Source organism: Curvibacter lanceolatus ATCC 14669 (assembly GCF_000381265.1).
GTDB classification, from domain to species: Bacteria; Pseudomonadota; Gammaproteobacteria; order Burkholderiales; family Burkholderiaceae_C; genus Curvibacter; species Curvibacter lanceolatus.
The window spans coordinates 392,287-434,027 of sequence record NZ_KB906255.1 but is presented as its reverse complement, the minus strand read 5'-3'; the positions used below and the strand labels follow the sequence as shown (position 1 = coordinate 434,027).

34 protein-coding genes and 1 pseudogene (1 of these 35 running past the window's edge) are annotated in these 41,741 nt (G+C 67.3%); 22 read left to right on the top strand and 13 right to left on the bottom strand.

The window, feature by feature from the left end; all coding sequences use genetic code 11:
* Positions 1 to 281: 281 nt before the first annotated feature.
* The 4 genes and pseudogenes from F624_RS0108800 to F624_RS0108785 form a co-directional block, all read right to left on the bottom strand.
* Complete coding sequence (locus F624_RS0108800) at positions 282 to 911, bottom strand: response regulator transcription factor (protein ID WP_019573926.1); 630 nt, start codon at positions 909 to 911, stop codon at positions 282 to 284.
* Between the two features lie 48 nt (positions 912 to 959).
* A pseudogene (locus F624_RS32375) lies at positions 960 to 3,006 on the bottom strand (two-component system sensor histidine kinase NtrB).
* A 32-nt stretch (positions 3,007 to 3,038) separates the two neighbouring features.
* Positions 3,039 to 3,854, bottom strand: a complete 816-nt coding sequence (locus F624_RS0108790; protein ID WP_031254532.1) for a carbon-nitrogen hydrolase family protein — start codon at positions 3,852 to 3,854, stop codon at positions 3,039 to 3,041.
* Positions 3,851 to 7,945, bottom strand: a complete 4,095-nt coding sequence (locus F624_RS0108785; protein WP_019573922.1) for a YhdP family protein — start codon at positions 7,943 to 7,945, stop codon at positions 3,851 to 3,853. Before F624_RS0108785 ends, F624_RS0108790 begins: the two co-directional genes overlap by 4 nt.
* A gap of 125 nt (positions 7,946 to 8,070) precedes the next feature.
* Here F624_RS0108785 and glnE point away from each other — a divergent pair, with 125 nt between their 5' ends.
* The gene (gene glnE, locus F624_RS0108780) at positions 8,071 to 10,788 is read left to right on the top strand and encodes a bifunctional [glutamate--ammonia ligase]-adenylyl-L-tyrosine phosphorylase/[glutamate--ammonia-ligase] adenylyltransferase (RefSeq protein ID WP_019573921.1); all 2,718 of its coding nucleotides are present in this window, start codon (positions 8,071 to 8,073) and stop codon (positions 10,786 to 10,788) included.
* A 30-nt stretch (positions 10,789 to 10,818) separates the two neighbouring features.
* Here glnE and F624_RS0108775 read toward each other — a convergent pair whose 3' ends face one another.
* Entirely contained in the window at positions 10,819 to 11,490 is a 672-nt protein-coding gene (locus F624_RS0108775; RefSeq protein ID WP_019573920.1) for a DsbA family oxidoreductase, read from the bottom strand.
* A gap of 79 nt (positions 11,491 to 11,569) precedes the next feature.
* Between F624_RS0108775 and F624_RS0108770 the strand changes: the two genes are divergently transcribed.
* From F624_RS0108770 to F624_RS0108750, 5 genes are read left to right on the top strand one after another with little or no spacing between them, the layout of a single operon-like run.
* A complete protein-coding gene (locus F624_RS0108770) occupies positions 11,570 to 12,163 on the top strand; it encodes an IMPACT family protein (protein ID WP_019573919.1) in 594 nt (197 codons plus the stop codon).
* A gap of 50 nt (positions 12,164 to 12,213) precedes the next feature.
* Positions 12,214 to 13,737: an efflux transporter outer membrane subunit gene (locus F624_RS0108765; RefSeq protein ID WP_019573918.1), complete on the top strand. Its 1,524-nt coding sequence runs from the start codon at positions 12,214 to 12,216 to the stop codon at positions 13,735 to 13,737.
* Between the two features lie 8 nt (positions 13,738 to 13,745).
* The gene (locus F624_RS0108760; RefSeq protein WP_019573917.1) at positions 13,746 to 14,858 is read left to right on the top strand and encodes an efflux RND transporter periplasmic adaptor subunit; all 1,113 of its coding nucleotides are present in this window, start codon (positions 13,746 to 13,748) and stop codon (positions 14,856 to 14,858) included.
* 10 nt (positions 14,859 to 14,868) lie between these two features.
* Positions 14,869 to 17,955 (top strand): efflux RND transporter permease subunit, encoded by a 3,087-nt coding sequence (locus tag F624_RS0108755; RefSeq protein WP_019573916.1) that lies wholly within the window; start codon positions 14,869 to 14,871, stop codon positions 17,953 to 17,955.
* Positions 17,956 to 18,012: 57 nt separating this feature from the next.
* A complete protein-coding gene (locus F624_RS0108750; RefSeq protein ID WP_019573915.1) occupies positions 18,013 to 19,230 on the top strand; it encodes an HD-GYP domain-containing protein in 1,218 nt (405 codons plus the stop codon).
* Between the two features lie 52 nt (positions 19,231 to 19,282).
* Here the strand turns inward: F624_RS0108750 and F624_RS0108745 are convergent, their stop codons facing one another.
* Together F624_RS0108745 and F624_RS0108740 are read right to left on the bottom strand one after the other, a co-directional pair.
* A complete protein-coding gene (locus tag F624_RS0108745) occupies positions 19,283 to 20,143 on the bottom strand; it encodes a ferritin family protein (RefSeq protein ID WP_027474701.1) in 861 nt (286 codons plus the stop codon).
* 50 nt (positions 20,144 to 20,193) lie between these two features.
* Entirely contained in the window at positions 20,194 to 21,765 is a 1,572-nt protein-coding gene (locus F624_RS0108740) for a cryptochrome/photolyase family protein (protein WP_051107354.1), read from the bottom strand.
* A gap of 190 nt (positions 21,766 to 21,955) precedes the next feature.
* Between F624_RS0108740 and F624_RS0108735 the strand changes: the two genes are divergently transcribed.
* The 9 genes from F624_RS0108735 to F624_RS0108695 all read left to right on the top strand — a co-directional run bounded on the left by F624_RS0108735 (position 21,956) and on the right by F624_RS0108695 (position 29,899).
* Positions 21,956 to 22,549, top strand: a complete 594-nt coding sequence (locus F624_RS0108735) for a glutathione peroxidase (protein ID WP_019573912.1) — start codon at positions 21,956 to 21,958, stop codon at positions 22,547 to 22,549.
* A 269-nt stretch (positions 22,550 to 22,818) separates the two neighbouring features.
* The gene (locus F624_RS0108730; RefSeq protein WP_019573911.1) at positions 22,819 to 24,123 is read left to right on the top strand and encodes an NAD(P)/FAD-dependent oxidoreductase; all 1,305 of its coding nucleotides are present in this window, start codon (positions 22,819 to 22,821) and stop codon (positions 24,121 to 24,123) included.
* 11 nt (positions 24,124 to 24,134) lie between these two features.
* A complete protein-coding gene (locus F624_RS0108725; protein ID WP_019573910.1) occupies positions 24,135 to 24,950 on the top strand; it encodes a DUF1365 domain-containing protein in 816 nt (271 codons plus the stop codon).
* Between the two features lie 20 nt (positions 24,951 to 24,970).
* Positions 24,971 to 26,194, top strand: a complete 1,224-nt coding sequence (locus F624_RS0108720; RefSeq protein WP_019573909.1) for an SAM-dependent methyltransferase — start codon at positions 24,971 to 24,973, stop codon at positions 26,192 to 26,194.
* Complete coding sequence (locus F624_RS0108715; protein WP_019573908.1) at positions 26,191 to 26,748, top strand: chalcone isomerase family protein; 558 nt, start codon at positions 26,191 to 26,193, stop codon at positions 26,746 to 26,748. The genes F624_RS0108720 and F624_RS0108715 overlap by 4 nt, the downstream gene beginning before the upstream one ends.
* 13 nt (positions 26,749 to 26,761) lie before the next feature.
* The gene (locus tag F624_RS0108710) at positions 26,762 to 28,117 is read left to right on the top strand and encodes an MFS transporter (RefSeq protein ID WP_019573907.1); all 1,356 of its coding nucleotides are present in this window, start codon (positions 26,762 to 26,764) and stop codon (positions 28,115 to 28,117) included.
* Positions 28,114 to 28,656: a DUF3833 domain-containing protein gene (locus F624_RS0108705; protein ID WP_019573906.1), complete on the top strand. Its 543-nt coding sequence runs from the start codon at positions 28,114 to 28,116 to the stop codon at positions 28,654 to 28,656. The genes F624_RS0108710 and F624_RS0108705 overlap by 4 nt, the downstream gene beginning before the upstream one ends.
* Positions 28,653 to 29,435, top strand: a complete 783-nt coding sequence (locus tag F624_RS0108700) for an SDR family NAD(P)-dependent oxidoreductase (RefSeq protein WP_019573905.1) — start codon at positions 28,653 to 28,655, stop codon at positions 29,433 to 29,435. Before F624_RS0108705 ends, F624_RS0108700 begins: the two co-directional genes overlap by 4 nt.
* 2 nt (positions 29,436 to 29,437) lie before the next feature.
* Positions 29,438 to 29,899 (top strand): nuclear transport factor 2 family protein, encoded by a 462-nt coding sequence (locus F624_RS0108695; protein ID WP_019573904.1) that lies wholly within the window; start codon positions 29,438 to 29,440, stop codon positions 29,897 to 29,899.
* 92 nt (positions 29,900 to 29,991) lie between these two features.
* Here the strand turns inward: F624_RS0108695 and F624_RS0108690 are convergent, their stop codons facing one another.
* A complete protein-coding gene (locus F624_RS0108690) occupies positions 29,992 to 30,606 on the bottom strand; it encodes a glutathione S-transferase N-terminal domain-containing protein (RefSeq protein ID WP_019573903.1) in 615 nt (204 codons plus the stop codon).
* A 91-nt stretch (positions 30,607 to 30,697) separates the two neighbouring features.
* Here F624_RS0108690 and purB point away from each other — a divergent pair, with 91 nt between their 5' ends.
* Positions 30,698 to 32,077, top strand: a complete 1,380-nt coding sequence (gene purB, locus F624_RS0108685; RefSeq protein ID WP_019573902.1) for an adenylosuccinate lyase — start codon at positions 30,698 to 30,700, stop codon at positions 32,075 to 32,077.
* Between the two features lie 35 nt (positions 32,078 to 32,112).
* Here the strand turns inward: purB and F624_RS0108680 are convergent, their stop codons facing one another.
* Positions 32,113 to 32,658 (bottom strand): DUF4124 domain-containing protein, encoded by a 546-nt coding sequence (locus F624_RS0108680; RefSeq protein WP_169426560.1) that lies wholly within the window; start codon positions 32,656 to 32,658, stop codon positions 32,113 to 32,115.
* Positions 32,659 to 32,797: 139 nt separating this feature from the next.
* On the opposite strand from F624_RS0108680, the gene F624_RS0108675 reads away from it, so the two are divergent.
* Positions 32,798 to 33,358: a YaeQ family protein gene (locus tag F624_RS0108675; protein ID WP_019573900.1), complete on the top strand. Its 561-nt coding sequence runs from the start codon at positions 32,798 to 32,800 to the stop codon at positions 33,356 to 33,358.
* Between the two features lie 250 nt (positions 33,359 to 33,608).
* Here F624_RS0108675 and F624_RS0108670 read toward each other — a convergent pair whose 3' ends face one another.
* Positions 33,609 to 34,091: a DUF3717 domain-containing protein gene (locus tag F624_RS0108670; protein WP_019573899.1), complete on the bottom strand. Its 483-nt coding sequence runs from the start codon at positions 34,089 to 34,091 to the stop codon at positions 33,609 to 33,611.
* 421 nt (positions 34,092 to 34,512) lie between these two features.
* Here F624_RS0108670 and F624_RS0108665 point away from each other — a divergent pair, with 421 nt between their 5' ends.
* From F624_RS0108665 to F624_RS34015, 4 genes are all read left to right on the top strand, one after another.
* Positions 34,513 to 35,256, top strand: a complete 744-nt coding sequence (locus F624_RS0108665) for a TerC family protein (protein WP_031254521.1) — start codon at positions 34,513 to 34,515, stop codon at positions 35,254 to 35,256.
* 92 nt (positions 35,257 to 35,348) lie between these two features.
* Complete coding sequence (locus F624_RS0108660; RefSeq protein WP_019573897.1) at positions 35,349 to 35,810, top strand: hypothetical protein; 462 nt, start codon at positions 35,349 to 35,351, stop codon at positions 35,808 to 35,810.
* Positions 35,811 to 35,853: 43 nt separating this feature from the next.
* On the top strand, positions 35,854 to 36,207 hold the full coding sequence (locus F624_RS0108655) for a phage holin family protein (protein WP_019573896.1): 354 nt from the start codon (positions 35,854 to 35,856) through the stop codon (positions 36,205 to 36,207).
* A 457-nt stretch (positions 36,208 to 36,664) separates the two neighbouring features.
* On the top strand, positions 36,665 to 37,588 hold the full coding sequence (locus F624_RS34015; protein ID WP_084679457.1) for an FkbM family methyltransferase: 924 nt from the start codon (positions 36,665 to 36,667) through the stop codon (positions 37,586 to 37,588).
* A 231-nt stretch (positions 37,589 to 37,819) separates the two neighbouring features.
* On the opposite strand, the gene F624_RS0108650 is transcribed toward F624_RS34015, so the two are convergent.
* Both F624_RS0108650 and tfpZ read right to left on the bottom strand, forming a co-directional pair.
* Entirely contained in the window at positions 37,820 to 39,385 is a 1,566-nt protein-coding gene (locus F624_RS0108650; RefSeq protein WP_019573895.1) for a M48 family metalloprotease, read from the bottom strand.
* Positions 39,385 to 40,146, bottom strand: coding sequence for a TfpX/TfpZ family type IV pilin accessory protein (tfpZ, locus tag F624_RS0108645; RefSeq protein WP_031254519.1), 762 nt, complete (start codon positions 40,144 to 40,146; stop codon positions 39,385 to 39,387). Before tfpZ ends, F624_RS0108650 begins: the two co-directional genes overlap by 1 nt.
* Positions 40,147 to 40,212: 66 nt before the next feature.
* Between tfpZ and moaC the strand changes: the two genes are divergently transcribed.
* On the top strand, positions 40,213 to 40,737 hold the full coding sequence (gene moaC, locus F624_RS0108640; RefSeq protein ID WP_043425787.1) for a cyclic pyranopterin monophosphate synthase MoaC: 525 nt from the start codon (positions 40,213 to 40,215) through the stop codon (positions 40,735 to 40,737).
* Positions 40,738 to 40,759: 22 nt separating this feature from the next.
* Here the strand turns inward: moaC and F624_RS32365 are convergent, their stop codons facing one another.
* Positions 40,760 to 41,741, bottom strand: the 3' portion of a protein-coding gene (locus tag F624_RS32365; RefSeq protein ID WP_051107349.1) for a glycosyltransferase. 230 nt of this gene lie beyond the right edge of the window; the window shows 982 of its 1,212 coding nt (coding positions 231–1,212); its start codon lies beyond the right edge, outside the window; its stop codon occupies positions 40,760 to 40,762.

Here is a 41,741-nt window from a genome sequence, read left to right as displayed (position 1 = left end):
CCCCGTGGGGCAGGGCCGAGCAGCGGAGTGCCAGGGGGATCAGGCCCCGCGTCTGTTTGAGCGCAGCGAGTTTAGCGGGGACCCCCCTGGCGCGAGCAGCGCAGGGAACCACGAAGTGGCCCTGACTTCGGGTCGCCTTTCTTTGGGGTACTTTTCTTTGGCGAGACAAAGAAAAGTGCCTCGGCCGCCGGGACGAACCCCCGGCCTCCGCCCTCAAACGCAGCGCAAAGGGACCAGAGCGCAGCGGCGAAACATGACCACAAACAAGTGGCCCAGCCACATCACCCCAAACTCCGCAATAAATTGGCCAACTCAACAGCCGACTTGACATTCATCTTGTCAAACACCCGCGACCGGTGCACCTCCACCGTGCGCACACTGATGTCCAGCTGATCCGCGATCAGCTTGTTCGGCAACCCCTCGACCACCAGGCGCATCACATCGCGCTCCCGCTCGGTCAGCTCGGTCAGGCGCACCTGCAAACCCCGGTGCTGCCGGTGCTGCGCCAGCACCTCGGCCGAGCGCTGCAAGGCCTGCTCGATGCGGTCGACCAGGGCGTTGTCGGAAAAAGGCTTTTCGCAGAAATCAAAAGCCCCCCGCTTGACCGCATCCACCGCCGTGGGCACATCGGCATGGCCGGTCAGGAAGATCACCGGCATGGCCGCCTGCAGGCCGCGCTCGATCAACTGGTCGAACAGGGCCAGCCCGCTCATGCCGGGCATGCGCACATCGAGCAGCAGACAGCAGGAGTGGTTGGGGGCCGGGCGCGAGCGCAGGGCGGCGTCGAACTGCTCGGCGCTTTCGAACACTTCGCTGAGCAGGTGGCGCGAGCGCAGCAGCCAGGCCAGCGCGTCGCGCACACCGGCGTCGTCATCCACAATGAAAACGGTGGCGTCGGGCGAGGGTTCCATGGGGTCAGGTCGTCAGGGCGAAAAAGAAAACAGTGAGAAAGCCGGCGCTCAGGCCGCAGCCGTGGACGAGGGGCTTTTCTTCACCGGCAGGGTGAAGCTGAAGATGGTACCCCTTGGCGCCTGGGCTTCGAAGCCCAGGTAACCCCCATGCTGCTCGACCACGGTGCGGCACAGGCTCAGGCCCAGGCCCATGCCCTCGGCCTTGGTGGTGAAGAAAGGCGTGAACAGCTGCTCGCCCACCTCTTTCGGGATGCCCGGGCCGTGGTCGATCACGCGCCACTCCAGCCAGCCGCTGGACTCGTTCGAGGCCGCCTTGCGGGCCTCGATGCGCAGCACCCGCTGGGCCAGCTCGCAAGGCTCCATGGCCTGCATGCCGTTGCGCGCCAGGTTCAGCAGCACCTGCTCGACCATGGTGCGGTCGCACAGCACCTCGGGCAGGCCGGGCTCGATGTCGGTGATCACGCGCACACCGAGCTTGCGCGCCTGCAGGGTCACCAGGGGCATGATGGCTTCGAGCAGGGCCCGGGCCGCCACCGGCTCGCGGGCCTGGTCGCGCCGCCGCACAAAGTCGTGCACGCTCTTGATCACCCGGCCGGCGCGCTCGGCCTGCTCGGCGATGCGGCGCAGGGCCATGTCCAGGTCGGGCGGCGCGCTGGCGCCCTGGTGGCGCAGCAGGTTCATCGAGCCGGTGGCATAGCTGGAGATGGCGGCCAGGGGCTGGTTGAGCTCGTGGCTGAGCAGCGAGGCCATCTCGCCCACCGTGGCCAGGCGGGCGGTGGCCTGCAGGCGCTCTTGCGAGGCGCGCGACAGCTCTTCGATGCGGCGCTGTTCGCTGATGTCGAGAAAGGCGCTCATCCAGCCGGTCTGCAGGCCCTGGGCGTTGATCAGGGGCGCCTCGATCACCAGCACCGGAAAGCGCGTGCCGTCCTTGCGCATGAAGACCGACTCGAAGCCCTCGCGCGGCGGCACATTGCCCGCCAGCCGGATGGCCTGGCGCTGCTCGTACTCGGTCACCCGGTCGGGCGGCCAGTAGGGGGCGGGCACACCGTGGCCCAGCAGCTCCTCGGCGCTGAAGCCCACCATCTGGCAAAAGGCCGGGTTCACATAGGTGATGTGGCCCTGCAGGTCGCGTGCGCGCAAGCCGGTGACCAGGGAGTCTTCCATGGCCTTTCGAAAGGCCAGGGCATCGGCCAGGTCACGCTCGGCCGCCAGGCGCCGGCGCGTGTCCTTGGCCAGCAGCACCAGCACCGAGACCAGGGCAATCGACATGGCCGTGACCAGCGCCGTCATCACATTGGGGAACAGGCTGGGCGCACTGTGCCAGCTGTCCAGGCGCAGCACCAGGGTGTTGCCCGGCAGGTCCAGCAGTTGCTGGGCGGTGAACATGCGCACCCCGCGCCGCGCCGAGCCGTGCAGGGCCAGGCGCGTGCCGTCGGCCTCGGTGAAGGAGATCTCCTGGCTGCGCGCCAGCTGGCGGCCCACCAGGTTGGCCAGCACCTCCTGCAAGGCGTAGGTGGCCACCGCGTAGCCCGCGATCCGCCCCGAGTTGATCAGGGGCAGGCACATCTCGATCACCTCCAGGCCCAGCCCGTCGTTGCTGGGGACGAAGTACGAGCTGGAATAGGCCGGTCCGTTGAAGCGCCGCGCATTGGCGCAGGCCAACGACACATCGGTCTGGGCCCGGTCGCGGCCCCCCCTGGCCGTCCACCGCACTGCGTCCGAAGAGGTTGCCGCGGTAAGGCGTGTCCACATGGGCCAGGGTGCGCAAGCTGGCGTCGCGCCACTCGATGCGCATGAGCTCGCGGTGCTGGCGCAGCATCTCGGCGGCATCGATGGCCCAGGAGTTGGGGGTGGGGTTGCTGGACTGCAGCGCCTGCAGGCTTTGCACATTGCGCGTCAGGCCGCCGCGGATGTCGCTCAGCGCGTCTGAAGTGTCTCGCTCCAGGCGGCTTTGCACCTGGCTGGCCTCGTAGCGGCCGGCCAGGTAGACCATGATGCCCAGCATCACCAGCACCAGCGCGGCCAGCAACAGCCACAGCGTCCAGCGCCGCCAGCCCAGGGGCAACAGGCGGGCCTGCCAACCGCGGGCCCGCAAAGGCCCGGAGGGCGAAGCGAACTCGGCCGCGCTCACAGCACGCGGTGGCCCAAGGCGGGCAGTTGCTGTCGCCAGGTGGCCAACGAGTCGCGATCCAGCTCACCCAGCACCACGCCCTCGCCCTGGGGCTGGCAGGCCATCACCTGACCCCAGGGGTTGACCAGCATGGAATGCCCCCAGGTGCGACGACCGTTCTCGTGCTCGCCGCCCTGGGCCGGCGCCAGCACATAGGCCAGGTTCTCGACGGCCCGGGCGCGCAGCAGCAGCTCCCAGTGCGCCTCGCCAGTGGTGGCTGTGAAGGCGCTGGGCACCAGCAGCAGATCGGCGCCCTGCGCGGCGTAGGCGCGGTACAGCTCGGGAAAGCGCAGGTCGTAGCAGACCGACAGGCCGATGCGCCAGCGGCTGCCATCGCGCGAGGGCAGGTCGAAGCACACCGGCTCGGTGCCGGCCTCCAGCACGCGCGATTCGTCGTAGCGCTCGCGACCATTGTCAAAGCAGAACAGGTGGATCTTGTCGTAACGGGCCACCTGCTCGCCGGTGGGCGACCAGACCAGGCTGCTGTTGCGCACGCGCTCGGGCTGGCCGGTGGACAGCGGCAGGGTGCCGCCCACGATCCACAGGCCCAGGGTGCGCGCCTGCTGGGCCAGAAAGTCCTGGATCGGCCCCTGGCCCGGGGCCTCCTGCACGGCCAGCTTGTCGGTGTCGCGCCGGCCCAGCAGGCAGAAATACTCGGGCAGCACGGCCAGCTCGGCCCCGGCCTCGGCGGCCTGGGCCAGCAGTTGACAGGCGCGGGCCAGGTTGGCCTCGACCGTGGTGGCGGACACCATCTGAAGGGCGGCGACTTTCATGGTTTGACTCCTGCGGGGACCGGCGTGTTGACTGGCGTATTGGCAGGGGCATTGTCGCGCGGGCTGTGCGTCTGGCGCACGATGCGCGGGTCGGTCCAGGTGCCATCGATGTGGAACTCCTGCGTGGCCGCCTCCATCAGGGGCTTGCGCAGAAAGAGCTGAGCCAGGAAGGTGCCCAGGCCGATGGCCGGGTTGATGGCCGTGGCCACCAGCGAGGCAGTGCCGGCGTTCACCTCGGGCACCACCACCACCTTGAGGTCTTGCGTCTCGCGGGCCAGGTCGGCCTTGCCCTCCATCAGCACCGCGGCATTGACGCCCTTCATCTGCAGATTGTTGGTGCTGGCAATGCCCTGCTCGATGCGGGCGTCGCCGCGCACCAGGTCAAAGGCAAAGCCCTGGCTGAACACGTCACGGAAGTCCAGCGTCAGGCGCCGCGGCAGGGCCTGCAGGCTGAGCACGCCCAGCAGCTTGGCCAGGCCCGGGTCGGCCTTCAAAAACTGGCCGCCTTCAATCTGGATGCTGAGTTGACCGGCCATGCTGGGGTAGTCGAGCGTGAGCGGCGAGCCCATCCAGGCCACCTGACCCTCCAGCGGCCCATGGCCCTGGCGCACCACGCCGGGCATGCCCAGGCGGGTCAGCAACTGGCCGGCGTCGCGGATGTCGAAGCGGAAGTTCATCACCGTGCGGCGGCGCTCGGACAACAGACGCGGCCCGGTGGTGGGCAGGGGCAGACTAGCCCAATTGCCCGTGGCCGTGAGCGTGGCCTCGGGGGTGAGGATGTTGAACTTGTTCAGGCGCCACTCGCGCTGCGCGCCCTCACCGCCTCGGTTCACGGCCTCGATCTCGACCCGGCCCAGGCGCTTGCCGCGCAGTTCGAAATCATCGACCACGATGTCGAGCGCGGGGATGCTGGTGGGTTGCTCGTCGAGCAGCGCCTCGACCTCGCTCTGGTTGCTTTGCGCGAGCTTGAGGCGCGACAGCCGGGCAAACAGGCGCCCGGCCCCCACGCCGCCGGGCGGCCGGTATTCGAGGTAGCCATTGAGCTCGGTGGCGTCCAGGTTGGCGCGCCACACCAGGCCCTCGCGCGAGCCCCCGACCACCACCTGGTGCAGGGTGCGGCCGTCGAACACCAGGGCGTCGGCACGCACGGCCAGCGCAGTGGGCAGGTAGCTCTGGGCACTGGCCTCGCTGCCCGACGACGCCGCGGCCCCCGTGGACCGGGCCGGGCCGCCGGCACGGGTGAGCGCATGCTCCCAGGCATCCAGATCGACCAGGGGCAGGTGCACGCTGGCCATCACGCCGCTGTCGGGCAGAGGGGCCGATTCGCCCGGCCCCAGCCCGACCGCGATGCTGCCCTGCAGCACGCGGGCCTGGGCGCCCGCGATGTCGCGCACGTAATGGATCTGCACCTGGCGCCCCAGCTCGACCAGCAGCTGGTCGCGCAGCGGCCCCTGGACCTGCGCCTCACGCAGCAGGCTGTTGTCAAAGCGCAGCGGCATCACGGCGTCGGCCGTCTTGCCCAGCGGGGCGGGCAGGTTCAGGGCCAGGCCCTGCAGGCTGCTTTGCACCTGGATCTCGGGCTGGCCCCGGCGCATGCCCAACACCAGGGAGTAGGGGGCGCTGCCCGTGGCCTGGGCCGCCAAACCGGCCACAAAGCCCAGTTCACCGGCCTGGCGCAGGCCCTCGGCACTGAAGATACCGTTGGCACGCAGTTGCAACACCGGGTCGGGGGGCTGGGTGCCGGCCGGCGGCGGGCGCAGGCCGCCTTCCAGCCGCACGTCTCCGCCCAGGGCCCTTGCCTGCACGCCATTGAGCTGGAAGCCGGTGTCGGAGAACGCCACGCTGCCCCGCAGGCGCGACAACTGGGGCGCCTGCGGCACCACCCGCAAGTCGTTGTTGCCTGTGAAGCTGACGCTGCCCTGCACCTTGCTGCGCTCGATCTGGGCGATCGGCAGCGACAGCTTGAGCTTCACCTCGGCCGCCCCGGTGGTCACGGCCTGGGCCAGGGCCTGGTTGGTGATGCGGCTCAGCGGCGAGCTGTTGACGATGCCCAGGGCATCGGCCAGCGGCCCGCGCACGGTGGCGTCCACGCCGACCACGGTGTGCATCAGGTCGGGGATGTCGGCCTCCACGCGCACCACCTGCAGATCGGGCAGGCCGGCGAACTGGGCGGTGGCGCCCTTCACGTGCATGCTCTGGCGGTCGAAGATCAGCTCACCATTGAGGCGCGCCAAGGCCGGCCAGGGGGCGGCGCCGGCCGGCATCAGGCTTTTGGGCACATAGGCCAGGCCCGCCTCGCGCACCTGGGCGCTGATGCGGAACTCGCCCTGGCGCGGGTTGGCAAAGGGCAGATCGCGCAGATCGCCCTTGACGCGGAACTGGGTGCGGCCGATGCGCCCGGCGGTCACGGCCTCGCGCACGTAGTCGCGCACATCCTTGGGCAGGCCGCGCGGCAGGTAGCGGTGCACCCGCGTGGCATCGGCCTCGCTGAGGCTGGCCGTGAGGTCCAACACCCCGGGGCCTCCGCTCCGGCCCGGCGTCTTGCCCGGTTCGGCGCTGCGCCACTGCAAGCGCCCCTCGCCGCGCAGGTCGGCATTGGCAAAGCGCAGATCGGCCACCTGCAGCGCCAGTTGCTCCCCCTGGTGCTGCCACTGCAGCTGGGCCTGCAGTTGGTCCACCGGCAGCAGGGCCTCATCAAACACCTCGGGCAGCTCGACCTGGCCGTTGCTGATCCTGACGTTGGCCTTGCCCCCGCCCTGGTTCAGGTCGAAGTCCAGGTCCAGACCGGCCACACCGGGCACCGAATCGTGCGCGGCCAGCGCCAGGCCACTGGCCCGGCCTTTCAGGCTGAAGCGCTCGGGGGCATCGACAGGGCCCTGCCACTGGGCCTGCACCGACTCGACCAGCCCCCGCGGCGCCTGGCCCTTGAGCAGGCGATGCGCAGCCTCCCCCAGGGGCAGGCGGTTGGCGATCTGGCTCAGGGCGGCCAGGTCCAGCCGGTCGGCCCGCAGCTCGCCCTTGGCGCTCTGGCGCGGGTCAGGCTGGGTATAGCTGACAAAAGCATTGCCGCCCGGCCAGCGCAAACCGTCGGCGGTCAGAAACTGCAGGCCCGTGGTCGAGGCATCGAAACCGCCCGCCAGCCGGTGCCCCCCCAGCCGCCCTTGCACCGATTTGAGCGCCAGCGGCTCCAGGTCGGGGGCAAATTGCACGTTCACGTCCGACAACGCCACATCGGCCACCGCACCGGTGAACTGGCCCTTGGCCACGTCGGCCCACACGCGCAGGGCCCCCTGGCCACTGGCCACTTCAAAGCCCAGGTCGATCTGACGCCGCAAGCGGGCCACGTCGACGCGGTCAAAGCTGCCGAACAACTGCCCGTTCCAGTCGCGCCAGTGGCCGCGGTGCACGCTCAGCAGCGGCTGGCGGAACTGGCCCATCAGCGTGAAACGCTCACCCCAATCGGGCGGCGGCGTGCCGTCCAACCGCATCAGGTGGCGGCGCGGGCTGTTGCGCAGCACCACGTTGACGTCGGACAGGCTCAAGGTTTCGGCGCCACGCAGCTCGTCGCTCCAGTGCACGATGCCCGAGGCCACCACCAGCTCGGCCTGGGAAAAGACCCAGTCGCTGATGCGGTCATCACCCGGGCTGGCGGGGTCGATCTCCAGGCCGGCAATGCGCAGCCGGCCCTCCTGGGTGCGGCGGATCTCCAGCTCGGGGCGTTCGATGTAGAGCTGCTGGAAACCCAGGTTCCACAGCGAGCGCGGCGAGAGCGCCGCCACCACGCGCGGCAGGATCAGCGCCTCGCGCCCCTCGCGGTCGGACAGCACCACGTCTTCGAGTTCGAAGGTGGGGATCAGGCCCTCGCTGCGCGCACTGATGTGGCCGATGCGCACGGGAAGCCCCATGGCCCGGCTGGCCTGACGCTCCAGTGCGGGGCGGAACTCTGCGATTCGGGGCACAATCCAGCCGTGCAACGCCCCCCAGGACGCTGCCAGGATGAGCCAGAAGGCCAGCAACGCCCCCAGGGCCCAGCGCGTCAGGGCTGAAAACAGCTTCAGCCCTCGCGAGGGAATGGGTTTCGGGTCGTTCATGGCGCTTGTTGATATGTGGCAGGAATTATGACCCGCAGCGGAAACACGGTTTTTTGCGCACCCCGTGAAGTTTTGTTAATGAATTGCATGCCAGCCGGGCATCCACCCGTCTGATCCGAGGGCCCATGAGCACACAGCCACTCTCCACCCAGTCCCGTCTGGTGCAGCGCCTGCACCGGCGCTACGCCGATCTGCTGCCCCTGCTGCCCCCGGGGCCACCCACCCATGCCACGATGCGCGAGGCGCTGCAGGCCCTGCGCCAGCGTTCGCTGGACACCGGCGCCGCCCTGCGGGTGCTGCGGCAGTTGGTGATGGAGCGCCTGGTGGTGCTCGACTGCGACCAACAGGCCAGCCTGGCCACCATCACCCGCGGCGTCACCGAGCTGGCCGAGCTGGCCCTGGACGTGGCCTGCACCGAGGTGCAGGCCGAACTCGACAGCCGGTACGGCGCGCCCCTGGGCCCCGAGGGCCAGCGCGCCGAGCTGTGGGTGATCGGCATGGGCAAGCTGGGCGCACGCGAACTGAATGTGTCCAGCGACATCGACCTGATCTACGTCTACGACCACGATGGCGAGACGGCCGGCCTGCCCGATGGGCGCGGCCGCCTGTCCAACCAGGAGTATTTCGGCCGCGCGGTGAAGATGATCTACGCTCTGGTGGGCGACACCACCGAGCACGGCTTTGTGTTCCGTGTCGATCTGGCGCTGCGCCCCAATGGCAACTCGGGCCCGGCGGCCGTGTCGCTGTCGGCACTGGAGGAGTACTTTCAGGTGCAGGGCCGCGAGTGGGAGCGCTTTGCCTGGCTCAAGAGCCGGGTCATCGCCCCGCGCCGCTGCCTGGCCGGCACCGGCGTGCAGGCCCTGCGCGGCGTGGTGCTGCCCTTTGTGTTCCGGCGCTACCTCGACTACAGCGTGTTCGAGGCCCTGCGCATCCTGCACCGCCAGATCCGCGAGCATGCCGCACGGCGCAGCGCCGGCCACCCGGCACGCGCCAATGACGTGAAGCTGTCGCGCGGCGGCATCCGCGAGATCGAGTTCACCGTGCAATTGCTGCAGGTGGTGCGCGGCGGCCAATACCCCGAGCTGCGCTGCCGCCCCACCCTCGAGGCCCTGCAGCGCCTGGCCCATGCCGGCCTGATGCCCACCGAGACCGCCACCGCCCTGGCGAACGCCTACACCTTCCTGCGCCGGGTCGAGCACCGCATCCAGTTCCTGGACGACCAGCAGACCCACCTGCTGCCCACCCAGGACGAAGACCTGAACTGGATCGCCCACAGCCTGGGTTTTGCCGACTGCTGCCCCTTTCTGCACGAGCTGGATGCCCACCGCGAGCTGGTGGCGCAGGAGTTCGACACCCTGCTGGGCCAGAGCGAAGAGCGCAAAACCTGCCGCGGCGGCAGCTGCGGCGCCAAGGCCGGCGCGGTGCCGGCCGACATCGAGGGCCTGCTCGAAAAACTGCCGCCCGCCCTGCGCGAGCGGGTGCAGGAGTGGCAAAGCCACCCGCGCGTGCAGGCGCTGCGTGAAGACGCCCGCGCCCGCCTGATCCGACTGATCCAGCGCAGCGCGCTGTGGGTGCGCGAAGGCCGCGTCACCGAAACCGCGGCGGTGCAGCTGATCAACTGGCTGGAACCCCTGCTGCGGCGTGAAAGCTACCTGGCCATGCTGCTGGAGCGCCCGGCCGTGCACGAGCGCCTGATGCACCTGCTGGGGGCGGCCCGCTGGCCGGCCCGCTACCTGCTGCAGCACCCCGGCGTGATCGACGAGCTGGCCAGCGACGCGATGCTGTCCGAGCGCTTCTCGGCAGCCGACCTCAAGGACGAGCTGGCCCGCCGTGTGGGCTCGCTGCGCTCGACCGGCGAGGACGACGACGAAACCCTGCTCAACCTGCTGCGCCGCGCCCACCATGCCGAGGTGTTCCGCACCCTGGCACGCGATGTGGAAGGCCGCCTCAGCGTCGAGCAGGTGGCCGACGACCTGAGCTCGCTGGCCGACACCCTGCTGCAGATCACCGTGCGCTGGTGCTGGGAGCGGCTGAAGAACCGCCACCGCACCGATGCCGACCTGCCGCAGTTCGCCATCATCGGCTACGGCAAGCTGGGCGGCAAGGAGCTCGGCTACGGCAGCGATCTGGACATCGTGTTCGTCTACGAAGACGAGGACGAGCGCGCCTCCGAGGTGTACTCGGCCTTTGTGCGCAAGCTGATCAACTGGCTGACCGTGAAGACGGCCGAAGGCGATCTGTTCGAGATCGACACCGCGCTGCGCCCCAACGGCAACTCGGGCCTGCTGGTGACCAGCTTCCAGGCCTATGCCAACTACCAGCAGCAGCGCGGCAGCAACACCGCCTGGACCTGGGAACATCAGGCCATGACACGGGCCCGCTTCGTGCTGGGCAGCCCGGGCCTGCAGGCCCGCTTCGATGCCGTGCGCGAAGCCGTGATCACCGCACCGCGCGATGCGGCCGCGCTGCGCGACGAGATCGTGAGCATGCGCAACCGGGTGCGGGGCGCCCACACGGTGCGCGGCGGGCGCTTTGACGTCAAGTACAGCCAGGGCGGCATGGTGGATGCCGAGTTCGCGGTGCAATACCTGGTGCTGGCCCAATCGGCCAGCCACCCGGAGCTGCGCGACAACGTGGGCAACATCGCCCTGCTGCAGCGCGCCGAGGCCTGCGGCCTGCTGCCCGCCGGGGTGGGCGAGCGTGCCGCTGCGGCTTACCGCGAACTGCGCCGCATCCAGCACAAGGCACGCCTCAACGAAGAACCCACCCAGGTTGAACCGGAGCAGGTGGCGGCCGAGCGCGACGCCATCATGGCACTGAGCGCGGCGGTGCTGGGCGGCTGAACCCGCCCGGGCGTCCATGCGGGCGCGGGTTCAGGCCCCGGCCGCGATCTGGCGCAGCGCCTGCACGAACACCGCCGGCGGCTGGCCGCCCTGGATCAGGTGGCGGTCGTTCACGATCACGGCCGGCACCGAGTGGATGCCCGCGCCCTGGTACAGCTGCTCCTGTGCCCGCACCTCGGCGGCAAATTCGTCGCTGGCCAGAATGGCCCGGGCGCGCTCCGCATCCAGGCCCACGCGGGCAGCCAGGTTCACCAGCAGCTCGCGGTCGGACGGGTTCTGCCCTTGGCTGAAATAGGCTTCGAACAAGGCTTTCTTGAGCGCCAGCTGGCGCCCGGGGCCCTGGCCTTCGGCCCAGTGCAGCAGGCGGTGCGCGTCGAAGGTGTTGTAGATGCGGCCACGGGCCGCCATGTCAAAACGAAAGCCCACCGACTCGCCGCGCTGGCGGATCGCCTCGCGGTTGGCCGCGCTTTGCTCGGGCGAGGCGCCGTACTTCTCGGCCAGGTGCTCGGCAATGTCCTGCCCTTCGGGGCCCATGTTCGGGTTCAACTCGAAGGGCTGGAAGTGCAGCTCGGCCTGCACGCTGCCCTGCAGCTCGTCCAGGGCCTGCTGCAGGCCGTTGAGGCCGATGGCGCACCAGGGGCAGGACACATCGGACACGAAGTCGATCTTCAGGGTGGCGGGGACGGTGGCAGTGGTGCTCATGGCGCAAGTCTGGGTTCAGGACGATGGCCGCATCGTAGGGGATTCACTGCCATCTTGCCTGGGTTAAGCTTTTGCCCCCATGCCCCAAACCCTCAGTGCCCCCGCCCACAGCGAACTGCTGATCAAGAAAAGCCGCTTCATCGGCTGCGTCCAGCCCATGAGCGACCGGGCTGCTGCCCAGGCCGTGGTGCAGCAATTGCGCCAGCAGCACCCGGGGGCGGCCCATGTGTGCTGGGCCTTGCTGGCGGGCGGCCAATCGGCGGCGGTGGACGATGGCGAGCCCGGCGGTACCGCCGGCCGCCCCATGCTGGACGTGCTGCGCCACCAGGACCTGGAGGGCGTGCTGGCCACCGTGGTGCGCTATTACGGCGGCGTGAAGCTCGGCGCCGGTGGCCTGGTGCGCGCCTACACGGATGCGGTGGCCCAGGCCCTGCTGCAGGCGCCCAAGGTGACGCTGCAGAAGATGCGGGCGCTGGCCTGCAGCGTGCCCTACGCGCTCGAAGGCAGCGTGCGGCGCGAGCTGGATCTGGAGCAACACCAGGCCCAGTTGGGCGAGGTGCAGCACGGCAGCGTGGTGACCCTGCACTTCAGCCTGCCCGAGGCGGCCAGCACCGCGCTGGTGGCGCGACTCAACGAGCTGGGCCAGGGCCGCCTGGCCTGGGTCGCAGACTGATGCCGACACCGGCACGCCGCCGCCCACCCACTGTGCTCAAATCCGCCGCCATGACACCCGCATTTGTTCTGACCGGGCGCGCCCTGCTGGCCATGCTGCCCCTAGCCCTGGCGGCCTGTGCCGCGCCCCAGGCCATGCCACCGCTGCCGGCCAGCGCCCCCGAGCGCTGGAGCGCCCCCCTGCCGCACGGCGGCCAGACCCAGGCCTTGGCCGACTGGTGGGGGGAATGGAACGACCCGGTGCTGCCCCGGCTGATCGAACAGGCCCAGGCCCTGAGCCCGGGCCTGGCCAGCGCCCAGGCCCGGCTGGTCGAAGCGCGCACCCAGCGCGTGGAGGCGGCGGCCAAGCTGCTGCCCTTGATCAGCGGCAACGCCAGCGTGAGCCGCGGCTACTCCACCGCCCTGGGCAGCGTGGCGACCATCGCCTCGGCCGGCCCGCAGCTGAGCTGGGAGGCGGATCTGTTCGGCATGAACCGGGCGGCGCTGGCCGCCAGCGAGGCCCGGCTGCAAGGCGCCCGGGCCCAGTGGCATGAGGCCCGTGTGAGCGTGGCGGCCGAGGTGGCCAGCCAGTACGTTCAATGGCGCCAATGCGGGGCGCAGGCGCGCTTGGCTGCCGCCGATGCGCGCTCGCGTGAAGCCAGCGCCGACTGGCTGGGGCAAGCCACCCGCGCCGGCCTGCAATCGGCCAGCACCCTCAGCCTGGCGCAGGCCAGCGCGGCCGAGGGCCGGCAACGCTGGCGCCAGCAGCAGACCCAGTGTGAGGTGCAGGTGCGGGCCCTGGTGGCGCTGACCGGCCAGACGCCCGGCTTTTTCGACAGCCTGCAAGACAACGAGCCCCCGGCCCCGCCCGACGCCCTGTTCAGCCTGGACAGCCTGCCGGCCCGGGTGCTGGAGCAGCGCCCCGACGTGGTCCAGGCCACGCGCCAACTGGCCGCCAACTGGGCCGAGGTGCAACAGGCCGACGCCGCCGGCTACCCGCAGCTGAGCCTGCAGGGCTCGGTGAGCGCGCTGCGCCTGGACGCCCGGGGCAGCACCCAGCACCTGTCCACCTGGTCGCTGGGGCCGCTGAGCCTGAGCTTTCCGATCACCGACGGCGGGCGCCTGAAGGCCGAGCGCCAGGCCGCCCAGGCCCGCTACACCGAGGCCGTGGCGCTGTACCAGGCCCGCGTGCGCCAGGCCGTGCGCGAGGTGGAGGAGGCCCTGCTGAACCTGGCCTCGGCGCAGCAAAGACAGCACGATGCCCAACAGGCCAGCGAAGGGTATGAGCGCGTGCTGCAGCACACCCAGACGCGCCAGCGCGCCGGCCTGGCCAGCCTGGCCGAGGTGGAAGAAGCGCGGCGCAGCGCCCTGGCGGCGCAGACCAGCCTGAGCACCCTGGCCCTGGAGCGCCAGCTGGCCTGGATCAACCTGTACCGCGCCGCCGGTGGCGGCTGGGACGGCAACACCGCCGCGCCCGAAGCGACATCCAACGTGACGTCCAAGGCCACGACCGCCACCACACCCGACGCCACGACCGACATCACCCAAGAAGCCGCCGCCCCCGCGGGCACGGCCCGCCCCGGCCCCGCCCTGTGAGACCCGACATGAACCGCACACGACTCGCCGCCCTGGCCCTGGCTTGCCTGCCCGGCCTGCTGGGGCTGACCGCCCCCCTGGCCCAGGGTGCCGAACCCGCCCCGGCCCGCCCGGCCCTGACCGTCAGCACCACCCGGCCCAGCCAGGCCACACTGCCCTTGCAGCTCAGCGCCAACGGCAACGTGGCCGCCTGGCAGGAGGCCCTGGTCAGCCTGGAAGCCCAGGGCCTGCGCCTGACCCAGGTGCTGGTCAACGTGGGCGACACGGTGCGCGCCGGCCAGCTGCTGGCCCGCCTGGCCGACGAGACCGTGCAAGCCGACCTGGCCCAGGCCCGGGCCGCCCTGCTGGAGGCCGAAGCCCATGCCGACGAGGCCGTGGCCAACGCCAGCCGCACGCGCCAGGTGCAGGCCGGCGGGGCGCTGAGCGAGCAGCAGATCAGCCAGGCCCTGAGCGCCGAACGGGCCGCCCAGGCCCGCGTGCTGGCGGCGCGCGCCAGTGTGCAGACCCAGGCGCTGCGGCTGCGCCAGACCCAGGTGCTGGCGCCCGACAGCGGCGTGATCTCGGCCCGCAGCGCCACCGTGGGGGCCGTGCCCGCCAGTGGCACCGAGCTGTTCCGCCTGATCCGGCAGAACCGGCTGGAGTGGCGCGCCGAAGTGACCGCCGCCGAGCTGCCGCGCCTGCGCCGGGGCACCCGGGTGCGCCTGGGCCTGCCCAGCGGGGCCCAGGTGATGGGGGAGGTACGCCAGCTGGCGCCCACCATCGACCCGCAGACGCGCAACGCCCTGGTCTATGTCGACCTGAAGCCCCACCCCGAGCTGCGCCCGGGCCTGTTCGCCCGCGGCGAGTTCGAGCTGGGCCAGAGCCCCGCCCTGACCCTGCCGCAGCAGGCGCTGGTGGTGCGCGACGGCTTCAGCTATGTGTTTGAGCTGGACGCGCAGCAGAACGTGCAGCAGCGCAAGGTGGAAACCGGGCGCCGCCAGGGCGAGCAGGTGGAAGTGCTGCGCGGCCTGGCCCCCGGGGCCACGGTGGTGCTGCAAGGCGCCGGCTTTCTGAACCAGGGCGACCGGGTGCGGGTGAGCAACCCGCCAACCTCGGGCGCCCCGGCGGCCCCCCAGCGCTGAGGAGCCCGGCATGAATGTCTCCGCCTGGTCCATCCGCAACCCGGTTCCGGCCCTGATGCTGTTCGTGCTGCTCACCTTCGGTGGGCTGGTGGCCTTCCAGGGCATGAAGGTGCAGAACTTTCCCGACATCGACCTGCCCACGGTGACGGTGACGGTGTCACTGCCCGGGGCGGCGCCCGCACAGCTGGAAAACGACGTGGCGCGCAAGATCGAGAACAGCCTGGCCACGCTGCAGGGCCTGAAGCACCTCTACACCAAGGTGCAGGACGGCGGCGTCACCCTGACGGCCGAGTTCCGCCTGGAAAAGCCGGTGCAGGAGGCGGTGGACGATGTGCGCTCGGCCGTCTCGCGCGTGCGCGCCGATCTGCCCGCCGATGTGCGCGACCCCATCGTCACCAAGATGGACCTGGCCGCCCAGCCCATCCTGGCCTACAGCGTGCGCAGCGCCGCACTGGACGACGAGGCCCTGTCCTGGTTCGTGGACAACACCGTGGCGCGGCGCCTGCTGACGGTGCGCGGCGTGGGCGCCGTGAACCGGGTCGGCGGCGCCGAACGGCAGATCCAGGTGGCGCTGGACCCCTTGAAGCTGCAGGCCCTGGGGGTGACGGCGGCCGAGGTGTCGCGCCAGCTGCGCCAGGTGCAGGTGGAAAGCGCCGGCGGGCGCACCGACCTGGGCGGCGGCGAGCAACCCGTGCGCACCCTGGCCACGGTGCAGGACGCGGCCGGCGTGGCCGCGCTGGCCCTGCCGCTGGGCGACGGGCGCCAGCTGCGCCTGAGCCAGCTGGCCCGGGTCAGCGACACCGTGGCCGAGCCCCGGGCCGCGGCCCTGCTGAACGGCCAGCCGGTGGTGGGCTTCGAGGTGGCGCGCAGCCGCGGCGCCAGCGAAGTGGAGGTGGGCGCGGCGGTGCGCCAGGCCCTGGCCGCGCTGCGTGCCGAGCGGCCCGATGTGGAGATCACCGAGGCCTTCGATTTTGTGGCCCCGGTGCAGGACGAATACGACGGCTCGATGCACCTGCTGTACGAGGGCGCGCTGCTGGCGGTGGTGGTGGTGTGGCTGTTCCTGCGCGATGCGCGCGCCACCCTGGTGTCGGCGGTGGCGCTGCCGCTGTCGGTGATCCCGGCCTTCATCGGCATGGCCTGGCTGGGCTTTTCGATCAATGTGATCACCTTGCTGGCGCTGTCGCTGGTGGTGGGCATCCTGGTGGACGACGCCATCGTCGAGGTGGAGAACATCGTGCGCCACCTGCGCATGGGCAAGAGCCCCTACCAGGCCGCCATGGAGGCGGCCGACGAGATCGGCCTGGCCGTGGTGGCCACCACCTTCACCCTGGTGGCGGTGTTTCTGCCCACCGCCTTCATGAGCGGCATCGCCGGGCGCTTCTTCAAGCAGTTCGGCTGGACCGCCGCGCTGGCGGTGCTGGCCTCGCTGCTGGTGGCGCGGGTGCTCACGCCGATGATGGCGGCCTACCTGCTGCGGCCCCAGCCCGAGGCCGAACCCGACCCGCGCTGGATGCGCCTGTACCTGCGCTGGGCCGGCTGGTGCCTGCGGCACCGCTGGGCCACGCTGGGCTTCACGCTGGCCTTTTTTGTCGGCTCGCTGCTGCTGATCCCGCTGCTGCCCACCGGCTTCATCCCGCCCGACGACAACTCGCAGACCCAGGTGTACCTGGAGTTGCCCCCCGGCAGCACGCTGGCCCAGACCCGGGCCGCGGCCGAAGAGGCCCGCCAGCGGGTGAGCGCCATCGCCGAGGTGAAGAGCGTCTACACCACGATCGGCGGCGGCAGCGCGGGTGGCGACCCCTTTGCCCCGCAGGGCGCCTCGGAGGTGCGGCGGGCCACCCTGACGCTGCAACTGGCCGAGCGCGGCCAGCGCCCGCCCAAGCCGGTGCTGGAAAACCGCCTGCGCGCGGCGCTGGAGCCGCTGGCCGGCGTGCGCAGCAAGGTGGGCCTGGGCGGCTCGGGCGAGAAGTACATCCTGGTGCTGACCGGTGACGACCCGGTGGCCCTGCAGCAGGCCGCCCTGGCGGTGGAGAAAGACCTGCGCACCATCCCCGGCCTGGGCAGCGTGGCCTCGAGCGCCAGCCTGGTTCGGCCCGAGATCGCGGTGCGGCCCGACTTTGCCCGTGCCGCCGACCTGGGCGTGACCAGCACGGCCATCGCCGACACGCTGCGCATCGCCACCGTGGGCGACTATGAGCTGGGCCTGGCCAAACTCAACCTGGCCCAGCGCCAGGTGCCGATCGTGGTGCAGTTGGAGCCCGCCGCGCGCCAGGACCTGGCGCTGCTGGGGCGGCTCAGCGTGCCCGGCACGCGCGGGCCGGTGCTGCTCGACCAGGTGGCCACGCTGAGCGCCTCGGGCGGGCCGGCGGTGATCGACCGCTACGACCGCTCGCGCAATGTGAACTTCGAGATCGAACTCTCCGGCCTGCCGCTGGGCGATGTGGCCAAGGCCGTGCAAGCCCTGCCCGCCATGCGCCAGCTGCCCCCCGGGGTGCGGGTGGTGGAGGTGGGCGACGCCGAGGTGATGGGCGAGCTGTTTGCCAGTTTCGGCCTGGCCATGCTGACCGGGGTGCTGTGCATTTACATCGTGCTGGTGCTGTTGTTCAAGCACCTGCTGCACCCGGTGACGATCCTGGCCGCACTGCCGCTGTCGCTGGGCGGGGCCTTTGTGGGCCTGCTGATGGCGCAGAAGAGTTTTTCGATGCCGTCGCTGATCGGGCTGATCATGCTGATGGGCATCGCCACCAAGAACTCGATCCTGCTGGTGGAATACGCCATCCTGGCGCGCCGCGAACACGGCATGAGCCGCCGCGAGGCCCTGTTGGATGCCTGCCACAAGCGGGCCCGGCCCATCATCATGACCACCCTGGCCATGGGCGCGGGCATGCTGCCGATCGCCCTGGGCCTGGGCGCCGCTGATGCCTCGTTCCGCTCGCCCATGGCGGTGGCCGTGATCGGCGGCCTGATCACCTCCACCCTGCTGAGCCTGCTGGTGATTCCAGCCGTCTTCACCGCCATGGACGACCTGGCCCAGGGCCGGCCCTGGCGCCGGCGCCGGAACGCCCCGCCCCCAGCGATCGGTCAAAAAGAAGCGTAAACACCCAGGCCGGCGATGCGTCACTTGTTACGAACGCATACATAATTGACGACGCCTATGAAGCTCGTCAAGCTCGACCTCGAAACCATCCCGCTGGGTCATCCACTGCCGTTCATCCTGCGCAGTGCCAGCGGCGTTCTGTTGGCCAAGAAGGGCTATGTGGTTCAGTCGAAAGACGAGCTGCAACAGATGGCCCTGCGCGGCATGAGCCTGTGCGTGGACACCGACGAGTCGGGCGAAAGCCACCGCGCCTACGTAGGCAAGCTGCACTCGTTGGTGCGCGAGGGCAAGACCTTGGGCACCATCGCATCGACCCAGTTCGTGACCGACGGCAAGGGGCCGGACACCACCGCCCCCACCATCACCGACCCGACGGCGCGCCCGAACTGGCACGACATCCAGACCCGAGCCAGCAATGTGCTGCGCCAGCCCGAGAGCACCAGCTTCATGACGCGGCTGTTCCAGCTGCACGCCGACCTGACCTTGCTGACGCAGCGCCAGACCGACGCCACGCTGTTTGCGCTGATGCACTTGTCGGCCGGCGAAACCCGGCTCTACAGCGCCACCCACGCCATGCTGGTGTCGGTGGTGTGCATGCTGGCAGCCCGCACGGTCTTGCTGTGGCCGGAAGATCGGGTGAACAGCCTGGGGCTGGCGGCGCTGACCATGAACATCAGCATGACCGAGTTGCAGGACCAATTGGCCCAGCAAAGCCTGCCTTTGAGCTCAGCCCAGGTCGAGGCCATTGACGGACACTCGCAGAAGTCGGTCGACATCCTGAAAAAACTGGGCATCCAGGACCCGGACTGGCTGGACGCCGTGCGCCACCACCACGACCGCAGCCCCGGCCCGCTGACGGGCCGCCCCCCGGCCCAGCAGATGGCTCGGCTGATCCAGCGCGCCGACATCTTCGGCGCCCGCATGGCCCCGCGCGCCACGCGCTTTCCGCTGCCCAGCACGGCCGCCATGCAGGGCAGCTACTTTGACGAAGACAAGAAAGTGGACGAGGCCGGTGCCGCCCTGGTCAAGGCGGTGGGCATGTACGCCCCGGGCTCTTACGTGAAGCTGGCCTCCGGCGAAGTGGCCGTGGTGACACGTCGCGGTACCACCCCCAGCACACCACGCGTGAGCGTGGTGATCAGTCGGCAGGGCATGGCCATGGCCGAGCCCCCACCGCGTGACACGGCCCGGCCCGACTTCAAGATCACCGCCGGGCTGCCCGCGCGCGAGGTGAAGGTCAAGCTGCCGCTGGAACGCCTGCTGACCCTGATCTGAAAGCTGAAAAACAAAACGGCCCCGAGGGGCCGTTTGTCGCAGGGGCCTGGGCTCAGGCCGGCTGGGCACCGCCCGCCGGGCTGACCAGGGTGGCCGAGACTTCCTTGCGGTAGCGGTTGAGCTCTTGCACGGTCTTGAAGCTGCGGTCCAGCAGCAGGCTCATGTTGTGCAGGATGCGGTCGACCACCTTGGTTTCCCACACGGCATCGAAGTTGATCTGGCTGTCGAGCCAGGTTTCCAGCCACTCGGGGTTGGGCAGGCGGCTCTGGATGGTGTCACGCGGGAACAGCTGCTTGTTGACGTGCAGGTTGGTGGGGTGCAGCGCCTGGGCGGTGCGGCGGGCGCTGGCCATCAGCACACCCACCTTGGCGAAGGCGGCCTTGGCTTCGTTGCCGAAGTTGTTGATGGCGCGCTTCATGTAGCGCAGGTAGGCGCCGCCGTGGCGGGCTTCGTCCTGGCTGAGGGTGGTGTAGATCTGCTTGATCACCGGCTCGGTGTGCCATTCGGCGGCACGGCGGTACCAGTGGTTGAGGCGGATCTCGCCGCAGAAGTGCAGCATCAGGGTTTCCAGGGCCGGCGCGGGGTCGAATTCAAAACGGATCTCGTGCAGTTCCTGCTCGGTGGGCACCAGGTCGGGACGGAAGCGGCGCAGGTACTCCATCAGCACCAGCGAGTGCTTTTGCTCTTCAAAGAACCAGATCGACATGAAGGCAGAGAAGTCGCTGTCACCCCGGTTGTCACGCAGGAACATCTCGGTGGCCGGCAGCGCGGCCCACTCGGTGATGGCGTTCATCTTGATGGTCTGGGCCTGCTCGTCCGACAGCTGCGAAGCGTCGAATTGGTCCCAGGGGATGTCCTTGTCCATGTCCCAGCGGACGGATTCGAGTTGTTTGAAAAGTTCGGGGTAAAGCATGCTGTCTTTCGTGAATCGCCTCGATTTTAAGGGCGAGGCCTCAAAAACCTTTACAAATCATCGAGGTGATCAAGGACATGATTTGCCTTTTCGGTTATGGCAAGGCGCTCGGCAGGCTGCAGGCGGCCCAGGCTGCGCGCCATCAGGGCCATGCGCGGATGGGCCTTGAATGTCTCCTCGTGGCGCAGCAGAAACCGCCAATAGAGCACGGTGACCGGACAGGCGGTATCGCCCGTGCGCTGAGCAGGGTCGTACGGGCAGGCGCCGCAGTAGTTGCTCATGCGCTGGATGTACTGCCCGCTGGCGATGTAGGGCTTGCTGGTGAAGCGCCCGCCGCAGGCGCCCAGGGCCATGCCCAGGGTGTTGGGCAGCTCCACCCACTCCACCGCGTCGACGTACATGGCCAGGTACCAGTCGCTGACCTGACGCGGCTCGATCTCGGCCAGCAAGGCGAACTGGCCGGTGACCATCAGGCGCTGGATGTGGTGCGCATAGCCGTGGGCCAGGGTCTGCTGCACCACCTCGCGCATGCAGGCCATGCGGGTCTCGCCGCTCCAGTACCAGGCCGGTAGGCCGCGCTGGTGGCCCCAGTGGTTGGATTCGGCCAGTTGCGGCATGTCGAGCCAGTACACGCCGCGGATGAATTCGCGCCAGCCCAGCACCTGGCGCACAAAGCCTTCGACGCTGGCCAGTGGCAGGTGGTGCTCGCGCCAGGCGGCCTCGGCGGCGGCCAGCACCTCACGCGGGTCCAGCAGATGCAGGTTGAGCGCCACCGACAGCAACGAGTGCCAACCCCAGGGCGTGGCCGTCCACAGGGCGTCCTGGTGCGGGCCGAAATGGGCCAGCCGCACTGAGATAAAGCGCTCCAGTGCCTCCAGCGCCTGCTCGCGCGTCACCGGCCAGCCAAAATGCGCCAATGAGCCTGGATGGTCGGGAAAATGCTTTTCGACCAGCGCGATCACCTGCAAGGTGATGCGGTCGGGCTCGAAGAACTCGGGCTCGGGGATGGCGCCCGGGCCACTGGCCGGGTAACCCCGGCGGTTCTCGACATCGAAGTTCCACTGCCCGCCCACCGGATCGCGCCCGTTCATGAGCACCTGGTGGCGCCGGCGCATGTCGCGGTAGAAGAACTCCTGGCGCAGCTCTTTCTTGCCCAGCGCCCAGCGCGCGAACTCGGCGCGCGAGCACATGAAATGCGGGTCGGGCAGCACCTCCAGCGCCACGCCGGCCGCATGGGCGACCCGGCGCACGTCTTCCAGGGTGCGCCACTCGCCGGGCTCGCACAGGCGCAGCAGTTCAGGCTTCAAGGCCTGTAAAACGTGCAGGGCGCGCCCATCGAGATCGGGGGTGTCGGGCTGCTCGTCCAGGCGCACATAGGTGTAGGCCCAGCCGCGGCGGTGCACCTCGTTGCAGAAGTGGCGCATGGCCGACAGGAACAGCGCGATGCGCGCCTTGTGGCTCCAGACCACCGAAGCCTCGCCCGGCGCCTCGACCATCAACACATGGTCGCAAGCCGGGTCGAAGTCGCGCAGTGCCGGGTGGCCGAACCAGAGCTGATCGCCCAACACCCAGACCACCCGGCGCGGGTGGGTCCAGGCGGGGCCGGAGCAGTCATGGGTCATGGTGATGGTGAACAAAAACAGGGGCCAGGAACCTGCCTGACAGGGGATGGCAAAAACCCGACTGGCAAAATGGTGTAATCAATACTGTTTAGTATCGGTCAAATACACTTCAGTACAAATCCAAAACCCCTCGGATTCGGTCAAGGACCATTGTGTCCTGAGCAACGCCGATTCCGATCCAGGAGGCCCTATGAAAAAACTGCTTTCCAGGCTGCTGCCGGGGCTTGCCATCGGCTTGGCCTCGGGGTTGATGACACCGGTGGCCCAGGCGGCCACCACGGCCAATGCCGGTGCAACCCCCACCTGCCCGGCCACCTTGCAGCACACCTTTGCCCGCCTGCAGGACGAAAAGCCCCAGTCGCTGTGCCAGTACGCCGGCAAGGTGGTGCTGGTGGTGAACACCGCCAGCTACTGCGGCTTCACCGGGCAGTACAAGGGCCTGGAGGCGCTGTACGCACGCTACAAAGACCAGGGGCTGGTGGTGCTGGGCTTCCCGTCGAACGACTTTTCCCAGGAGACCGGCGACAACAAGCAGATTGCCGACTTCTGCGAAAACACCTTCGGGGTGAAGTTCCCCATGTTTGCCAAAAGCAGCGTGACCGGGGCCGAGGCCTCGCCCTTCTTCAAGCAACTGGCAGAACTGTCGGGCCAGAAGCCGCGTTGGAACTTCTACAAATACCTGCTGGCGCGCGACGGCCGCGTGGTGGCCAGCTACTCCAGCATGAGCGGCCCCGATGACAAGGCCTTGATCAAGGCCTTGCAGCACGAGTTGCAGGCCCGCTGAGACCTGGAGAAAAACATGTCTTGTCTTTACGGGAATTTACGTTTGCAGCCCTGGAACTTTTGTGAAATGGCCCCACTCTATCGGGCACTGAGAACTCCTGGTTCACAGTTTCTTTTGTTGTTGCGAAGCCTTCCGGCACTGTATAGGCCGGTCGAAATCCTGGAACGCTTCTCCTCCTCCCTCCCTCCCTCCTTCGTTCCGGGGCGCTTCGCAACACTTTTCTTTCCGTCTCCCGCCGGGGCCTGCCCCCCATGCATCGGAGGCCGCCCATGAAGGTCGCCGTGATCGGTTCCGGCATCTCCGGACTGGCCGCCGCCCATGCCTTGCGCGGCCAGGCTGCCGTCACCCTGTTCGAGGCCGGCAGTTACTTTGGCGGGCACACCCACACGGTCGACATCACCCTGCCCACGGCGCGCGGACCGGTCACCCATGGGGTGGACACCGGCTTTCTGGTCTTCAATGAACGCACCTACCCCCAACTGATCCGGCTGCTGGCCGAGTTGGGTGTGGCCACCTCGCCTTCCGACATGTCGTTCTCGGTGCAGGCCCCCGGGGCGCTGGGCCGCCACAGCCTGGAGTGGAGCGGCTCCAGCCTGGCCACGGTGTTCGCCCAGCGCAGCAACCTGCTGCGCCCGCGTTTTCTGGGCATGCTGGCCGATCTGCTGCGCTTCAACGCGTTGTGCACGCGCATCGCCCAGGCCAACGAAGAAAGCGCGCTGATGCAGCCGCTGGCCGATTTTCTGCGCCAGCACCGCTTCGGCGACGCCTTCCGCGACTGGTACTTTCTGCCCATGCTGGGCTGCATCTGGAGTTGCCCGACCGACCAGATGCTGAAGTTCCCGGTGGCGACCATGATCCGGTTCTGCCACAACCACGGCCTGATCCAGGTCAGCCAGCGGCCGCAGTGGCACACCGTGACCGGCGGTGCCCGAAACTATGTGGAAAAGATCCTGGCCGGCCTGGACGACAAGCGCTTGAACACCCCCGTGCGCCGCATCGAGCGCGACGGCGCCGGCGTGCGCGTGATCAGCGACCCCGGGGCCGAACGCTTCGACCGGCTGGTGCTGGCCACCCACCCCGGCCAGGCCCTGGGCCTGCTGGGCGACGCCAGCACCCTGGAGCGCGAGGTGCTGGGCGCCATCCGCTACCAGGCCAACCGGGCCGTGCTGCACACCGACGCCAGCGTGCTGCCCCAGCGGCGCCAGGCCTGGGCCGCCTGGAACTACGAACGCGCGGCAGACAACGCCCTGGAGTCCACCCGCGTCTGCCTGCACTACCTGATCAACCGGCTGCAGCCGCTGCCCTTCGAACAGCCGGTGCTGGTCTCGCTCAACCCGGTGAAAGAAATCGACCCGGCCCAGGTGCTGGGCGAGTACGACTACGAGCACCCGGTGTTCGACCTGGCGGCCATCGCAGCCCAGCAGCAGGTGCCCAGCCTGCAGGGCCGCCAGCACACCTGGTTCTGTGGCGCCTGGACGGGCTATGGCTTCCATGAGGACGGGCTGAAATCCGGCCTGCAGGCCGCGGCCATGCTGCAGCCCACCCTGGCCAGCCCGCAGGCCCGAGCCGCCTGAGGCCCCACCGCATGCCCCAACCCATGCCACCGCCCGGCCCCACCGCCCGATCGAACCAGCCCCTGCTGGGCTTCGGCCAGGTGCGCCACACCCGGCTGCGGCCGCGGCGCCATGCCTTTGCCTACCCCACCTTCTTCGTGCTGCTGCCGATGCGCGAGCTGGCCGCCTGCCAGGGCCCGCTGGCCATCAACCGGCGCGGCGCCCTGAGCTTTCACGACGTGGACCACGGCGATGGTCGCCCGGCCAGCCAGGGCGGTGCCCTGGCGTGGCTGGAGCAGGTGCTGCAGGCCGAGGGCATCCTCGACGCCACCGGCCCCGTCTGGCTGCATTGCTACCCGCGCGTGCTGGGCTACACCTTCAAGCCCGTCAGCTTCTGGTACTGCCACCGGGCCGATGGCACGCTGCGCGCCATCGTGGTCGAGGTGAACAACACCTTCGGCGAGCGCCACTGCTACTTGCTGGACGAGCCCGACGCAGGGCCCTTCTGGGGCGCCGAGCTGAAGGCGCGCAAGGTGTTCCATGTGTCGCCGTTCTGCGCAGTGCAGGGCGGCTACCGCTTTCGCTTCATGCGCACGCAACGAGACGGCCTGGACCGCACGGTGGTGCGCATCGACCACGACGATGCCCAGGGCCCGCTGCTGCAGACCAGCGTCAGCGGCACGCTGGAGCCGATCACGCCCGCCAGCGTGCGCCGCGCGCTGTGGGGCCACCCGCTGATGACGCTGGCGCTGATGGCCCGCATCCACCTGCAGGCGCTCAGGCTGTGGCTCAAGCGCGTGCCCTTTCACCGCAAACCCGAAGCGCCTGCCGCCTTCGTCAGCCGTTGACCTGCCCCACCCCGACCGCCATGAACAGCAGCACCGCCCCCACCTCGTTCACCCTGCCGCAGGGCACCCCCGCGGCCGCCCGCACCGCGCTCAGGCTGCTGCAGCGCCTGCAGCACGGCTCACTGACCGTGCAACTGCCCGACGGGGCCTTGCACCATTTCGGCGACGGCCACGGCCCCTCCGCGGCCATGACGCTGCGCAACTGGCAGGTGTGCCGGGCCGCCCTGAAATCGGGCGACATCGGCTTTGCCGAGAGCTACATCGCCGGCGACTGGACCACGCCCAACCTGACCGAGCTGCTCAAGGTGTTCCTGGCCAACCGCCAGCACGTGGACGATGTGATCTACGGCAGCTGGGCCGGCCGCCTGCTGTACCGCATCAAGCACCTGCTCAACCGCAACACGCGGCACAACAGCCAGAAGAACATCCACGCCCATTACGACCTGGGCAATGCCTTCTACGAGCTGTGGCTGGACGACACGATGAACTACTCATCCGCCTGGTTCGAGGCTGGGCCGGAGCAGGACATGCGCAGCGCCCAGCACGCCAAGGTGCGCCGTGCCCTGCGCATGGCCCGGGTGCAACCGGGCGACCGGGTGCTGGAGATCGGCTGCGGCTGGGGCGCCCTGGCCGAGATGAGCACCACCGAGTTCCAGGCCCGGCTGACCGGCGTGACCCTGTCCACCGAGCAGCTGGACTTTGCCCGCCGGCGCATGCAGGCCCTGGGCGTGCAAGACCGGGCCGACCTGCGCCTGCAGGACTACCGCGACATCGACGACGGCCCCTACGACGCGGTGTGCTCGATCGAGATGGTGGAGGCGGTGGGCCGCGAATACTGGCCCACCTACTTTTCGGCCATAGAGCGCCTGCTCAAGCCCGGTGGGCGGGCCTGCATCCAGAGCATCGTGATCGACGACGCGCTGTTCGAGCGCTACATCGGCTCGACCGACTTCATCCAGCAGTACATCTTTCCGGGCGGCTGCCTGCCCTGCCCGCGCGAGTTCCGCCAGGCCGCCGAGGCCGCCGGGCTGCAGGTGGAAGACAGCTTTGCCTTCGGCCAGGACTACGCCGAAACCCTGAGACGCTGGCGCGAGCGCTTTCTGGCCCAGCGCAGCCAGATCCAGCAACTGGGCTTTGACGAGCGCTTCATGCACATCTGGGAGTTCTACCTGGCCTACTGCGAGGCCGGCTTCTCGATGGGCAGCATCGACCTGGTGCAGTACACCCTGGTGAAACCGGCATGAAACGCCGCCAACACCTGGCCTGGTGGGCCGCGCTGGCGGCCGGTGCCGGCCATGCCGCACCGGCCCAAGCAGCCACAGCAACTACAGCAGCCACGCCCCTGCCCGGCACGGTGCCGGCGGGCGAAGCCACCATGCGCTTTCTGGGCTGGTCGGTCTACCAGGCCCGTCTGTGGGTGAGCCCCGGCTTTCGCGCCGAGCAATACGCCAGCCTGCCGCTGGCCCTTGAGCTGCTGTACCTGCGCGACTTCAGCGCCGAAGCCATTGCCAAGCGCTCGCTCAGCGAGATGCGCCGCATCGAGCCCATCAGCGACGAGCAAGGCGCCCGCTGGCAAGCCCAGTTGCAGGCCCTGCTGCCCGACGTGAAGAACGGCGACCGCCTGCTGGGCCTGCACCAGCCCGACACCGGCGCCCGCTTTGTGCACAACGACCGCCCCCTGGGCGCGCTGGAGGACGCCCGCTTTTCGCGCCTGTTCTTCGGCATCTGGCTGTCCGCCGCCACCTCGGAGCCCTCGCTGCGTCAGGCCCTGCTGGCCCCCGTGACCGGCGCCCGTTGAGGGGAGGCGCCTGATGGCCGAACCCATGCCCACCCACCCAGCCCCGGCCTCCGCCATGGCGGCCCCACAGCCCGACCTGAGCCTGCCGCAAGGCCTGGCCTATGGCCTGATGGGCCTGCCGCTGGCCTTTGTGGCCCTGCCCCTGTACGTGGTGCTACCGCACCATTACGCGAGCACGCTGGGGGCGCCCCTGGCGGCCCTGGGGGGCGTGCTGCTGGGCGCCCGCCTGCTCGATGCGCTGGTCGACCCCGGCCTGGGCCGGCTCGCCGATCGCCTGCTGCAACACTCGCCCCGGGCCGTGTGGCGCGCCAGCGCCGTGGCCGGCGCCTTGCTGGCACTGGCGCTGTGGGCCGTGTTCATGCCTCTGGTGCACAGCCCCGCAGCCTTGCTGGCCTGGGCCGCCGTGGGCCTGGCCCTGGCCTACCCGGCCTACAGCCTGCTGAGCATCACCCACCAGGCCTGGGGGGCCCGGCTGGGCGGCAATGAGGCCCAGCGCGGCCGGGTGGTGGCCTGGCGCGAAGGCGCCGGGCTGCTGGGGGTGGTGCTGGCCTCGGTGCTGCCCACGCTGCTGGGGGTGCCGGCCATGCTCGGCGCCTTCAGCGGGCTGCTGGTGCTGGGCTGGCTGGCCTGGCACCGGGCTCCGGTGCCCGCCCCCCTCCCTCAGGGCACAGCCGCCGACCACGCGGGCTTGTGGCAGCCCTGGCGGCAGGCCGCGTTCCGCCGCCTGATGGGCGTGTTTGTGCTCAACGGCATTGCCAGTGCCGTGCCGGCCACCTTGCTGCTGTTCTTTGTGCAAGACCGGCTGCAGGCCGCGCCCGGGCAGGAGCCGGTGTTGCTGGGCCTGTATTTTCTGAGCGCCGCCGCGGCCATGCCGCTGTGGCTGCGTGCCGTGGCGCGCTGGGGCCTGGCGCCCTGCTGGCTGGCCGGCATGCTGCTGGCGGTGGCGGTGTTTGCCTGGGCCGGCACGCTGGGGGCCGGGCAGGTGGTCGCCTTCCGCTGGATCTGCGCCTTGTCCGGCCTGACCCTGGGGGCCGATCTGGTGGTGCCTGGCGCCTTGCTGGCCGGCGTGCTGGCCCAGCCCGGAGCGGCCTCGGCCGGTGCCAGCTTCGGCTGGTGGAACTTTGCCAACAAACTGAACCTGGCCCTGGCTGCGGGCCTGGCATTGCCCCTGCTGGCCGCGCTGGGCTACACGCCCGGCAGCACCGACGCCGCCGGCCTGCAGGCCCTGAGCCTGGGCTATGCGGCACTGCCTTGCGCGCTCAAGCTGGCCGCGGCGCTGGCGCTGTACGGGCTGATCCTGCGGCCCGCCGCCCAAGGCCGAGCGCGGCCCGGGGCCCTTCTCCAACCCTCACCCATCGACACACCATGAACCGACAACACTTTCTGCGTTACGCCCTGGGCGCCGCCACCTTGGCGCTGGCAGGCTGTGCCGGCCCCCAGGTGAGCGACTATGCGGCCGAGAAACCCGCCCTGGACCTGCGCCAGTTCTTCAATGGCCGGGTCGACGCCCAGGGCCTGTTCCAGGACCGCGGCGGCCACATCGTGAAGCGCTTCACCGTGGTGATGGATTGCCGCTGGGAGGGCGACGAAGGTGTGCTGGACGAACACTTCAGCTATTCGGACGGCAGCACCCAGCGCCGTGTCTGGCACCTGACCCGCCTGGCCGATGGCCGCTACCGGGGCCGGGCCGACGATGTGGTGGGCGAAGCCCAGGGCCAGGTGGCCGGCAACGCCCTGCGCTGGAACTACACCCTGGCGCTGCCGGTGGACGGCAGCACCTACCACGTGCAGTTTGACGACTGGATGATCCTGATGACCCCGCAGACCATGCTGAACCGGGCCACCATGAGCAAGTTCGGCGTGCGCCTGGGCGAGGTGCTGCTGTCGTTCCAGAAGGCGCAGCCATGAGCCGCAACCCGCGCATCACCGAATGGCAGGGGCGGCGCGTGTGGCTGGTGGGGGCCTCCAGCGGCATCGGGCTGGCCACGGCCAGCGCGCTGCACCAGCGGGGCGCCCAGGTCATCGTGTCGGCGCGCAATGCAGAGGCCTTGCAGGCCTTTGCGCGGCAGCACCCCGGCAGCCAGGGCCTGGCGCTGGACGTGACGCAGCGCGATCAGGTGCAGGCCGTGGCCGCCCAGGTGCTGGGCGAGGGGCCACTGGACCTGATGCTGTACTGCGCCGGCTACTACGAGCCCATGCGGGCCACGCAGATGCGGCTCGACAGCCTGCTGCAGCACCTGCAGATCAACTACGTGGGGGCCCTGCACGTGCTGGATGCCGTGCTGCCCGGCATGATCGAGGCGGCCCGCGCCGGGCGGCCTGGCCACTTGAGCCTGGTCAGCAGCGTGGCGGGCTACCGAGGGCTGCCCAACAGCCTGGCCTATGGCCCGACCAAGGCCGCCTTGATCCACCTGGCCGAAACCCTGTACCTGGACCTGCAGGACCTGGGCCTGGGCGTGAGCGTGGTCAACCCGGGCTTTGTGGCCACCCCGCTGACGGCGCAGAACGACTTTGCCATGCCGGCCTTGATCAGCCCCGAGCAGGCGGCCCAGGCCATGCTGCAGGGCTGGCACCAGGGCGATTTCGACATCCACTTTCCGAAGCGGTTCACGCGGGTGATGAAGCTGCTGCAGTGCCTGCCGTATCCTGTGTACTTTCCGCTGGTGCGCCGCTTCACCGGACTCTGACCATGACCGACAACTTGCCCCCCGACCCCAGCGGAATCGATGCTGCCGTGCAGCGCACGGTGCAGTTCTTCGAGCACCTGCGCCCGAGCGATCTGGCCGACCTGGGCCAGCACTACGCCGCCCAAGCGGTGTTCAAGGACCCGTTCAACGAGGTGCGCGGCCTGGCGGCCATCGAGGGCGTGTTCCAGCACATGTTCGTGTCGCTGCACGAGCCGCACTTCATCGTCACGCAGCGCGTGGTGCAGGGCCCCCACTGCTTTCTGACCTGGGACTTCGTGTTCCGATTCCAGCGCTTCTCGCCCAGCCAGTGGCAGACCGTGCGTGGCGCCAGCCATCTGGTGTACGACGAGCAGGGGCTGATCACCCTGCACCGCGACTACTGGGACGCGGCCGAAGAGCTGTACGAGAAACTGCCCGTGGTGGGCGGCGTGATGCGCTGGCTGAAGGAGCGGGCCCGGCACTGAGGCCCACCCCAGTGCGCTGGGGCGCAGCGCCCAGAAAAAAACCGGCCAAGGCCGGTTTTTGCGTTGCAGGCGAGGCCCACCGGCCCGAGGGCTCAGGCCGGGCGAGTGTCGGCGAAGCTGGGGCGTTGCATCAGCTTGTCCATCAGGCGGGCCAGGTTGGGGTGCTCGGTGCGCCAGGGCACCTCGGGGAAGCGGAACTCGAGCCAGCCCAGGGCGCAGCCCACCGCGATGTCGGACAGGCTGAGGTGGATGCCGCTGCAGAACGGCTTGTCGCCCAGGCCCTGGCTCATGGCCTTGAGGCTTTCGGTGATCTTGCCCATCTGGCGGTCGATCCAGGCCTGGCACTGCTGCTCGGGCGGGCGGTGCGCCCACACGGTTTCCATGCGCGCCAGCAGGCCGGCGTCCATGAGGCCGTCGGCCAGGGCCTCCCAGGTCTTGACCTCGGCGCGCTCGCGGCCCTGGGCCGGGATGAGCTTGCCCACGGGCGACAGGGTGTCGAGGTACTCGACGATGACGCGCGAATCGAAGACGGCCTCGCCGCCCTCCATGACCAGACACGGCACCTTGCCCAGCGGGTTGGAGGTGCTGATCGTCGTGTCATCGGCCCAGACGTTCTCAATGACGAACTGGTAGTCGAGCTTTTTTTCGGCCATCACGATGCGCACTTTTCGCACATACGGGCTGGTGGTAGAACCGATCAATTTCATGTGTCTATGTCTCAGGGAATGGGACCAGGGATCCGTGCAGCGCATTCTATCGAGTCGCCCCTGCCCTGGCCCGGCAACCTACAATTCGGGTATGAGCTTCTCACCCATCTCCGCCCTTTCGCCGCTGGACGGTCGTTACGCCAGCAAACTCAGCCCCCTGCGCCCGCTCATGAGCGAGCTGGGATACATGCACCGCCGTGTGCAGGTGGAGGTGGCGTGGTTCATCGCGCTGTCCGACGCCGGCTTTGACGAATTCAAGCCCCTCACCCCAGGCGCCCGCACCTACCTGCTGGGCCTGGTGAAGAACTTCTCCGAGGCCGATGGCCTGGCCATCAAGGAGATCGAAAAGACCACCAACCACGACGTGAAGGCCGTGGAATACTGGATCAAGTCGAAGTTCGAGGCCCGCCCCGAACTGCAGGCCGCCAGCGAGTTCGTGCACTTTGCCTGCACCAGCGAAGACATCAACAACACCAGCCACGCGCTGCAGATCAAGGCCGCGCGCGACGTGGTGATCCTGCCGGCCCTGGACGGCATCATCACCAAGCTGCGCGACATGGCCCACGCCTACGCCAACGTGCCGCTGCTGAGCCGTACCCACGGCCAGACCGCCAGCCCCACCACCGTGGGCAAGGAAGTGGCCAACGTGCTGGTTCGCCTGGCCGCCGCCCGCGAGAAGATCGCCGCGGTGAAGCTGATGGGCAAGATGAATGGCGCCGTGGGCAACTACAACGCCCACCTCTCGGCCTGGCCCGACTTCGACTGGGAAGCCTTCAGCAAGAAGGTGATCGAGTCGCCCGAGCCGCTGGGCCTGGGCCTGACCTTCCAGCCCTACAGCATCCAGATCGAGCCGCACGATTACATGGCCGAGTTCTTCGACGCCGTGGCCCGCGCCAACACCATCCTGGTCGACTGGTCGCGCGATGTGTGGGGCTATGTGAGCCTGGGCTACTTCAAGCAGCGCCTGAAGGCCGGCGAGATCGGCTCGTCGACCATGCCGCACAAGGTCAACCCGATCGACTTCGAGAACGCCGAAGGCAACCTGGGCCTGGCCAATGCCGTGCTGCGCCACTTGAGCGAAAAGCTGCCGGTGAGCCGCTGGCAGCGTGACCTGACCGACAGCACCGTGCTGCGCAACATCGGTGTGGCCCTGGGCTATGCCGCGCTGGCCTACAACTCGCTGATGGTGGGCCTGAACAAGCTCGAACTCAACGAAGAAGCCCTGGCCGCCGACCTGGACGCCTCGTGGGAAGTGCTGGCCGAGCCCATTCAGACCGTGATGCGCCGCTTTGGTGTGCAAGGCGCCTACGAGAAGCTCAAGGAAGTGACCCGTGGCAAGACGGTGACGGCCGAGGCCCTGCATGGCCTGATCCGCTCGCTGGAGATCCCGCAGGCCGAAAAAGACCGCCTGCTGGCCATGACGCCGGGCAGTTACGTGGGCAAGGCCGCCGAACTGGCACGCCGGGCCTGAAGCCCACAGGCTCTCTGCCTTTCCCCGCGCCCGGCTCAGGGCAGAGAGGCCTGGTAAGCCTGGGCGCGCTGCAGTGCCTGCGCCGCGTTGTCGACAGCCTGGCGCTCGCGCAGGCGGCGCTGGGCATAGCGCTCACTGAGCCGCGAGCCCGTGCGCACCCGGTTGGATTCATCCTCACGCGGGGCCTCACCGGCCAGGTAGAGGGCCTGGGCCTGTTCCAGATGCTGGCGGGCCAGTTCCACGGCCCGGGCCGCCTCGCTGCGGCGCTGCAGTTTCTGGTTGAGCTGCTGGTTGTAGCGGTCGATCTCGACTTGCTCATGCTGGCGTTTGGCCTGAGCCTGGGCTGCCATCTCGGGCGTCACCTTCTCGACCTTCACGGGCTGCGCCCGGCCTGAGGCGATGTCGTCTTCGCTGACCCGATCAGTGAACACGGTGTGGCCCTGGGCATCCTTGAGACGCCACACCTGGGCCGATTCGGCCCTGGCCACCGTGAAGCCGCAACCGAGCAAGCCACAAGCCAGCCACAGCACAGAGCACCGGGCCAAAACCGCGGCTGTGGTGAAATGCAAGGTTGGACCCATGGCAGTCAAAGCTCCATTCGGATGGACAGACCCACCAGCAGGATGTGCATCCAGCTGCCAGCATAGCCGCATCCGGCCCTCGCAGCGCACGCCCCGGCATGGGTTTTCCGCCCTTTCCCTTTCAGAACAAGAACGCCTCATGGCTCTCAAATCCACCATCTTCAAAGCCGCGTTGTCGATTGCCGACATCGACCACAACTACTACGCGGACCACGCCCTGACCCTGGCGCGCCACCCCAGCGAGACCGACGAGCGCATGATGATCCGCCTGGCCGCCCTGGCCCTGCAGGCGCACCAGTTGCAGGACGTGTGCAACGGCGACGGCACCCTGGCCTTTGGCGCCGGCCTGTCAGACCCGGACGACCCCGATGTGTCGCTGACCGACTTCACCGGGCACAAGCGGGTGTGGGTGGAAGTGGGCCAGCCCGAGGAAAAGCCCATGCTCAAGGCCTGCCAGAAGTCGGACCAGGTGCTGGTGTACTGCTTTCACCACGCCGCCGAGGTGTGGTGGAAGACCATGGAGAACAAGGTCAGCCGCATGGACAAGCTGCAGGTGTGGCGCGTGCCCACCGAGGCCTCGCAGGCCCTGGCCAAGCTGGCGCAGCGCAGCATGCAGCTGCAGGCGACGGTGCAAGAGGGGGCGCTGATGATGAGCGACTCGAAAGACACCGTCGAAATCGAGTGCCTGCGCTGGAAATGAACTGTTGGCCCCCACGGTCGCGCACTTCGTGTCGCTCCCTGCCCCCCAAAGGGGGCCGCAGGCCGCCTTGGGGCGGCCCGGCGCCGGCCTGGACTGTTAGCCCCCACGCTCCCTCACTCCGTGTGGTCGCTGCCCCCCAAAGGGGGCCGCAGGCCGCCTTGGGGCGGCCCGGCGCCGGCCTGACCTCTTCGTTCTAGAGCACGCCTGATCAAGCAATCGCCCTGTTCACCATCAGGCGCGTGAGGTCGGGTCAGGTTGCTGTTTGGCGGCGGCGTTGCCGGTGAACCTCCTGGGCGGCGGTCTGCATGGCCTGGGCTGCGGCGGCGGGGCCTTCGGCGGCGCGCTCCAGGTAGCGGTTGAAGCGCCAGGCGTGGCCCTCCTGGGTGATGCGGCGCCAGGTGTGGCGTTTTTCGGTGGCGCTCATGCCGGGCCAGTGCTGCACCTCGTCAAAGGTGCGGCCGCAGCCCTTGCAATGGCTGTCGCCCTGACTCGTGGAGCAGATCGCGATGCAGGGGGTGTCGGGCGTGGTGTCGTACCAGGCCTGCCAGGCCTGCCAGGCGGCCTCGGGCAGGCTGAACTCGTCGGCCTCGTCTTCATGGAAATACACCATCAAGGCATACACCTCGGCCAGCGCGCGCAACTCAGGGGCCAGCACCACGCCATCGGGCGAAGGTTTTTTGGCCCGCCAGTGGTTGATGGCGGCTTCGATGTCGGTGATGTGGATTCCGGCCATGGCAATTTCAAAACAGGGGGCGCGATCATAATCCGCCGCCGCAGGCAGCCTGGGCTGAAAGGGCCGCCACCGAGGCGCACAAAGGGTCATTGACTGCCCCCCCAAAAACCTACGACTTGCAAGGCCTCTGCGACCAGTGGTTAAATCGCGGCACGAAGGGGAGTAGCTCCCTCGGTGTGAGTTGGCCTGTACCCCCGTGCAGCGGCCACACCAGATCAACAAGTCGTCAATACGAAGCCTAGGCTTCCGGCTTGTTGGGCATTTTCTGCATGACTCCATGCCGAGCAAGACCTTCGATTCGAACCTGGGACAGGTTTGGTCGAAGCGTGTCTGCCACTGCATCCGCCCGGGTGCGCGCCCAGCCCCACCATGACCGCCACCTGCCCCAGGGTTTGTTCTTGCACATCCTGGAGTGTTTTTCATGGAATTTCTTTCCGCACCGTGGTGGTCAGCCCTGCTGGCCATCGTTCTGATCGATCTGGTTCTGGCCGGCGACAACGCCATCGTGATCGCCCTGGCCGCGCGCCAGCTGCCGGCCCATCTGCAGAAAAAAGCCATCCTGTGGGGCACGGTGGGCGCCATCGGCGTGCGCTCGCTGATGACCGTGGGCGTGGTCTGGCTGCTGAAGGTGCCGGGCCTGATGCTGATCGGCGGGCTGGGCCTGCTGTGGATCGCCTACAAGCTGCTGGCTGACGACGGCGACGGCCATGCCGACGGCCCGGCCGCCAGCACGTTCTGGGGCGCCATGAAGACGATTGTGGTGGCCGACGCGCTGATGGGCATCGACAACGTGCTGGGCGTGGCCGGGGCCGCACACGGTGCCTTTGACCTGGTGATCCTGGGCCTGCTGATCAGCGTGCCCATCGTGGTGTTTGGCAGCTCGGTGGTGCTGAAGCTGGTGGAACGCTTCCCGCTGATCATCCATGCCGGCGCGGCCGTGCTGGCCTTCACCGCCGCTCGCATGATCGTGGGCGAGCCGCTGCTGGACGCCGTGTTCGACCCGCCTGAGCTGATGAACACGCTGGCGCGCTGGAGCACCTACGGGGTGGCCATTGTCGGCGTGCTGGGCGCGGGCTGGTTGCACCAGCGCCGCCAGGCCGCCCGCAAATCCGGCGGCCAGTTCGGCCACACCACAGCGCAAATCAGCTCTGACACCACGGCATGAACCAGGCCATGGCGATGTCCCCTACCGAATCCAAGACCGCTTCTGTTCCCGCCAGCGGCCCCACACGGCCACCCTCGTCTCAAGGAGAAACCATGGACACCCTGATTGCCTACTTCGACGATGCCGACCACGCCTGCCACCAGCTGCTGCCCCTGCTCGCGCCGGCCAACGCCCCCGCGCAGCAGGCCACCCACTGGATCCTGGTGGCCTGCCCCCCGCGCATGACGCGCCGCGTGAGCAAATGGGTGAGCTACGCCAACCGCGAGAACTGGCGCGCCCGCTGGGCCGACAAGGTGACCGAGCCCGTGGTGCAGGCCGTGGTGGCCCCCGGCGATCAACTGACCCGCCTGGTGGCCCACGGCTCACTGGCCGATCTGTCGGACAGCCTGCGCCGGCAGTTCCCCGGCGCGCGGGTGCTGGATGCGCGGCGCCCCAAGCTGGGCCAGGACCTGCCCGCCGTGACCCACAACCAGCCCGAGCCCCAGGCTGCACGCTGGGCGGTGCCCGGCGCCGTGGCGGGCCTGGGTGCGGCCCTGGTGCTGGCCACCGAGTGATGCCCGGGCGCGGCTACACTGCAGCTGCTGCTATGCTGCGCCCATGAAACTGCTGCTGAAATGGCTGCTGAGCGCGGCCTCACTGATGTTCGTGGCCTACCTGTACCCGGGCGTGCAGGTCACCAGCCTGAGCGCCGCCCTGGTGGCGGCGCTGGTGATCGGGCTGTTCAACGCCGTGCTGCGCCCCATCCTGGTGGTGCTGACGCTGCCCGTGACGGTGGTGACGCTGGGGCTGTTCCTGTTCGTGATCAATGCCTTCATGTTCTGGGCCGCCGCCGAGCTGCTCAAAGGCTTTCAGGTGACCGGGTTTGGCGCGGCCCTGATCGGCTCGCTGATCTACTCGGCTCTGGGCATGGTGATCGACTCAGCGCTGCGCAGCCTGCTCCCGCAACAGTGAGGCCACCTCGCGGGTTCGGGCGTCGATGATCGAGGCCTCGACGTGGTCGGCGCAGGCGCTGGCTCCACAAGCGCACCACCTGGGGCTTGCTCAAGCTTGGCAACCGCGTCCCGCGCTGACCGATCTCACCGCCATTCCACGCCGCAAGCTCACGAAAGTGCTGCACAGCCAGAGAGGCCGTGCGTTGGCCGCCTGCTCGGCAGGAGCCCCCCCCCGGCCAGTCGTGCCCGGATGTCCGGCAACCATGACGAATGCAGCCCCTCTGGCCCGCAGCTGCCGTCCGCGAAACTTCATGGAGATGGCTGGGTTCGAAAAATCCATATCTCCAAAGTATTTGCCGGCGGGTGGCTAGCAAGCGAAATTGGGCACCAATGGAGTCCCCAGTTCTCTTGTCAATCCTCTGTCATGCTCAACAATCCATAAAAACCCTCCCAAATTCAGCACGACTGGAGAATATATGAATTACGAGAAAGAATACAACATAAGCAAAGAAACAGTATTAAGCTCCGTCAAGAAGAACATCAAACACTATTTTTTTCGCAAGCTAACGAAAAGCAGCAATCACCTTTTTTTAAGGGGTGGAGACATTATCTCTATCGATCCTCAAATCATTGGAATCCACGAAGAAAAAATCCGCAATTCAATCAAGCACTACACCACAGAGGGATACAAGGATTTTTTGATTGATATTGGCGCAAACATAGGATTGACATCCTGCCAAAGTGGCCTTGAGTTTTCAGAAATTCATATGTTTGAACCCAATCCATTGTGCTGCAAAATTCTAGAAGTGAACACCAGCATAAGTCTTGAGCCTTCGAAAATAACCATTCACAAATACGGGCTTGGAGCCGAGAATAAAAACTGCCTGCTCACCATTCCCAAGCACAACTGGGGAGGTGCATTCATAAACGACGAGACCAACAGCTATACAAAAGAAATCCTGAGCTTGAAAGATGGACTCGAAAATTTCGACAGCAATAATTATTTAGAAGTTGAAATCTCTATCAAAGATACAGAGCAAGAGTTGAAGGGGATATTCGAATCACTCGCCAATAAAGGACTTCATCGAGGAGTCATAAAAATAGATGTTGAAGGATACGAAGAGTCGGTATTGATCGGCATCGCCAAATCCATCCCAAAAAATATCCAGGCAGTTATTTTTTTTGAATCATGGGATAAAAATTTCAATCTAGAAAAAATTACTGACACGTTCGACAGAAAAATAATAACACGAAAAATAGTCCAATCCCCCCCATGGGGCACGGACGCATCAAAATTAAGAAAAATACTTTCACTGATACTAAATCAGAAATACCATACAAAAATCAAAAATATTGAGGGCGATAATTTTGCCGGAGATCTTATATTAGAGGTTTTTTAGCAAGCTTTGTGCTGATTAGATATTGGAGACGACACTGAAAGATCAATCTCCAGCTTCCTATTCAAATAGCAGTGCGCGGTTGGTGGCCCATCAAAAGACTGGGCAGTCCTGGTTCAGCGCGATGAGGACGCCCCCTCCAATCAAGCGGGCGCCGTTGTGAGCGGGATCTCTTCAGAAGCCCCAACCAAGCATGATCTTGGCGCTGAACTTGGCAACCTGCTCACGACCTGTTCAGCGCTGCGCAGCCTGTTCCCGCAGCAGTGAGGCCACCTCGCGGGTGCGGGCGTCGATGATCGAGGCCTCGACGTGGTCGGCGCCGGCGCTGCCGCCGCGGCGCACCATGTCTTGCGCGGCCTTGAAGCGGTCCATGGCGCCGCTGTAGTCGAAGTGCGCCACCTGCGCCTCGGCCTCGGCCCGCAGGCTGCGCAAGGGCTTGCCGGCGGCCCCCCAGGCGCGTGACAACCACTGCCATGCCGTTCCATCGTGGGGGTGCACGGTCACCCAGGTCTGCAGGGCTTCGGCCGTCTGTTCGGCGGGATCCAACCCGCCCAGGGCCAGGCGACCCTGGGTGCCCAGCAACAGCTCCGGACGTCTCACCTCAGCGCCCATCGGCAGGGCTGCCGCCGTGGCGGGCTTGCCCGTGGCCAGGTCGAGCTCAGCCACCAGCAGGCGCTGCAGGCGCAAGGCCTCGGGGCTGGACTGCACCAGGGGCTGCAGGCGGTTGACCGCATCACGGGCTTTTTGCCAGTCGCGCAGTTGCATGGAGGCCAGCGCGGCACCGTACAAGGCCTGCGCCTGGCGCACGGGCGGCTGCTGGCGGAAGGCGGCCCCGTCGGGCTCGGCCTGGCGTTGGCGCTGCAGCTCGATGTTGTCGGCGCTGATGGCGCGGGCCCGGGCCATGATGAGGGCATGCTCCAGCGTGGTCGGCACCACCCCCTTGCTGCCCGGGCGCAGCTCCTGACGGGCTTGCATGTCGGCGATGCGCTCGGTGGTCAGCGGATGGCTGCGCAGGTAGGGGTAGGCGCCGTTGTCGTTCAGGCGCGAGGCCTGCTGCAGCTTGTCGAACATGGTGACGAAGCCCTGGCCATCAAAACCCGCCTGGGTCATGACGCCATAGCCCACCCGGTCGGCCTCGCGTTCCATGTCGCGCGAGAACTTGAGCTGGTTCTGCACCGTGAGGGCCTGCCCGCCCACCACCAGGGCGCTGGCCGCATCAGGGCTCTTGCTGGCGGCCAGCGCAGCCAGGATCAGCGCGGCGACCAGCAAAGGGGTCTGCTGGCTGTCCTTGCTCATCATGCGGGAGATGTGGCGCTGCGTGATGTGGCTGAGTTCATGCCCCAGCACCGAGGCCAGCTCGTCGCGGTTGGCCACGATGGCGATCAATCCCAGATACACGCCCATGTAGCCGCCCGGCAGGGCAAACGCGTTGACCTGGCGGTCCTTGCCCAGCAAGACCTGCCAGGCAAAGCGCTCGTCCTGATCGGGCGTGAGCTCGCCCCGCTGGCGGGCCGCCTGGATGAGTTGCTGCCAGATGCCCTCCACATACTCCTGCAGCACCGGGTCATCGAGGTAGTCCGGGTCGCGGTAGAGCTCGCGTGCAATCTGGTCCCCCAGGCGGCGCTCGGCGCCCAGGGTCATGCCTTCGCCGTCGCCGAGGGCGGGGAGCTGGGCACTGCTGAGCGTGGGCGCACCCAAGGCCGCCATCAGGGCCAGGGACAGGGGGGCCAGCCAGCGGCGGCGAAGGTCGGAGCGGTTCACGATGGGCTTGGGTAGCACGACGGCGAGGCCTTGGAACATCAGAACGAATCGATAGGCAGGTAGCCCAGGATATCGGCAGTTTGCGCATCCAACACCACGGTCCAGAACGTTTTACGGCCCACCAATGGAACGTAGCTCAGTTCGCCCAATGTACGCCCGGAATTGGCGAGCCATGCATCGATCAGCGGCGAAGCCTGCGGTGTCCGCTGCTTCAAGTCGGTCATTGGCTTGGCGGCAGCACGCAAAGCCTGGCGGCTGGCATCAAAGCTTTGCCACAGATCGGTACGGGCCGCCAACGGGGCCCCCTGGAGGGCATCCATGGTCGCATCCATCTGCTCCTTTTGACTGCGAAACGGTCGCAAGCCGAGAGCAGTCGGCCCAGTCCACGGCGTTGCTACCAACTCCCGGGGTACCAGGGACAATGCCTCTTTCGAGAGTTGAGCGGCATGGACCACGGTGAACCGGTTGTACTCAAACACCAAATGCACTGGCCTCGCCAAGGCCACGGTCCAGAGTCCGTAGGCCAAGGCCGCCATCTGCAGCACGGCAATGCAGACCATATCCCTGAGCAGCTCACGCTGAGGCTTCTTGGCCTTGTTGAAGATGATCAGGGTGATCAAGGGCCCGATGACCACGTCAACCCCCGCCATCAACACGAACAACTCCCGACCGCCAGACACATCGCGGTAGGGATAGGGGTACCAGAGACCAAAGACCAAGCACGCGGCCAAGGCCGCAACCAGCATACTCACGCACAGGTGCGCACCAAACGCACGCCAGCGACTCTCGAACAGTTTCATAAACGTATGATCGACGAACAAAGTCAAGCCAACGTAAATGTACTTGCCCTCTCTCCCCTGCCAACTATGACTTCACTGACCCACTTCGACGCACAAGGACAAGCCCATATGGTTGATGTGGGGGACAAAGCACACACCCACCGTATCGCGGTCGCCGTCGGCCACATCAACATACAAGTTGGCACCTTACAGTTGATCGAATCAGGTACGGCCAAGAAAGGCGATGTCTTGGGGGTCGCGCGCATCGCAGGCATCCAGGCCGCCAAGAAAACGAGTGATCTGATACCCCTGTGCCATCCATTGGCCTTGACAAGAGTTGCTATTGAGTTTTCTCTGAAAAATGCCGATGCGTCCGGGCCTGCGGCGGTTTTTTGCAGTGCAACCGTCGAGACCAGAGGGCAGACGGGTGTGGAAATGGAAGCGCTGATGGCATGCCAAGTCGCCCTCCTCACCATCTATGACATGTGTAAGGCCGTGGATCGCGGGATGGTCCTGAAAGAATGCCGCGTCCAAGAAAAGAGAGGAGGTAAATCCGGTGAATACAATTTTTCCGATGAAACCAACGCCGCTAACGGATACCTTGCCTCGTAAATTCTGATCAACACTATTCAAATCAATTCCTACTTTGAATCCAATATGATTCGGCATTGAATTTATCTTGATTCCACAAGCACCATGCTGTATCCAGTGTTTTTTCAAAATTTTGTTTAAAGGCTTGCTCCGAGAAATTTTCTGCCCACTCACGACAACGGTCTGGACTGAAACTAGATTTCGAGTTTTCAAACAGAACTACTGCCTCCAAAATAGATTCAGTCGACTGCTTATCAAACAGGATGCCCGTAGGGTGTTCAAATTTCTTGAGGCAACGTACGGTCTCCGCAGCCCCGCCCGTGCCAAATGCAATGACTGGTGCTCCGGATGCTTGCGCCTCTACTGGAGAAATTCCGAAGTCCTCTAGCGCTGCAAAAACGAAGGCTTGTGCAGCAGCCATATATTTCTGCACGACTGGATCTGGCTGCCATCCCAACATCTCTACATTTGGCGGACATTTGCGTAGCAGGTCATCGTATTCTGGACCATCTCCAATGATCACCAAGCGGCGATTAGGCATAGTTCTAAATGCTTCCATGATCAGATTAACCTTCTTGTATGACACCAGGCGAGACACTACAAGATAATAATCATCTCGCGCCTCCCGACACTGAAATTCAGTGACCTTGACCGGAGGATAAATCACCCGAGAGGGACGCCGGTAAGTGCGCCACACTCTTTGCTGTACATGTTTGGAGTTCGCAATAAAAAAATCTACATTATTAGAAGTTTGACGCTCCCAGACCCGAAGCTTGTGAAATATCCAGCGAGCCAATATAGATTTGACGCCGCGCTCCAACCTGTAATCCTGAAGATACTGAAAATGCAAATCCCAGGCATATCGCATGGGTGAGTGAACATAGCTCACATGCATCTGCTGGGCATTTGTCAACACACCTTTGGAAAATGCGTGGGAGCTGGAAATTATCACATCATAATCAGACAGATCCACTCCCTCAACAGCCATTGGCATCAGAGGCAGATAGTTCCAAAACCATTTCTCA

What these genes read in the sequence shown, in the direction of transcription:
- F624_RS0108800 (WP_019573926.1), bottom strand. Translation starts at nt 911, where the DNA reads ATGGAACCCTCGCCCGACGCCACCGTTTTCATTGTGGATGACGACGCC.
- F624_RS0108790 (WP_031254532.1), bottom strand. Translation starts at nt 3,854, where the DNA reads ATGAAAGTCGCCGCCCTTCAGATGGTGTCCGCCACCACGGTCGAGGCC.
- F624_RS0108785 (WP_019573922.1), bottom strand. Translation starts at nt 7,945, where the DNA reads ATGAACGACCCGAAACCCATTCCCTCGCGAGGGCTGAAGCTGTTTTCA.
- glnE (WP_019573921.1), top strand. Translation starts at nt 8,071, where the DNA reads ATGAGCACACAGCCACTCTCCACCCAGTCCCGTCTGGTGCAGCGCCTG.
- F624_RS0108775 (WP_019573920.1), bottom strand. Translation starts at nt 11,490, where the DNA reads ATGAGCACCACTGCCACCGTCCCCGCCACCCTGAAGATCGACTTCGTG.
- F624_RS0108770 (WP_019573919.1), top strand. Translation starts at nt 11,570, where the DNA reads ATGCCCCAAACCCTCAGTGCCCCCGCCCACAGCGAACTGCTGATCAAG.
- F624_RS0108765 (WP_019573918.1), top strand. Translation starts at nt 12,214, where the DNA reads ATGACACCCGCATTTGTTCTGACCGGGCGCGCCCTGCTGGCCATGCTG.
- F624_RS0108760 (WP_019573917.1), top strand. Translation starts at nt 13,746, where the DNA reads ATGAACCGCACACGACTCGCCGCCCTGGCCCTGGCTTGCCTGCCCGGC.
- F624_RS0108755 (WP_019573916.1), top strand. Translation starts at nt 14,869, where the DNA reads ATGAATGTCTCCGCCTGGTCCATCCGCAACCCGGTTCCGGCCCTGATG.
- F624_RS0108750 (WP_019573915.1), top strand. Translation starts at nt 18,013, where the DNA reads ATGAAGCTCGTCAAGCTCGACCTCGAAACCATCCCGCTGGGTCATCCA.
- F624_RS0108745 (WP_027474701.1), bottom strand. Translation starts at nt 20,143, where the DNA reads ATGCTTTACCCCGAACTTTTCAAACAACTCGAATCCGTCCGCTGGGAC.
- F624_RS0108740 (WP_051107354.1), bottom strand. Translation starts at nt 21,765, where the DNA reads ATGACCCATGACTGCTCCGGCCCCGCCTGGACCCACCCGCGCCGGGTG.
- F624_RS0108735 (WP_019573912.1), top strand. Translation starts at nt 21,956, where the DNA reads ATGAAAAAACTGCTTTCCAGGCTGCTGCCGGGGCTTGCCATCGGCTTG.
- F624_RS0108730 (WP_019573911.1), top strand. Translation starts at nt 22,819, where the DNA reads ATGAAGGTCGCCGTGATCGGTTCCGGCATCTCCGGACTGGCCGCCGCC.
- F624_RS0108725 (WP_019573910.1), top strand. Translation starts at nt 24,135, where the DNA reads ATGCCCCAACCCATGCCACCGCCCGGCCCCACCGCCCGATCGAACCAG.
- F624_RS0108720 (WP_019573909.1), top strand. Translation starts at nt 24,971, where the DNA reads ATGAACAGCAGCACCGCCCCCACCTCGTTCACCCTGCCGCAGGGCACC.
- F624_RS0108715 (WP_019573908.1), top strand. Translation starts at nt 26,191, where the DNA reads ATGAAACGCCGCCAACACCTGGCCTGGTGGGCCGCGCTGGCGGCCGGT.
- F624_RS0108710 (WP_019573907.1), top strand. Translation starts at nt 26,762, where the DNA reads ATGGCCGAACCCATGCCCACCCACCCAGCCCCGGCCTCCGCCATGGCG.
- F624_RS0108705 (WP_019573906.1), top strand. Translation starts at nt 28,114, where the DNA reads ATGAACCGACAACACTTTCTGCGTTACGCCCTGGGCGCCGCCACCTTG.
- F624_RS0108700 (WP_019573905.1), top strand. Translation starts at nt 28,653, where the DNA reads ATGAGCCGCAACCCGCGCATCACCGAATGGCAGGGGCGGCGCGTGTGG.
- F624_RS0108695 (WP_019573904.1), top strand. Translation starts at nt 29,438, where the DNA reads ATGACCGACAACTTGCCCCCCGACCCCAGCGGAATCGATGCTGCCGTG.
- F624_RS0108690 (WP_019573903.1), bottom strand. Translation starts at nt 30,606, where the DNA reads ATGAAATTGATCGGTTCTACCACCAGCCCGTATGTGCGAAAAGTGCGC.
- purB (WP_019573902.1), top strand. Translation starts at nt 30,698, where the DNA reads ATGAGCTTCTCACCCATCTCCGCCCTTTCGCCGCTGGACGGTCGTTAC.
- F624_RS0108680 (WP_169426560.1), bottom strand. Translation starts at nt 32,658, where the DNA reads ATGGGTCCAACCTTGCATTTCACCACAGCCGCGGTTTTGGCCCGGTGC.
- F624_RS0108675 (WP_019573900.1), top strand. Translation starts at nt 32,798, where the DNA reads ATGGCTCTCAAATCCACCATCTTCAAAGCCGCGTTGTCGATTGCCGAC.
- F624_RS0108670 (WP_019573899.1), bottom strand. Translation starts at nt 34,091, where the DNA reads ATGGCCGGAATCCACATCACCGACATCGAAGCCGCCATCAACCACTGG.
- F624_RS0108665 (WP_031254521.1), top strand. Translation starts at nt 34,513, where the DNA reads ATGGAATTTCTTTCCGCACCGTGGTGGTCAGCCCTGCTGGCCATCGTT.
- F624_RS0108660 (WP_019573897.1), top strand. Translation starts at nt 35,349, where the DNA reads ATGGACACCCTGATTGCCTACTTCGACGATGCCGACCACGCCTGCCAC.
- F624_RS0108655 (WP_019573896.1), top strand. Translation starts at nt 35,854, where the DNA reads ATGAAACTGCTGCTGAAATGGCTGCTGAGCGCGGCCTCACTGATGTTC.
- F624_RS34015 (WP_084679457.1), top strand. Translation starts at nt 36,665, where the DNA reads ATGAATTACGAGAAAGAATACAACATAAGCAAAGAAACAGTATTAAGC.
- F624_RS0108650 (WP_019573895.1), bottom strand. Translation starts at nt 39,385, where the DNA reads ATGTTCCAAGGCCTCGCCGTCGTGCTACCCAAGCCCATCGTGAACCGC.
- tfpZ (WP_031254519.1), bottom strand. Translation starts at nt 40,146, where the DNA reads ATGAAACTGTTCGAGAGTCGCTGGCGTGCGTTTGGTGCGCACCTGTGC.
- moaC (WP_043425787.1), top strand. Translation starts at nt 40,213, where the DNA reads ATGACTTCACTGACCCACTTCGACGCACAAGGACAAGCCCATATGGTT.